The organism is Paraburkholderia sp. UCT2 (assembly GCF_014397665.1).
Classification (GTDB): Bacteria; Pseudomonadota; Gammaproteobacteria; order Burkholderiales; family Burkholderiaceae; genus Paraburkholderia; species Paraburkholderia tuberum.
Genome location: NZ_VZQO01000033.1, coordinates 1 through 57,671, shown reverse-complemented (window position 1 = coordinate 57,671; position 57,671 = coordinate 1). Strand labels below are relative to the sequence as shown.

General features: G+C 65.2%; 44 protein-coding genes (1 of these 44 running past the window's edge). 26 read left to right on the top strand and 18 right to left on the bottom strand.

What is annotated here, in order from left to right:
* The 3 genes in view from F6X39_RS24580 to F6X39_RS24570 are tightly spaced (at most 47 nt apart) and all read left to right on the top strand, a layout consistent with a single transcriptional unit that may run on beyond the window.
* On the top strand, nt 1-704 hold the 3' portion of the coding sequence (locus F6X39_RS24580; RefSeq protein ID WP_187618480.1) for an MFS transporter. The gene continues 583 nt to the left of window position 1, outside the view; only the last 704 of its 1,287 coding nucleotides appear in the window; the start codon falls outside the window, past its left edge; the stop codon is at nt 702-704.
* Between the two features lie 3 nt (nt 705-707).
* On the top strand, nt 708-1,457 hold the full coding sequence (locus F6X39_RS24575; RefSeq protein WP_187618479.1) for a 2-keto-4-pentenoate hydratase: 750 nt from the start codon (nt 708-710) through the stop codon (nt 1,455-1,457).
* A gap of 47 nt (nt 1,458-1,504) precedes the next feature.
* Nucleotides 1,505-4,537 carry an FAD-binding and (Fe-S)-binding domain-containing protein gene (locus F6X39_RS24570; RefSeq protein WP_187618478.1) on the top strand — a complete coding sequence of 1,011 codons (3,033 nt, stop codon included), beginning with the start codon at nt 1,505-1,507 and terminating at the stop codon, nt 4,535-4,537.
* 38 nt (nt 4,538-4,575) lie between these two features.
* On the opposite strand, the gene F6X39_RS24565 is transcribed toward F6X39_RS24570, so the two are convergent.
* Nucleotides 4,576-5,451 carry a helix-turn-helix domain-containing protein gene (locus F6X39_RS24565; RefSeq protein ID WP_090808206.1) on the bottom strand — a complete coding sequence of 292 codons (876 nt, stop codon included), beginning with the start codon at nt 5,449-5,451 and terminating at the stop codon, nt 4,576-4,578.
* Between the two features lie 235 nt (nt 5,452-5,686).
* On the opposite strand from F6X39_RS24565, the gene F6X39_RS24560 reads away from it, so the two are divergent.
* From F6X39_RS24560 to F6X39_RS24550, 3 genes are all read left to right on the top strand, one after another.
* Nucleotides 5,687-6,589, top strand: coding sequence for a DMT family transporter (locus F6X39_RS24560; protein ID WP_184050630.1), 903 nt, complete (start codon nt 5,687-5,689; stop codon nt 6,587-6,589).
* A 262-nt stretch (nt 6,590-6,851) separates the two neighbouring features.
* Nucleotides 6,852-9,035, top strand: coding sequence for a hypothetical protein (locus tag F6X39_RS24555; RefSeq protein ID WP_187618477.1), 2,184 nt, complete (start codon nt 6,852-6,854; stop codon nt 9,033-9,035).
* 94 nt (nt 9,036-9,129) lie between these two features.
* A complete protein-coding gene (locus tag F6X39_RS24550) occupies nt 9,130-9,387 on the top strand; it encodes a hypothetical protein (protein WP_184057620.1) in 258 nt (85 codons plus the stop codon).
* Between the two features lie 108 nt (nt 9,388-9,495).
* On the opposite strand, the gene F6X39_RS24545 is transcribed toward F6X39_RS24550, so the two are convergent.
* The 4 genes from F6X39_RS24545 to F6X39_RS24530 form a co-directional block, all read right to left on the bottom strand.
* A complete protein-coding gene (locus F6X39_RS24545) occupies nt 9,496-11,226 on the bottom strand; it encodes an FAD-dependent oxidoreductase (protein ID WP_187618476.1) in 1,731 nt (576 codons plus the stop codon).
* 118 nt (nt 11,227-11,344) lie between these two features.
* On the bottom strand, nt 11,345-12,337 hold the full coding sequence (locus tag F6X39_RS24540; protein WP_187618475.1) for a DedA family protein/thiosulfate sulfurtransferase GlpE: 993 nt from the start codon (nt 12,335-12,337) through the stop codon (nt 11,345-11,347).
* A 408-nt stretch (nt 12,338-12,745) separates the two neighbouring features.
* Nucleotides 12,746-12,997 carry a hypothetical protein gene (locus tag F6X39_RS24535; RefSeq protein ID WP_008921056.1) on the bottom strand — a complete coding sequence of 84 codons (252 nt, stop codon included), beginning with the start codon at nt 12,995-12,997 and terminating at the stop codon, nt 12,746-12,748.
* Nucleotides 12,998-13,454: 457 nt separating this feature from the next.
* On the bottom strand, nt 13,455-14,855 hold the full coding sequence (locus F6X39_RS24530) for a GntP family permease (RefSeq protein ID WP_187618474.1): 1,401 nt from the start codon (nt 14,853-14,855) through the stop codon (nt 13,455-13,457).
* Between the two features lie 327 nt (nt 14,856-15,182).
* Here F6X39_RS24530 and F6X39_RS24525 point away from each other — a divergent pair, with 327 nt between their 5' ends.
* From F6X39_RS24525 to F6X39_RS24495, 7 genes are all read left to right on the top strand, one after another.
* Nucleotides 15,183-16,649 carry a sigma-54 interaction domain-containing protein gene (locus F6X39_RS24525; RefSeq protein WP_187618473.1) on the top strand — a complete coding sequence of 489 codons (1,467 nt, stop codon included), beginning with the start codon at nt 15,183-15,185 and terminating at the stop codon, nt 16,647-16,649.
* 99 nt (nt 16,650-16,748) lie between these two features.
* A complete protein-coding gene (locus F6X39_RS24520) occupies nt 16,749-17,012 on the top strand; it encodes a hypothetical protein (RefSeq protein WP_187618472.1) in 264 nt (87 codons plus the stop codon).
* A gap of 552 nt (nt 17,013-17,564) precedes the next feature.
* On the top strand, nt 17,565-17,768 hold the full coding sequence (locus F6X39_RS24515) for a hypothetical protein (protein WP_090808221.1): 204 nt from the start codon (nt 17,565-17,567) through the stop codon (nt 17,766-17,768).
* Nucleotides 17,769-17,912: 144 nt separating this feature from the next.
* Nucleotides 17,913-19,112: a serine hydrolase domain-containing protein gene (locus F6X39_RS24510; protein ID WP_187618471.1), complete on the top strand. Its 1,200-nt coding sequence runs from the start codon at nt 17,913-17,915 to the stop codon at nt 19,110-19,112.
* A 124-nt stretch (nt 19,113-19,236) separates the two neighbouring features.
* Nucleotides 19,237-19,536, top strand: coding sequence for an H-NS family nucleoid-associated regulatory protein (locus tag F6X39_RS24505; protein ID WP_018424077.1), 300 nt, complete (start codon nt 19,237-19,239; stop codon nt 19,534-19,536).
* A 740-nt stretch (nt 19,537-20,276) separates the two neighbouring features.
* On the top strand, nt 20,277-21,878 hold the full coding sequence (locus tag F6X39_RS24500) for a peptide chain release factor 3 (RefSeq protein WP_187618470.1): 1,602 nt from the start codon (nt 20,277-20,279) through the stop codon (nt 21,876-21,878).
* A 171-nt stretch (nt 21,879-22,049) separates the two neighbouring features.
* A complete protein-coding gene (locus F6X39_RS24495) occupies nt 22,050-24,500 on the top strand; it encodes a GNAT family N-acetyltransferase (RefSeq protein ID WP_187618469.1) in 2,451 nt (816 codons plus the stop codon).
* 42 nt (nt 24,501-24,542) lie between these two features.
* Here the strand turns inward: F6X39_RS24495 and F6X39_RS24490 are convergent, their stop codons facing one another.
* Both F6X39_RS24490 and F6X39_RS24485 read right to left on the bottom strand, forming a co-directional pair.
* The gene (locus F6X39_RS24490) at nt 24,543-25,088 is read right to left on the bottom strand and encodes a hypothetical protein (RefSeq protein WP_187618468.1); all 546 of its coding nucleotides are present in this window, start codon (nt 25,086-25,088) and stop codon (nt 24,543-24,545) included.
* Between the two features lie 124 nt (nt 25,089-25,212).
* Nucleotides 25,213-25,998, bottom strand: coding sequence for an IclR family transcriptional regulator (locus tag F6X39_RS24485; protein WP_187618467.1), 786 nt, complete (start codon nt 25,996-25,998; stop codon nt 25,213-25,215).
* A 260-nt stretch (nt 25,999-26,258) separates the two neighbouring features.
* On the opposite strand from F6X39_RS24485, the gene F6X39_RS24480 reads away from it, so the two are divergent.
* Genes F6X39_RS24480 through F6X39_RS24465 form a run of 4 tightly spaced genes read left to right on the top strand, consistent with a single transcriptional unit; the run spans nt 26,259 to nt 29,815 of the window.
* On the top strand, nt 26,259-27,299 hold the full coding sequence (locus F6X39_RS24480; RefSeq protein WP_187618466.1) for an aldo/keto reductase: 1,041 nt from the start codon (nt 26,259-26,261) through the stop codon (nt 27,297-27,299).
* Between the two features lie 7 nt (nt 27,300-27,306).
* Nucleotides 27,307-28,137, top strand: coding sequence for an amidohydrolase family protein (locus tag F6X39_RS24475; protein WP_187618465.1), 831 nt, complete (start codon nt 27,307-27,309; stop codon nt 28,135-28,137).
* A gap of 33 nt (nt 28,138-28,170) precedes the next feature.
* Nucleotides 28,171-28,914 carry an SDR family oxidoreductase gene (locus F6X39_RS24470; protein WP_187618464.1) on the top strand — a complete coding sequence of 248 codons (744 nt, stop codon included), beginning with the start codon at nt 28,171-28,173 and terminating at the stop codon, nt 28,912-28,914.
* A 52-nt stretch (nt 28,915-28,966) separates the two neighbouring features.
* Nucleotides 28,967-29,815 (top strand): ureidoglycolate lyase, encoded by an 849-nt coding sequence (locus F6X39_RS24465; protein WP_184037948.1) that lies wholly within the window; start codon nt 28,967-28,969, stop codon nt 29,813-29,815.
* An 87-nt stretch (nt 29,816-29,902) separates the two neighbouring features.
* On the opposite strand, the gene F6X39_RS24460 is transcribed toward F6X39_RS24465, so the two are convergent.
* A complete protein-coding gene (locus F6X39_RS24460) occupies nt 29,903-30,337 on the bottom strand; it encodes a PaaI family thioesterase (RefSeq protein WP_184037950.1) in 435 nt (144 codons plus the stop codon).
* Between the two features lie 284 nt (nt 30,338-30,621).
* Here F6X39_RS24460 and F6X39_RS24455 point away from each other — a divergent pair, with 284 nt between their 5' ends.
* Nucleotides 30,622-32,244, top strand: coding sequence for a methyl-accepting chemotaxis protein (locus F6X39_RS24455; RefSeq protein WP_187618463.1), 1,623 nt, complete (start codon nt 30,622-30,624; stop codon nt 32,242-32,244).
* Between the two features lie 132 nt (nt 32,245-32,376).
* Here F6X39_RS24455 and F6X39_RS24450 read toward each other — a convergent pair whose 3' ends face one another.
* Both F6X39_RS24450 and F6X39_RS24445 read right to left on the bottom strand, forming a co-directional pair.
* Nucleotides 32,377-32,580, bottom strand: coding sequence for a cold-shock protein (locus F6X39_RS24450; protein ID WP_018424088.1), 204 nt, complete (start codon nt 32,578-32,580; stop codon nt 32,377-32,379).
* Nucleotides 32,581-32,882: 302 nt separating this feature from the next.
* Complete coding sequence (locus F6X39_RS24445; protein ID WP_187618462.1) at nt 32,883-34,016, bottom strand: AGE family epimerase/isomerase; 1,134 nt, start codon at nt 34,014-34,016, stop codon at nt 32,883-32,885.
* A gap of 374 nt (nt 34,017-34,390) precedes the next feature.
* Between F6X39_RS24445 and F6X39_RS24440 the strand changes: the two genes are divergently transcribed.
* The 5 genes from F6X39_RS24440 (at nt 34,391) to F6X39_RS24420 (ending at nt 38,693) form a co-directional block, all read left to right on the top strand.
* The gene (locus F6X39_RS24440; RefSeq protein ID WP_187618461.1) at nt 34,391-35,749 is read left to right on the top strand and encodes a hypothetical protein; all 1,359 of its coding nucleotides are present in this window, start codon (nt 34,391-34,393) and stop codon (nt 35,747-35,749) included.
* A gap of 163 nt (nt 35,750-35,912) precedes the next feature.
* Complete coding sequence (locus F6X39_RS24435; RefSeq protein ID WP_187618460.1) at nt 35,913-36,071, top strand: hypothetical protein; 159 nt, start codon at nt 35,913-35,915, stop codon at nt 36,069-36,071.
* A 497-nt stretch (nt 36,072-36,568) separates the two neighbouring features.
* A complete protein-coding gene (locus F6X39_RS24430) occupies nt 36,569-36,883 on the top strand; it encodes a hypothetical protein (protein WP_187618503.1) in 315 nt (104 codons plus the stop codon).
* A 162-nt stretch (nt 36,884-37,045) separates the two neighbouring features.
* Entirely contained in the window at nt 37,046-37,972 is a 927-nt protein-coding gene (locus F6X39_RS24425) for a 3-hydroxyacyl-CoA dehydrogenase family protein (RefSeq protein WP_187618459.1), read from the top strand.
* Nucleotides 37,973-38,081: 109 nt separating this feature from the next.
* Nucleotides 38,082-38,693, top strand: a complete 612-nt coding sequence (locus F6X39_RS24420) for a flavin reductase family protein (RefSeq protein ID WP_187618458.1) — start codon at nt 38,082-38,084, stop codon at nt 38,691-38,693.
* Nucleotides 38,694-38,730: 37 nt separating this feature from the next.
* On the opposite strand, the gene F6X39_RS24415 is transcribed toward F6X39_RS24420, so the two are convergent.
* Nucleotides 38,731-40,170: a polyhydroxyalkanoate depolymerase gene (locus F6X39_RS24415; RefSeq protein ID WP_187618457.1), complete on the bottom strand. Its 1,440-nt coding sequence runs from the start codon at nt 40,168-40,170 to the stop codon at nt 38,731-38,733.
* 228 nt (nt 40,171-40,398) lie between these two features.
* On the opposite strand from F6X39_RS24415, the gene F6X39_RS24410 reads away from it, so the two are divergent.
* On the top strand, nt 40,399-41,052 hold the full coding sequence (locus F6X39_RS24410) for a glutathione S-transferase family protein (RefSeq protein ID WP_090810346.1): 654 nt from the start codon (nt 40,399-40,401) through the stop codon (nt 41,050-41,052).
* A 44-nt stretch (nt 41,053-41,096) separates the two neighbouring features.
* Here F6X39_RS24410 and F6X39_RS24405 read toward each other — a convergent pair whose 3' ends face one another.
* From F6X39_RS24405 to F6X39_RS24395, 3 genes are all read right to left on the bottom strand, one after another.
* A complete protein-coding gene (locus F6X39_RS24405; RefSeq protein ID WP_187618456.1) occupies nt 41,097-43,070 on the bottom strand; it encodes a methyl-accepting chemotaxis protein in 1,974 nt (657 codons plus the stop codon).
* 195 nt (nt 43,071-43,265) lie between these two features.
* Complete coding sequence (locus F6X39_RS24400) at nt 43,266-45,902, bottom strand: heavy metal translocating P-type ATPase (protein ID WP_187618455.1); 2,637 nt, start codon at nt 45,900-45,902, stop codon at nt 43,266-43,268.
* Between the two features lie 95 nt (nt 45,903-45,997).
* Nucleotides 45,998-46,645, bottom strand: a complete 648-nt coding sequence (locus F6X39_RS24395) for an FMN-binding negative transcriptional regulator (RefSeq protein WP_187618454.1) — start codon at nt 46,643-46,645, stop codon at nt 45,998-46,000.
* Between the two features lie 344 nt (nt 46,646-46,989).
* Here F6X39_RS24395 and F6X39_RS24390 point away from each other — a divergent pair, with 344 nt between their 5' ends.
* Together F6X39_RS24390 and F6X39_RS24385 are read left to right on the top strand one after the other, a co-directional pair.
* Nucleotides 46,990-48,408, top strand: a complete 1,419-nt coding sequence (locus tag F6X39_RS24390) for a DUF1254 domain-containing protein (RefSeq protein WP_187618453.1) — start codon at nt 46,990-46,992, stop codon at nt 48,406-48,408.
* Between the two features lie 213 nt (nt 48,409-48,621).
* The gene (locus tag F6X39_RS24385) at nt 48,622-52,392 is read left to right on the top strand and encodes a DUF748 domain-containing protein (RefSeq protein WP_187618452.1); all 3,771 of its coding nucleotides are present in this window, start codon (nt 48,622-48,624) and stop codon (nt 52,390-52,392) included.
* A 148-nt stretch (nt 52,393-52,540) separates the two neighbouring features.
* Here F6X39_RS24385 and acnA read toward each other — a convergent pair whose 3' ends face one another.
* The 4 genes from acnA to F6X39_RS24365 all read right to left on the bottom strand — a co-directional run.
* Nucleotides 52,541-55,255, bottom strand: a complete 2,715-nt coding sequence (gene acnA, locus F6X39_RS24380; protein WP_187618451.1) for an aconitate hydratase AcnA — start codon at nt 55,253-55,255, stop codon at nt 52,541-52,543.
* Nucleotides 55,256-55,297: 42 nt separating this feature from the next.
* Nucleotides 55,298-56,749, bottom strand: a complete 1,452-nt coding sequence (locus F6X39_RS24375) for a bifunctional 2-methylcitrate dehydratase/aconitate hydratase (protein WP_187618450.1) — start codon at nt 56,747-56,749, stop codon at nt 55,298-55,300.
* Between the two features lie 24 nt (nt 56,750-56,773).
* Nucleotides 56,774-57,286: a hypothetical protein gene (locus F6X39_RS24370; protein ID WP_187618449.1), complete on the bottom strand. Its 513-nt coding sequence runs from the start codon at nt 57,284-57,286 to the stop codon at nt 56,774-56,776.
* Nucleotides 57,287-57,387: 101 nt separating this feature from the next.
* On the bottom strand, nt 57,388-57,671 hold a 284-nt coding region (locus F6X39_RS24365), incomplete at its 5' end, for a citrate/2-methylcitrate synthase (RefSeq protein WP_316251719.1).

Below are 57,671 nucleotides of genomic sequence, written 5' to 3'. Positions count from 1 at the left end.
CACGCATCACGCCCGAGGAACTCGCGGTGCTGCCCACGCCGAAGCCGAAAGTCTCCGGCCTGCCGTGGGGCAAGCTGTTTCGCCGCATGACGCCGGTCACGATCGTCTACTTCTGCTACGGCTGGACGCTGTGGCTGTTCCTGAGCTGGATTCCGCTGTACTTCCTGCATAACCACAATCTGCAATTGAAGAAGTCGGCGATCTTCGCGTCGGTCGTGTTCTTCGCGGGCGTGATCGGCGACACGCTCGGCGGCATCGTCACCGATGCGATCTTCAAGCGCACCGGCAGCCTCAAACGCGCGCGCAGCTGGATGGTGTCGGTGTGCATGCTGTTCTGCCTGCTGTCGCTGATTCCTCTGATGTTCACGCATGACCTGACGCTGTCGATTGCCTGTCTCGCGTCGGGCTTCTTCTTCGCCGAGATGACGATCGGCCCGATGTGGGCGATCCCGATGGATATCGCGCCGGACTTCTCCGGCACCGCGAGCGGCATGATGAACACGGGCTCGGCGCTCGCCGCGATCATCTCGCCGGTGATGGGCGGCTTTCTGATCGACCGCTTTGGCAACTGGGATCTGCCGTTCGTGGGCAGCATGTTGCTGATGGGCATCGGCGTCGTGCTCGCGTTCCGCATGCAGCCCGAGAGCCGCTTCGAAGTTGGCGCGTCGGAGAAGGCGCACGTTTCCACCCGGATGGGCGTGTAAAACATGACTTCATCATTGAGTCAACTGCTTGCCGATGCGCGTCGAAATCGCACGGTGCTCGATACGTTGCCGCCGGAGCTGCTTCCTTCCGATGCCGACGCGGCCTACGCAATCCAGCACGAAATCTTGAGCGCATGCGGCGCGCGAATCGGCGGCTGGAAGATCGGCGCGAAATCGGCGAGCGGACCGATTCAAGGCGCGCCATTGCCCGACACCGATCTGCACGCCGACGGCGCGCGTCTGTCGCGCGAAGGCTTCGCGCCGCTCGGGCTCGAACTCGAAGTCGCGTTCCGTTTCGGCCGGCGTTTCGAGCCGTCCACGAAACCGTACCGCGAGGACGAAGTGCTCGCGGGCATCGGCTCGATCGGCGCGACCATCGAGATCGTCGCGAGCCGCCATGCCGCGTGGCCCGCCATCGACAAACTCGCGCAGCTCGCGGACCTGCAAAATCACGGCGCGCTGATCGTCGGTGAATTCACACGGTATCGCGAGGATTTTCCGTTCGTCGCGCCGTCGCTGCGTTTCGCGTTCAACGGAGGCAATGTCGTCGAAACGACGCCCGCGAATCCGGCCGGCGATCCGCGGCGGCTGTTGACGTGGCTCGTCAATCACGCGAGTTCGCGCGGCATTGCGGTGACGCCGGAGATGGTGATCACCGCCGGTTCGTACACCGGCATGTTCTTTCCGCGCGAGGCGGGCACCGTGGACGGGCATATCGAAGGACTCGCGCCGGTGCATCTGACGCTGTACTAGGTAATTCGAGCTGCGCGGTTCAGGCGCGCTCCTCACAGGCCGACGAAATGACGAATCCCACTGCGGGCTTGCTCGTCAAGCCGATCCATCTGGTCCCCTCCGCCGCGCGCGCAACGAGTCCGCTCGCGCAGCATCTGCGCAAAGCGCTGCGCGGCGACGTGCTGTTCGATCTCGCCAGCCGCGGCCGCTACGCGACCGATGCGTCGATCTATCAGATCACGCCGGTCGGCGTCGTGGTGCCGCGCGATCAGGACGACCTGCGCATCGCGCTCGAGATCGCGCGCAGCGAGAAAGTACCGCTGCTCGCGCGCGGCGCGGGCACGAGCCAGTGTGGGCAGACGGTCGGCGAAGCGCTGGTGGTCGATACGAGCAAGTGGCTCAACAACATCGTCGCGTTCGATGCCGACGCGCGCACCGTGACGGTCGAGCCCGGCGTCGTGCTCGATCATCTGAACGCGTGGCTGAAGCCGCATGGACTGTGGTTCCCGGTCGATGTATCGACGGCTGCCCAGTGCACGATCGGCGGCATGGCCGGCAATAACTCGTGCGGCTCGCGCTCGATCGAGTACGGCAACATGGTGCACAACGTCGACGCGATCGACGCGATTCTCGCCGACGGCAGCGAAGCGCGCTTCGCGTCGCTGCGCGAGCCGCCGCAAGGTGAGCGCTTGCAGCAGATCGTCGCGGGCGTCACGCGAATCGCGCAGCGCGAGCGTGACGAAATCATCGCGCGCGTGCCGAAGGTGCTGCGCCGCGTCGCGGGCTACAACATCGATCTGTTCGATTGCCAGAATCCGCGCGCCTATACCGATGACGGCAGCGCGAACCTCGCGCATCTGCTGGTCGGCTCGGAAGGCACGCTCGCATTCAGCCGGCAGATCACGTTGAAGCTCGCGCCGCTGCCCGCGCACAAGGCGCTTGGCGTGGTCAACTTTCCGACCTTCCGGCAGTCGATGGCGCTCACGCAGCACATCGTCAAGCTGAAGCCGGTCGCTGTCGAACTCGTCGATCGCACGATGATCGATCTCGCGTTGAGCAATCCCGCGTTTCGTCCGGTGATCGAGAAGGCGCTGGTCGGCAAGCCGCAGGCGATTCTGCTCGTCGAATTCGCGGGCGAGGATCGCGACGCGCAGCTCGCGTCGCTGAAGCAGCTCACGGAGTTGATGGGCGAGTTGGGCCTGCCCGATGCGGTCGTCGAGATGCCGGACGCAAATGCGCAAAAAGCGCTGTGGGAAGTGCGCAAGGCGGGTCTCAACATCATGATGAGCATGAAGGGCGACGGCAAGCCGGTGTCTTTCATCGAAGATTGCGCGGTGCCGCTCGAACATCTGGCCGACTACACGAGCCGGCTGACCGACGTGTTTCATCGCCACGGCACCGAAGGCACGTGGTACGCGCATGCGAGCGTCGGTACGCTGCACGTGCGGCCGATTCTCGACATGCGTCGCGACGGCGCGACGAAGATGCGCGCGATCGCCGAGGAAGCGGCCGCGCTCGTGCGTGAGTACAAGGGCGCGTATTCCGGCGAGCATGGCGATGGGCTATGCCGTGGCGAATGGGTCGCATGGCAATACGGGCCGCGGCTCAACCAGGCGTTCAGCGAGATCAAGGCGCTGTTCGATCCGGACAACCGCTTCAATCCCGACAGGATCGTACGTCCGCCGAAGATGGACGACGCGCGCAATTTCCGCTTTGCGCCGGGCTATCGCGAACAGCGCATCGAAACGGCGCTCGACTGGTCGACGTGGAACGTGAAGCGTGACCCGCTGACGGGAGAAGAAAGCGCGCCCGGCAGCGGCGACGATCTGAGCGGCGGCCTCGCGAAAGCGGTCGAGATGTGCAACAACAACGGCCACTGTCGCAAGTTCGACGCGGGCACGATGTGCCCCAGCTATCGCGTGACGAAGGACGAGCAACATTTGACGCGCGGGCGGGCCAACACGTTGCGGCTCGCGATTTCGGGGCAGCTCGGCGAAAGCGGGCTCGCGAGCGATGACGTGAAGGAAACGCTCGACCTGTGCGTATCGTGCAAGGGCTGCAAGCGCGATTGCCCGACCGGCGTCGATATGGCGAAGTTCAAGATCGAGGCGCGGGCGGCGCGTGTCAAGACGCATGGGGTGCGGCTGCGCGACAGGCTCGTCGCGTTCATGCCGCGCTATGCGGGCGCGGCGAGCCGCATGCCGAGGCTGCTGGCGCTCGCGGACAACGTGCCGGTGCTGTCGACGTGGTTCAAGCGCTCGGTCGGCTTCGCGACCGAGCGGAGTTTGCCGCGGTTCAAGAAGGCGTTTCTGGCCGATGCGGTGTCCGCGAAGCCTGCACGCAACGCTGCGCAGGCGTGCGCGCTGAAAGAAGTCCTGCTGTTCGTCGATACCTTCAACAATCACCTCGAGCCCGACAACGCGCGCGCCGCGCAACAGGTGCTCGAAGCGGCGGGCTACACGGTCCACTTCAATGCACGCCCGGGAGAGCGTCCCGTGTGTTGCGGCCGCACGTTTCTCGCGGCGGGTCTCGTCGGCGAAGCGAAAGAGGAAGCGCGGCGCATGCTCGAGCTGTTCAGGCCGTTTGTCGAACGTGGCGTGCCGGTGGTGGGGTTGGAGCCATCGTGTCTGCTGTCGTTGCGCGATGAATTCCTGCAGTACGGCTTCGGCGAAGAGGCGCAGCGCCTCGCGCAGCACGCGTTTCTATTCGAGGAATTCCTCGTGCGCGAAGAAAAGGCCGGCCGATTGCAGCTCGAATTGAAGCCGCTGCCGATGCAGCAGGCACTCGTGCACGGCCACTGCCATCAGAAGGCGTTCGACGCATTCACGCCGGTGCAGACCGTGCTGAAGTGGATTCCCGAATTGAAGGTATCGACGGTCGAATCGTCGTGCTGCGGCATGGCCGGCAGCTTCGGCTATGAAGCGGAGCACTACGCGAGCTCGCAGGCGATGGCCGAGCTGTCGCTGCTACCCGCGGTGCGCAAGCTGGACGCGGCCACGCTGATGGTCGCCGACGGCACTAGCTGCCGGCATCAGATTCACGACGGCGCGGGCGTCGACGCGATCCACGTCGCGCGCGTGCTGGCGATGGCGCTGCGATGACACGGAGCTAACCGCAAAGCGAAACTCAAACGCGAATCTCAAACACCGATAGCCTGCCGGAACCCACTCGGCGTCACCCCGACAGCCTCGCGAAACCGGTGACTAAAGTGACTCGCGTTTGCATAGCCACACTGCCCGGCGATCTGCGCGAGCGGCAACGTCGTCGTGCGCAGCAGCGTGCGCGCGCGATCGAGCCGCTGCCGCGCGATCCAGGCGGCGGGCGGCAACCCGAACGACTCGCGAAACATTCGCGCAAGATGAAACTCCGACAGCGCCGCGACACCCGACAACTCCCCGAGCGTCAACGGCTGCGCAAGATGAATGTCGATATAGTCGCGCAGGCGGCGCCGCGTCGCGGCCGACAGCCCGCCTTTCAGCGCCACGTTCGCGCGCCGTACGCCTTGGCCGCGCAATAGCAGGCTCAGCACTTCGTGCGCGGTCTCGTTGGTGCGCAGCAGACCGTCGGGACTTTCCCACTCCTCGTTGACGAGCGACTGACACAGACTCGCAATGCGCGGGTCCTCGAAATAGGTGCGATCGGCGAGCGTCAGTTCGCGCGGTTCGCGGTCGAGCTCCTGCACCGCGCGTCGCGTGAAGTGCTCGGGCAGGAAGTACAGATGCATGAAGTGCATGTGGCCGCGCACCCACCAGCGCGATTCGTGATCGCCGGGCAGTGCGCACAGCCGCGACGGCGCGCCGTAGTGGCCCGGCATTTTCTGGCGCTCGGTGCGATAGCCGCCGTCCAGATAGCACGACAGCGTGTGATGGCCGGGCCGTTCGTAGACGGTCTCGTCCTCCTTCGTGTCGCGAGTCCATAGCGCGATCGCGAGTCCGTCGCCGAGCCACGCGAAGCGGTCCAGATGCGCGTTCGCACTGGCCAGCGTGTGACAGACCGACTGCAGGCCAAAAGGCATGCCGGCGGTGGATATCACGGGGACGGACGGGGTGGGGTTCACGGCGGCGCGCGGAGGTTTTCCGGTGTACGGTGGTGGTTGAGCGGCCAGTATACGGCGCGTCCCGTCAGCCTGCGCATCGGCGCGAAAAAGTGCGCAATTTTGGACAATTGCGGGCGGCGGCGCGGTTCCATAGTCGGGCTTTCTTCCATGCTGCGCGTCATCGCAGTCCGTCATTGCAGTCTGAGGCCCGACCATGAATCTCCTCCTTTATGCCATCACCGTGCTGATCTGGGGCACCACGTGGATCGCAATCAAATGGCAACTCGGCGCGGTGCCGCCACCGGTATCGATTGCGTGGCGATTCTGGATCGCCGCGCTGCTGATGTTCGCACTGGCGCGCATCATGCGCCGCCCGATCTGGCCGCCGCGCGACGCCTGGCGCTACCTCGCCGCGCAGGGTCTCGCGCTGTTCTGCCTGAATTTCCTGTGCTTCTACTACGCCGAACAGCTCGTGCCGAGCGGGCTCGTCGCGGTGGTGTTCTCGACCGCGCCGCTGCTGAACTCGATCAACGGGCGGCTGTTCATGGGCCGGCCTCTGCAGCCGAGCGCGATTGCGGGTGCGTTGCTCGGGCTCGTCGGCATCGTCTGTCTGTTCGTGCAGCAGATGGCCGGGCATCTCGGCGATCACACCGCATGGCTCGGGCTCGGCGTCGCGTTTCTCGGCACGCTGTGCTTCTCGGCCGGCAACCTGCTGTCGAGCCGCATGCAGTCGATGGGCCTGCATCCGTTCGCGACCAACAGCTGGGCGATGCTGATCGGTGCTGCCGTCCTGACGCTCGGTAGTCTGTTCGCCGGCTATTCGTTCGCGGTGGAACCGTCGGCGCGCTATCTCGGTGCGCTCGCGTATCTCGTGGTGTTCGGCTCGGTGATCGGCTTTACGGCGTACTTGATGCTCGTCGGCCGTATGGGCCCGGAGCGGGCCGCCTATTGCACGGTGCTGTTTCCGATCGTCGCGCTCGTGGCATCGACGCTGTTCGAGGGCTATCGGTGGTCAGCGCTCGCGGTGGTCGGTCTAATGCTCGTGGTGGCCGGCAATCTGGTGGCGTTCGATCTGACGCGGCGGATTTTCGAGCGTCGCCGGGCGGCGCGGACATGATGAGCGTCTCGCTCAAGGTGAGGATTTACAGGAGCAGAAAAAGCGACTGAATCTCTGATCGGTGAGTCTTTACGGGAACCGGTTTTCACCGGTTTCGTGACGGAAAGATTGTGCCGGAAACATGATTCGATGCAAATCGAATGAATTGGATGAATCGGCATTCAATAATCATTTTTTCATCAATAAATTTACTATTTTTATATGAGAGAATAAAACGCCAAATCTGATGTGCGCGTCTCGCGCCTCGCAAGGACCGACTGCCGTGAAGCCTTTCTCCCGCCTTGGCTTGGCCGTGGTGTTAATCCACAGCCTGATCTCGCCGAATGTTTCCGCGCAATCCCAATTGAATTACACGACCTCATGGATCGGTAATAGTTTCGGATTCGGCGACGGCAAATGGATGCAGCAGGATATTCAGGCCATTAGCGTCGGCGCCAATGGCACCGTTTATACGAATGCGCCGTGGGACGAAAGCGGCAGTGAAATCGCCGCCTATCGCGCGGGCGACAAGCTCGCGGTTGCCGGTTCGACGCATGGCTGGGGCGCGGCCGGCGGCGACGCGGTGGCCGTCAACCAGACGTACCTCTATGCGGCGATGTCGATCGGCAACGAGAACAATGCGCTGGTCGGCGCCGACTATCCGCCGGCCAATCAGACCTGGTACGGCATCACGCGACGCACGCTTGCGAATCTCGCGACCGGCGCACCGTTTTCCGGCGGCATCGGCAATAGCGCGAATGCGACGAAGAACAGTTTCGTCGCGGTCGATACGGTGAAGACCGGCACCGACGCGAGCATTCGCGGCCTCGCCGCAACCGACAGCGAGCTCTACGTGGCCGACACGTACGGCAACCGGATCGCCGTGTACGACGCGCAGTCCATGCAGCCGCTGCGTTCGTGGAGCGTCGCGTCGCCGGCCCGCATCGCGATCGACACCGACTCGACGCTGTGGATCATCAGCGGCTTCGGCACAGCCAATCTGAGCATCCTGCACTACCGCGCCGACGGCACCGCGCTCGCCGGTCCATTGACGCTGCCCGCCGGCACCGTGCCGAGCGACCTCGCAGTGACGCCATCCGGCCAACTGCTGGTCGCCGACAACGGCGTTTCGCAGCAGATCCTCGTGTTCAACAAGGGCGCTGGCGGCCAGATGCAGGCGGGCACGTCGATCGGCACGCGCAACGGCATTTTCCACCCGGTGCGCGGCGTGCCCGGCGGTACGCGTTTCAACGGCATCACCGGCATCGGCGTCGACGCGGCCGGCAATCTGTACGTCGCGCAAAACGGCGAGGGACCGCGCGCGCTGGGCTCGGCATCCGTAGGGCAGGGCGCAGTGCTGGAGAGCTACGTGTACGGCACGCGCGTGCTCAACTGGCGGCTCTACGGTCTGAGCTTCGTCGATAGCGGCGCGTTCGACCCGGCAACACCCGCTTCCATCTACACGGGTTCGAAGCGCTTCACGCTCGATTACAGGCAGCCGGTCGGCCGTGAATGGTCGTATGCGGCGTTCACGCTCGATCGCTTCGATTACCCGGACGATCCCGCCTTTCACGAGCCGCGCGGCGTGCGTGGCGAACCGATGGTGCGCAGATTCGATGGCCAGCGCTTTCTCTATACGCTCGATCCGGGCGCGCACTATCTGAACATCTATCGCTTCGATGCCGCGCATGGCGAGATCGCGATACCGTCGGGGATGCTCGCGCAGAATCCGCTGCCCGGCGCATGGCCCGCCGCGCAACCGACGTACGGCGAATGGCTGTGGCGCGACAGCAATGGCAATGGCGCGGTCGACGCGAGCGAGATCAGCGGCAATCCGTCGACCGGCAGCACGGTCGGCGACGGCTTCTGGTGGGTCGACGAACCCGGCAACGTGTGGCTTGCCACGCCATTGAGCGGCGTGCGCGAGATGCCGCTGCAAGGTCTCGACTCCGCCGGCAATCCGATCTACACGTACGCGAGTGCGAAGATGTTCGCGATGCCCGCGCCATTCACGCGGCTCGCGCGGCTCGTCTACGTCGCAGCGACCGACACGATGTATCTGTCCGGTTTCACGAGTGCGATTCCGTGGGACCCGACGCACTGGAAGGAAGCGGGTCCGGTGCTGGCCCGCTACGACAACTGGAGCAGCGGCAATCCGACGCTGACATACACGGTCTCGCTGCCGTGGAACACGCAAAGCGATCCGCAGACCACCACGGTCGGCGTCGCGGTGGCGGGCAACTATATCTTCGTTGCGGAGCTGTACACCGATCGCATCGACGTCTACGACGCGCGCAACGGCACGGCGGTCGGTTACATGACGCCGGGCGCGAGCGTCGGCGGCACGAGCGGCTGGGTCGACGTGTATCTCGGCATCAGCGCGGTGCAGCGCGATAACGGCGAGTACGTGGTGCTCGTCGAAGACGACGCGCGCGCGAAGCTGCTGATGTATCGCTGGACGCCTTGACGTGGATCGCTGTCGCGCCGAACACGAATAGACGGCGGCGCACGATCGGTATATAACAACTTTACCGATGCACTCAATGGAGCGATGTTCGATCATGACGCAAGACGTTTCTCCCAAGCCGCCCTCCGACGATCGTCCCGAGATCGAGCAGCTCGACGCGGCGCTCAGTCACGTCGATCAGCAGGTGTCGTCTGGCGGCATTGCATCGGGCGCCGCGAAAGGCATTGTGTACAGTCTGATCGAAACGCTCGGCGCACTGGTCGGCGATCCCGATCTGCCGGAGCACGCACGTTCGGGTTACGAAGGACTGCTGGAGGCCGCGCGCGAATTGCGCGCGAAGTTGGAGCGCTGAGTGGACCGCTGAACACGCGGGTCCGCTCCGGCGCAACCATCGTGCCGTCTGTTATACAAAAGCGCACTGTGTAACTCACCGTGCGCTTTTTTTCACGCTCTCTGAGGCTCACGCCCCGAGCGCCACCTCTTCACCGCTCGTCTGCGCCAGCAACTGGTGAATCTGCGCGACCACGGCCGCGCCTTCGCCGACCGCCGCGGCCACGCGTTTCGTCGACCCGGCACGCGCATCGCCGATCGCATAGACGCCTTCGACCGTGGTCCCGAGATCGCACGCGGTGGCCGAGCCATCCGCGCTGATGCCGGTCAGCACGAAGCCTTTCGCGTCGAGCTGCACGCCGCAGGTACGCAGCCATTCAGTGTTCGGGTCCGCGCCGGTGAACAGAAACAGATGCCGGGTGTCGAAGTGATCGACGCCGCCGGGCAGCGGCCGCTTCAGCGCGACCGACACGAGCCCGTCCTCATCGCCTTCGAGCCGGCCGACTTCCGAATTCGGATGCACGAACACGTTCGGCAGCGAGCGGATGCGGTCGATCAGATAGCGCGACATGGTCGCCTCGAAACCGCTGCGGCGGATCAGTACGTGAACCTTGGCCGCGTGCGTCGCCAGATAGACGATCGCCTGGCCGGCCGAATTGCCGCCGCCAACCAGCACGACCTCCTGGCGCTTGCACAGCTTCGCCTCGACCGGCGACGCCCAGTAGTAGACGCCGCGTCCGTCGAAGCGTTCGAGCCCGTCGAGCGCCGGGCGCCGGTACACGGCGCCGCTCGCGATCACGATCGCCTGCGCGCTGATGTGGCCGCCGCATTTCAGCTCGAGCCGATACGGCGACTGCCCGCAATGCAGCGCTTTCACGTTGACTGGGATCGCCACGTGCGCGCCGAACTTCTGCGCCTGCACGAACGCGCGGCCGGCGAGCGCCTGGCCCGAGATGCCGGTCGGAAAGCCGAGGTAGTTTTCGATGCGCGAGCTCGCGCCCGCCTGGCCGCCCGGCGCGCGGCTGTCGAGCACGATCACCGAAAGTCCTTCGGAGGCCGCGTACACCGCGGCGGCAAGTCCCGCCGGCCCCGCGCCGACGATCGCGACGTCGTACACGTACGTGTCGTCGAGATCGGGCAGCATACCCAAGCGAGTGGCAAGCTCCGGCATGCTCGGATGACGCAGCACCGAGCCGTCCGGGCAGATCACGAGCGGCAGGTCCTCGCGCTGCGCGGCGAACTGCTCGATCAGACGCAGCGCGTCTTCGTCGCGTTCGTCGATCACGGAATGCGGATGGCCGTTGCGCGACAGGAAGCCTTGCAGCGTCACGAGCCGTGCGTCGCTGCTGTTGCCGATCAGGATTGGCCCGCCCGCGCCCTTTTCGATCAGCGACACGCGCCGCAGAATCAGCGCGCGCATGATGCGCTCGCCGAGTTCCGCTTCGGCGACGATCAGCGCGCGCAGGCGCTCGGGCGGAATCAGCAGCGCTTCGACGCGGCCGATCGCGAGGCCGTTCACCAGCGAGGGCTTGCCCGACAACTGCCCGACCTCGGCCAGGAAATGCCCGGCGCCGCGCTCGTTGATCACGTGCTCGCGGCCGATACCGTCACGCTGATAGACCTTCACGCGCCCTTCGAGCAGCACGAACATGCCGGGGCCGGTGTGACCGGTCTCGAACAGCAGCTCGCCGGACTTCCAGTGACCGACCTCGCCGAAGCGGCGGAGCCGGTCGATCTCGGCGCAACTGAGCTCCGGAAACATCTGGTGCATGCGCGTCGATAGCGACGAAAACGGCGCGTCGGCGACGACCCCCTGCTGTCCTTCCACCTCTTGAGTCGAAACGTCCTGAGTCGAAAGCATTGAACCGCTCCTTCGATATTCATTGCACGATTGAACGCGAGGCAACGCGATGCGCGCTCGCACGCCGGGGCGAGCCGTGCCGCGCGCGTCAGGCGGACGATGCCGCCGCTGATTACGGCTAAACGGCTTTGGGCGCGATGTCGTCGACCGCGACTTCCGGCGGCGGCATCGCGGGCAGCGAGTCGACCGGCTTGCCCGAATCGCGCCAGGCTTCCATGCCGCCGCGCAGCGGCAGCACGTCGGAGAAGCCGGCTTCGTTGAGTTGCTTGGCCATCCATGCCGCGGAAATCTCGTTCGGGCAGGAGCAGTAGATCACGAGCTTCTGATCGTGCGCGTAGGTGGCGACGATGTCGTCGAGTTGCCGTTCATCGGCGAATTGCGCGCCGGGGATCACGAACGGATCGAGCTTGCGCTTCTCCTCCGAACGGATGTCGAACACGACCGGCGCCCGGTCAGCCGCGAACAGCTTCGCGAGTTCGTCGACCTCGATGCGCGCGGACGCGAGCTTCGCGATCAACTGACGGCGCCGGATCCACCGGTACACCGCGTACAGCACCAGCAACGCGACGACGACGAGCGCCGCCGTGCGCCCGAGCCGCCCGGCAATCGCGAACAGCATGTCGATCTGCCGCGCGAACAGCGCGCCGATGATCAGCCCGGTGCCGGACCACAGCGCGGCGCCGACGCCGTCATAGGTGAGGAAGACGCGGTAGCGCGTGCCCATCGCGCCGGCCATCGGGATCGACACGATCGACAGCCCCGGCACGAACTTCGCGACCGCGAGCACGCGCACGCCCCAGCGGCCGAAGAAGCGCTCGGTCTTTTTCACGCAGGTGTCACGCGAAAGCGACAGCCGGCAGATCGTCTTCAGCGTATTGCCGCCGTAGATGCGGCCCGCGACGTACCACGCGCTGTCGCCGATCAGCGTCGCGAAGATCGACAGCACGAGGACCGGCAGCAGTTGCGTGCCGACCGAGCCGGGGTGCATCGCGGCCATCGCGCCGAACAGCACGAGCGACGGCATGGCCGGCACCGGCAGCCCGAGCGCGGCGGCCAGCACATTGAGGAAGACGAGCGCCGGTCCATATTGCGCGACGAGGTCATGTAGCATCGGCTTAACATCCGCGGCCCTTGCGGGCGCAGCGCGGTAAAGAATGCAAAGGGGAATTCAAAGATTATGGACGTATTTTCGAGACGTGCAACCGGCCCGGAAATTGGCCCGTCTTCTGGCTGCGATCAGGTCGCCCTATGTGGCCGCATGCCTCGATACACAAGCGTGGCAACCGCTTGTGACAAGTTGCTGAAGGCCGGGTAAGCGCGCTCGACGAGACGCGCGAAGGCGCTTGCAAAAACCCGTAGGAAAGCGGGGATTGGCGGCGTGAACGGAACAAACGGAAGCACGGCGACGCGCGCAGGCGCGCCCAATGCGGAAAATCCCGCGCTGACGCGTCGAAGCGCGACGCAACCGGCGCGAGAGGCTGCCGAGTCACGCGACGGTCACACCCGCCGCGCGCCTGCTTCACTGACGATGATTGTGCTGCTCGCCCGGCAACTCGGCGCCATGCGCGCGGATCGCGGCGATCAGCTCCGCGGGCGTGATTTCGTAGCGCACTTCGCGATGTATGCCCGGCTTGCGCTCATCGACCTCGATCAGCAGGATGCCTTTGCCGTCTTCGGTCGATTCGAGGCGCAGCGAGCGAAGTTCGCGCGCCGTTGCGTCGTCGTATTCGGTGAGCAGGGCCATTGACCCGGAGGACCCGGTGATGCGCATCGAAGTTGTCCTTGTTGCGTTGGTGATGGAACCATTGTACGGGGCGGACGGCGTGCCGTCTGCCGCGTCGTCGTGCCGTGCTGCGTCTGCCTCTGTCTCGCCGGGGTTTTAGTCGAGTGTGACGCTGCCGCTAGCGGATTCGCGGTTGCGGAGCGAGCAACCAGTTTAACGCGACTCCTCGTCGCGACGGACGCATTTTTCATGCCCCGCGGTGGCGCGACGTGCGTTCGGGTTTTGTCATGCGGGTGACGCGGGGGCGGGCTAGGAAGCGTTGGGCGCGCGCAAAAAAATAGCCCGTCCGGACAGGGACGGGCCGTTAAACGCCGTTGTTACTCGGGTCAGCCTGCCCTTGCAACATTGGGCGCTGACGACTCCATCCTCGTGCTTCGTTGGTCGGCTGTCGAGGTGGGAGTAATGCGGATCTATCAGATCAAAGTACTGTTTTCCGGTTCAACGTTCACACGAGGCCGGTCGCGTAATACACCGCGATCACGAAGAACACCGCGAGCGTCTTGATCACGGTGACCGCGAAGATGTCGCGATACGACTGCCGGTGCGTGAGACCCGTCACGGCGAGCAGCGTAATCACCGCGCCGTTGTGCGGTAGCGTATCCATGCCGCCGCTCGCCATCGCGACCACGCGATGCAGGACTTCGAGCGGAATATGCGCGGCTTCCGCACCCTTGATGAACGTGTCCGACATCGCGGCGAGCGCAATGCTCATACCGCCCGATGCCGAACCCGTGATGCCCGCCAGCGTGCTGACCGACACCGCGGCGTTGACGAGCGGATTCGGAATGCTTTTCAGCGCGTTGCTGACGACGAGAAAGCCCGGCAGCGCCGCGATCACACCGCCGAAGCCATATTCCGACGCGGTGTTGAGCGACGCCAGCAGCGCGCCCGCCACTGCCGCCTTGGTGCCCACCGCGAAGCGCTGGCTGACGCGACTGAACGCCGTCACGACGACCATCACGATGCCGAGCAGCAGCGCGCCCAGCACGGCCCAAATCCCCACGAGAGCCTTGACGCTCGTTTCGACCGGCGCATGCAGCCCCGGCAGGATGTCCGGGGTGACCGTGAAGGACGGACCGTACCAGGTCGGAATCCAGCGCGTCAGCAGGAAGTTCGCGACGCCGACCATGACGAGCGGCGCGACCGCCAGCAGCGGATGCGGCAGCTGCTTCGACTCGACGCGCTCCGGCTCGTTGACGAGGTCGGTGCCGTAACCCTCGCCGGTCGCCATCGCGGCGCGGCGGCGCCATTCCAGATACGACAGACCGACCACGATGATGAACAGCGAGCCGAGCACGCCGAGCGTCGGCGCGGCCCACGAGGTGGTCTTGAAGAACGTCGTCGGGATGATGTTCTGGATCTGCGGCGTGCCGGGCAGCGAGTCCATCGTGAACGAGAACGCGCCGAGCGCGATCGCGCCGGGCATCAGCCGCTTCGGAATGTTGCTCTGGCGATACAGCTCGGCCGCGAACGGATAGACCGCGAACACGACGACGAACAGCGACACGCCGCCGTAGGTGAGCAGCGCGCACACCGTGACGATCACCGCGTTAGCGCGCGAGCGGCCGATATAGCGGATCGCGGCCGCGACGATGGACTCCGAGAAGCCCGACAGCTCGATCACCTTGCCGAATACGGCGCCGAGCAGAAACACCGGGAAGTACAGCTTCACGAAGCCGACCATCTTGTCCATGAAGATGCTCGTGAAGACCGGCGCGACGGCGGCGGGATCGGTGAGCAGGACGGCGGCGAGCGCCGCGATCGGCGCGAACAGGATCACGCTGTAGCCGCGATACGCAGCGAACATCAGAAACGCCAGCGCGGCGATAACGATGAGAAAGGTCATTGAGTCTCCATAGCCCGGTTGTTCTACATGTTTGCCGTCCCGATCGAGCGACGGCGCGGCGCGGTCGGAACGCAGGTTCCATGCCATGCCTGCCGTTTTGCTGCTGGCCCGCCGTTGCGCTTGGCGCGGCCGCGCAGCGGCGGGCCGAGGCATCGTGGGCGGATTGTACCCAAGCGTCTCCGAAACGGGACTTCCATCTGGTGAAGAACACCTGAAACCAGGGTAAGTCATGATGCATAAGGCCTATCGTGTGTCTCAATTTGGAGATAAATTCTTCCACCGATTGAGATTGATGCAATCAAAACGATAAGCGGAGACAGCGACAGCATGTTGACCGACTGGACGGGCCTGCCCGCCACCTATGACGACGTGCTTCGTCGGGCGATGGATTCGCTGTTTCGCACGTTCGAAAACTTCAGCGAAGGCACCTTCATCGTCGATGGGCAGGCGCGCGTCGTCTGGATCAACAAGCGGTATGCGGCGCGCTTCGGCTTTGCTGACCCGCAGCAGGCGATCGGCCGGGATTGCGAAGCGGTGATTCCAAACAGTCTGATGCGCGAGGTCGTCAACACCGGCAAGCCGATCCTGCTCGACATCATGGAGACCGATCGCGAGCCGCTCGTCGTCACGCGCCTGCCGCTCAAGGACGATGCCGGCGTGACGATCGGCGCGGTCGGCTTCGCGCTGTTCGACGAGCTGAAAGCGCTGTCGCCCCTCTTTTCGCAGTACTCGCGGTTGCAGCAGGAGCTGATCGCGACGCGTCAGTCGCTTGCACAGGCGCGCCGCGCGCGCTATACGTTCGGCAGCTTCGTCGGCACGAGCGCGGCGTCGCTCGAAGTGAAGCGCCAGGCGCGGCGCGCGGCGCAACTCGAAGCGCCGGTGCTGCTGCTGGGTGAAACCGGCACCGGCAAGGAGCTGCTCGCGCATGCGATTCACGGCGGCTCGACGCGCGCGCACAAGCCGCTCGTCAGCGTCAACGTCGCGGCGATTCCCGACACGCTGCTCGAAGTCGAGCTCTTCGGCGCCGCACCCGGCGCGTACACCGGCGCGGATCGCAGGGGGCGGGTCGGCAAGTTCGAGCTCGCCAACGGCGGCACGCTGTTTCTCGACGAGATCGGCGACATGCCGCTGCCGTTGCAGGGCAAGCTGCTGCGCGTGCTGCAGGACAAGGAATTCGAGCCGCTCGGCTCGAATCGGATCGTGCGCGCGGATGTGCGGATCATCGCGGCGACATCGGCCGATTTGCCGGCGCTCGTCGCGGCCGGGCGTTTTCGCGCGGACCTGTTCTACCGGCTCAACGTGCTGACGATCCATGCGCCGGCGCTGCGCGAGCGTCCGTCCGACATCGAGGCGCTTGCCTACGCGATGCTCGAGGAGCTGGCCGCGCAGGCAGGCGGCGGCAGCCACTTCGAATTGCACGACGACGCGTTGCGCCTGCTGGGCGCGTACGACTGGCCCGGCAACGTGCGCGAACTGCGCAACACATTGGAGCGCGCCGTGATGCTGTCCGACAGCGAGCGCATCGATGCGCGTATGCTCGCGCCGTTCATCGGCTCGGGGCAGGGCGGTGCGCTGGCACCGGCGCGGACCCCGTCTGTCGCGGCCGCCAGCGCGGACGTGGCCGCCACCGCCGAACCCACCTCGTGGAGCGACGCGATGGCCGCGTTCGAAAAGCGCTTTCTCTGCGACGCGTTGCGCGGGAACGGCGGCCGCGTCATTGACACTGCGAAACAGATCGGCATAGGCCGCGCGACGCTGTACAAGAAGATCGCCGCGCACGGCATCGACGTTTGACTCGCCGCGCCCGGCCAGCCGCGCCACGCCAACTGACGCAGCACGAGGGCAGCGTGGCACAATCGCGAGATCGAAAAACAAGACGTGACCGGGGTCTCCATGAAATGCCATTCCTTCTTCGCGCGCCGCTCGCGCGGCATACTGGCCGTCGGCGCGATCGTCGCGCTTGGCGGTTGCAGCAGCAGCGCGCCGCTGTTCCTGCCGGACGGCCGTGCGACCACGCTCGTGCAATGCCCGGTCGGTTCCGACTCGTGCTCGCAACAGGCGGCCGCCAGTTGCAATGGCGCGTTCGACGTCGTGCGCCAGTCGAGCGAGGGCGGTACGTTGAGCCTGATCTACGCCTGCCGCGCGACCGCGAAGTAAGCCCGCGAAGTAAGCACCTGATGCCGTGCCGGGGCAATGCCGGCGCGCGCGGTTGGCCGATCCGTTGGCGGCCTTCGGTTTTTTTCACCTGTTCGCAGTTATTCCCTGCCAATTCCCGATACGCTCGCTGACCACGCTCGTGCCATTCCGGTTACCACATGGCCGTCATAAATTCATGCGCCTAATGTGTGCCCGATAAGCGGTTTGCATGCGAATTGGGATAAGTAAGCCGCATGCGGCGTTTTTACAACGTTGAGTCACCGCGCACCGATTATCCTTTGCGCCCGGACCATGATTTATCTTTACCTTCGGGGCGTCGAACGCAGTCAGTGCGGCAGGCAACGGAACGTGAAATTTGACGGCAGTATTCTTTTTTAAACCGTTGGGATTTAACCCGGCGAGCAGAAATTGCCGGTTTTTTCCGACGCAGAAGAGGTTCAGGAAGGTTTTTCCGCTACTGGCGGGCATTACTTTGGGCCGCGCGGGCCAACGCGGCTTCATGCTTTCGATTTTTTTGCTTCAACACTAATTCAATAGAATCCGGGGAAAGCAATGAATCATCAGCAACTCGAAAAAGACATCGAGCATCTCGAGCAGATAATTTCCCATATTTCCGCAGAAGACCGTATTCCTTTGTCTTACTGGCGTAACCGCCTTCAGCACGTTTCCGGCGCGGTTCTCGTGCCGGCTCAGGCAACCCGCGTCAAACGCCTCGATGCCGCGCTTTGCGCATTGGAAAAACGGCAGAAAGCCTGAATGTCGTCATTGTGTCCGCCAATCGGGATCGGCAATTAGGAAAGCCGTCGTGTGCGCTTTCGCCGGACTGGGTTTATCTTTCGGTTTGATCGCCCAAAGCGACCTGGGCGCGTGCACGTTTTCTTTTACCGACGCAGGATGTACATGCAGATAGCAGGACTTGCCGCGACCCGGCTCGCGACGCTGACCAACGCGATGCAGGGCTACGTGGAGCGGGGCGAAGTGGCGGGGGTGGTGTCGCTCGTATGGCGGCGCGGCGAAATCGGCTACTTCGAACCGGCAGGCCTACGCGACGAAGCCGCGCAATTGCCGATGGAGCGCGACACGCTGTTTCGCATCGCGTCGATGACGAAGCCGGTGACGAGCGCCGCGATCATGATGCTGATCGAGGAAGACCGCCTCGCGCTCGATGCGCCCATCTCGCGGTGGCTGCCCGAGCTTGCCGCGCCGCGCGTGCTGCGTGACCCGACCGGCCCGCTCGACCAGACCGATCCGTTACGCGCGCCGATTACGGTGCTCGACCTGCTCACGCATCGCGCGGGTTTCGCGTATCACTTCACGGCGACGGGTCCGCTTGGCGAAGCCTACGCAGCCGCGTTCAACGGCTTCGAGGCGAGCGGCGGCAACAGCGCGTGGCTCGCGCGCATCGCCGCGTTGCCGCTGATGTTCCAGCCCGGCTCGCGCTGGCACTACGGCGTGGCGACCGACGTGCTCGGCGTGCTGATAGAACGCGTGAGCGGCATGACTCTTGGGGAGTTTTTCCGCACGCGCATTTTCGCGCCTCTCGGCATGCGCGACACCGCGTTCTGGGTGCCCGACGCACAGCTTGCGCGCCTCGCCACCGCGTACAACATCGATCCCGGCACGCGCCGTCGTGTGGTCGAGGATCATGCGGCGGCGAGCCGCTGGGCCAATCCGCAACGCTTTCAGAGCGGCGGCGGCGGGTTGGTCTCGACCGCCGAGGATTATCTGCGATTCGCGCAACTGCTGCTCGGGCGCGGCCGCGTCGGCGACACGCGGCTGCTGTCGCATCGCTCGGTCGACCTGATGCGCAGCAATTTCCTGAGCCGCGACCAGCGCCGCCTGCCTGCCTTCGGTCACGTGATCTGGGCGGGGCAAGGCTTCGGCCTCGGCCTGTCGATCGTCGATGATCCGGCGCAGCAATTGCCGCTCGGCTACCGCTCGCTCGGCTCGTTCGGTTGGCCCGGCGCGTACGGCACGAGCTGGTTCGCCGATCCGGTCGAGAACATGATCGGCCTGATGCTGATCCAGCGCCGCTCGATCGACCCCTTCCCGATGGCCATCGACTTCGAACGCCGCATCTACGATGCGATCGACGATTGAGTGCAGCCGCCGCGCATGCGCTCGGCCGCGCGATTCACTATCCTGTGATTTATTCGTCTGATAGTGTCCGCGAACCATTCATCGCGATTCATCGCAGTGCGTCCAACCGAGGGGGAACAACGGCATGGCCTCTTACAAACAGCTGACTGCGCAACTCGAAAAACTCCACAAGGAAGTCGCAGCCGCGCGCGAAAAAGAAGTCTCGCAAGCTATCGCCGATATCAAGCAGAAGATTGCCGAATACGACCTGACCGCCGAAGAACTCGGCTTGACGAGCGCCTCGCCGAAGCCGCGCCGCAAGTCGTCGACGACGTCGGTCGCCAAGTACCGCAATCCGAAGACCGGCGAAACCTGGAGCGGCCGTGGGCGCTCGCCGGCCTGGCTCGTCGGCAAAAATCGCGAGCGGTTTCTGATCGAAGGTTGAGCTTCGTCGTGGGCGCCGATGCGTCCGTGTTCTCTGAAGTGATGTGTGGTTTGATCCGTTCCGCACCGTTGCAAAGGTCCCGAAAACGCTCACCTTTGCGTGACGCCCGAACGTACACGGCGATATTTACCGATGCATTCGAACCTCGCGGGATGCTTCGGTGAGCCAGGCTTTGTCGCGCGACGCACCTCCGCGGGTGCGAATCGCCATCGTGCCGCACCGCCCCGCGCCGCTCGCCGCAAACCCGCGACAGCCTTTGCTGGCGGGCGTTTCCAGGCGTCGAGCCGGAACCCGTTCATAACGGTGCGAAGCTTTATCGCCGTTTTCCCGCGCATCGGGTTGGTGGCGCCCGCGACCTGGCAGGTGCGTGCATGCGCTTCGCGATCCTCACCTTTGACCGCAAATCGATATTCGCCGCCGCAAGTCCCGAAAACGCTCACCTTTGCCACAAGCATGCGCGGCGCGCCGTCGCCCCGTCCGGCGCCGGGGCCCTTTCCCCCGGCCGTCGCGCCAGACGTGTATCATTCGCACCTTGCGCCGTTTTGCGCCAGCGATTCCCGCATTGTCGAACGCTGGGTCGTAACCCGTTCGCCACCCGTTTTCGGACGCGGCGCGAGCGCCGGCCGATCCGGGCCCGCGCCCGATTCTCGCAGCTCGACGCCGCCGCGCCACGCGCGGCATACCGGCCGCCCACGGCCGCCGGGAATCGCCTGAACCCCTTTCCGTGACCGCCAGACCCGATGTCAGTCTCCGAACTCAAACGCCGCCGCACGTTCGCGGTCATTTCCCACCCGGACGCGGGTAAAACCACGCTCACCGAAAAACTGCTGCTGTTCTCGGGCGCGATCCAGATCGCCGGTACCGTGAAGGGCCGCAAGAGCAACCGCTACGCGACGTCCGACTGGATGGAAATCGAAAAGCAACGCGGCATTTCGGTCGCGAGCTCGGTGATGCAGTTCGAGTACGGCGATTGCGTGATCAACCTGCTCGACACGCCGGGCCATGAGGATTTCTCCGAGGACACCTACCGTGTGCTGACCGCGGTCGACGCCGCCGTGATGGTGATCGACGGCGCGAACGGCGTCGAAGCGCAGACGCTGAAGCTGCTGGAAGTGTGCCGCAGCCGCAAGACGCCGATCGTCACGTTCATCAACAAGCTCGACCGCGAAGTGCGCGAGCCGCTCGAACTGCTCGACGAGATCGAGCAGCACCTCGGCGTGGCGGCGGTGCCTTTCACATGGCCGATCGGCATGGGCAAGGATTTCCAGGGCGTCTACGACGTCCAGCGCGATCAGGTGCGCGTGTTCCGCGCCGGTCAGGACACGGCCGGCGGCGCGGTCGAAACGCTGCAGGCGCTGAGCAACGAGGAAGGCGAGCGTCGTTTCGGCCACGCGTGGGTGCGTGCGAAGGAAGAAATCGATCTGATCACCGGCGCGACGCCCGAGTTCGACCGTGAGCAGTTCCTCGCCGGCCAGCAGTCGCCGGTGCTGTTCGGTTCGGCGATCAACAACTTCGGCGTGAAGGAGATTCTCGACGCGCTGGTCGACCTCGCGCCGCCGCCGTCGATGCGCATGACCGTGCAGCGTCCGGTGCAGCCGGAAGAGTCGAAGTTCACCGGCGTCGTGTTCAAGGTGCAGGCGAACATGGACCTCGCGCACCGCGACCGCGTCGCGTTCATCCGCGTATGCTCGGGACGTTTCGAGCGCGGCATGGCGGTGAAGGTCACGCGCTCGAACAAGACGTTCCGCGCAAACAACGTGGTCACGTTCCTGTCGCAGCGTCGCGAGACGGTGAGCGAGGCGTATCCGGGCGACATCATCGGTATTCCGAACCATGGCACGCTGAGTCTCGGCGATACGCTGACCGAAGGCGAGCAGCTGCAGTTCGTCGGCCTGCCGTTCTTCGCGCCGGAAATTTTCCAGACCGTCGAAGTGGTCGATCCGATGCGCGCGAAGCAGCTCGGCGAAGCGCTGAAGCAGCTCGGCGAGGAAGGCGCGATCCAGGTGTTCCGTCCCGAAGCCGGCGGTCTGATGATTCTCGGCGCGGTCGGGCAGTTGCAGTTCGAAGTGGTGTCGCACCGTCTGTCGACGGAATACAAGGTCGACGTGCGCATGGCGCCGGCGCGTTACCGGCTGTCGCGCTGGGTGACCTGCGACGATGCGGCCGAGCTGCGCCGCTTCACCGACTCGTACTCGGCGCGAATCGCGCTCGATGCGTCCGATGCGCCGACCTATCTGGCCTCGCACGTATCGGAGATCGAAGTCGCGCAGAAGGCGTGGCCGAAGGTCGTGTTCAACGAGTTGCGCGAGCACTCGGGGGCGCCGTTCAGAAAGGCGATGTAAAACCACGAGTCCGCTGGTTGCGAAGCAAAAAAGCCGCGTCGTTCGACGCGGCTTTTTACTTTTCCGCCGCAACAACGTCCCGCGCCAGCGCGCGACTTCACCTATGCTGACGGAACCACCCGCCTCGCCGCGAAGCCGGCTCCAATTCCTGTCCAACCGCATGGAGCGCCCGTGACCGTTCGCAACCTCGACGCCTTGTTTCGCCCGAAATCCGTCGCCGTGATCGGCGCGTCCGAGCGGCCGGGCAGCACCGGCGCGATGGTATGGGCGCGTGTGCTGGAAGGCGGCTTCGACGGCCCGCTGTGGCCGGTCAATCCGAAGCACGCGACGCTCGGCGTCCACCCGGTAATTCCCGACGTCGGCGATCTGCCGCAGGCGCCCACCGTCGCGGTGATCTGCACGCCGCCCGCGACGTGGCCCTCGCTGATCCATAAGCTCGGTGGCATGGGCACGCGCGCCGTAATCATCGTCGGCGAGGTGCGCAGCGATGAAGACCGGCTCGAGCTGCGGCACGCGCTGTCGGCGGCGCGGCCGCATCTGTTGCGCATCGTCGGACCCGGCAGTCTCGGCGTGGTGTCGCCGGCGCTCGGCGCGCATCTGGGCGCGCCGTCGTGCACGGTCAAGGCGGGCGGCGTCGCGTGGGTGTCGCAGTCGAATGCGCTGACCAACGCAGTGCTCGGCTGGGCACGAGCGCGCGGGCTCGGTTTTTCGCACGCGGTGGCGCTCGGAGCGGAGGCCGACGTCGATGCCGGCGACGTGCTCGATTACCTCGCGAGCGACCCCGGCACCCGCGCGATCCTGCTCGAACTCGACAGCGTGCGGGCGGCGCGCAAGTTCATGTCGGCCGCGCGCGCGGCGGCGCGCAACAAGCCGGTGCTCGCGCTGCGCTCCGGCCGCGACGATCCCGCCGACGGTCTCTACACAGCGGCGTTCCGGCGCGCGGGCCTCGTGCGCGTCGACGCGCTCGACGATCTGCTCGACGAAATCGAAACGCTCGGCGTCGGCCGCGTGGCGGCGGGCGCCACCGCCACGCTGATCACTAGCGACCGCGGTCTCGCGACGCTCGCGCGCGACGCGTTCACCGCCGCCGGCGGCCTGCTCGCGCCGTGGCCGGCCGCGGCGTCGGACGCGCTGCGCGAGGCGCTGCCGCTCGCGGTCGGCGGCAATCCGCTGCTGCTCGGCGACGGCGCGCGTCCTGAGCATTTCGGCACCGCGCTGAAGCTGCTCGGCGAGTATCGCGAGACCGGCACCGCCGTCGTGGTGCACGCATCGACGCATGGCGCGCCCGTCGACGACGTCGCGCAGGCGCTGATCGAGCATCAGCGCTTTGCGTATCGCGGGCTGCTCGCGTGCTTTTTCGGCGGTGTCGATGCGACGAGGCGCGACGCGCTGCATGCGCAGGGCATCCCGGTGCACACGACGCCGCAGCGGCTCGCGCGCGCCTTCGCCCGTCTGGTCGATTACCGGCTGGGCCGCGAACTGCTGATGCAAACGCCGGAGGGCCTGCCTGCGCAGATTCCCGAGTCGATCGACGCCGCCCAGGCGCAGGCTCGCGAAGCGTTGGCGGCGGGCGCGAGCGAGCTTGCCGGGGCGGCGGCGGCGCGGTTTCTGTCGCGGTTCGGGTTGCGGGTGGAGGGTGCGGAAGGAGGGGGAGCCCACGCGTCGGGCGCCGATGCGTCGGGCGCCGATGCCGACGGCGCCGCAAAACCCATCGTCGACGTCGCCGTCGAACTGCACGACGACGACAACTTCGGCCCCGTGTTCCGCTTCGCCGCACCGCCGATCGACGGCGTTTCCAGCGGGTTGCACGTGTACGGCCTGCCGCCGCTCAATCCGATGCTCGCGCGCGACATCGTCACGCGTTCGCACTACGCGAGGCTGGTCGCGCCGGAGCCGACGCTCGCGGCGTTGACGGCGGTGTCGCAAGCGGTTTGCGACGTGCGCGAGATCGTCGGCCTGTCGTTGAAGCTCAGGGTCTACCGGGACCGCGTGACGGTGGTCGATCCCGTGTTGCGGCTCGGCGCGCAGCGCAGCCGTCTTGCGATCGTGCCGTATCCGCGCCGCTTCGAGGAAACGATCGACTGGCAGGGGATGCGTGTAACGGTGCGGCCGATTCGCCCCGAAGACGAAAACGCGCATCGCGAGTTCGTGCAGGCGATGACGCCGGAAGATTTGCGGCTGCGTTTTTTCGCTTCAGTCGGCGCGTTCGACCACTCGCAACTCGCGCGCATGACGCAGATCGACTACGACCGGGAAATGGCGCTGATCGCGACGGTCGACAACGAAGACGGCGTCGCGCAGACGCTCGGCGTGGTGCGTGCGGTGGCCGATCCCGACAACGAGACGGCCGAATTCGCGGTGACCGTGCGCTCGGATCAGAAAGGGCGGCGCCTCGGCCAGTTGCTGATGCAGCGGATCATCGCGTACGCGCGGGCGCGCGGCACGCACTGGCTGATCGGTGAAGCGTTGCGCGAGAACACCGCGATGATCGCGCTCGCGAAGGCCAGCGGCTTCACGATCACGCGGACCGATGACCCCGGTGTGGTCGGCTTCCGGATGGCGCTCGACGAAACGGCGGGGGCGGACCCGAAGTCCGCCGCGCAGAACCAGCCGGCGGGTTGAACGGCTGACGTTGCGAGCCGCTCAACGCATGGCTTCACCGCCTCACGCCGCCAGCTTCTGAGCCGCCTCATCGACCTGCGCGCGCGTGACCGACAGCTCGTCGAGCCATGCCTGCGCATACACGGCGCCGGTTTCGCGTTCGAGCCGCGCGATCGTCGCGGCGCAGCGGTTCGCGTCCTTCAGCGTCGAAATGAACGCTTTCACCGACTCACCGCCCTTGAACGCGTCGAACAGCGGCACGCGAATTTCGTCGGGCAGCGCACGGGTGGTCCATTGGTACGGCTTGCCGTTGAACGTCAGCGACGGCGGCAGCACGCGCTCCTTGCGCGCGGCAGGAATCAGGCCGTAGGTGCGCGCCGCTTCGCCGATCTGCTCGGGCGAAAACAGCTCGTCGGGCGTGATGTGGAACTGCTGGACGAAGGTCTCGATGCTTTGCATCGCGGCGGCGCGGTCGTCGCGGCGCTTCTGCGCGTGGGCGACGATGTCGCGCAGTTCGTCGGCTTCTTCGGCGGTGATCGTGAAGCTCGACTGCTTCTGCTGGAGTTCGGAAAAACGCTGGAATTCGGAATCGGTCAGAAGTTTGGCCATTGCTCAATCGATGCGCGCATGAGCCCGTCATGCGGCGTTATTTTGGAAGGGCCGCCATTCTAAACCATGTGCGCGTGCGCGCCGCCGCGCAACTTAGCGCGCAACTTAGCGCGCAACTTACCGATCACGCCGCCTGCTCTCGGAACATCGACAGCGCTTGCACCGTGTCGCGCAGCAGCGTGGTGGCCGCTTCGAGCGTCGGCGCGACGTATTCGTCGATCCGCCGCAGATACGGGCAGGTCAGCACCGCGATCGCCTGTCCCGACGGCGCGAGTATCGGGAACGTCACGTCGGTGACGCCGAAGGTCTGCTGGCTGTCCTTCTGCCAGAAGCCCGCCGCGCGGATGCGCTCGCAGGCCTCCTCCAGCGCGTCGCGATCGAGCGTCACTTCGCCTTTCACCTTCGTGTGCTCCGCCAGCATCTGCTGGCGCTGCTCGACGCTCTGGAACGCGAGCATCACGCGCCCCGAACCGGTGTCGATCAGGCCGACCCGCGAACCGAGCCGCACTGACATGCCCCATGTGCCCGGTCCGTCGACTTGCGCAATCACCAGCAGGTTGCCGCGGTCGTAGACGACGAGGTGGCAAGACTGCTCGGCCGCGTCGGCGAAACGCTGTATCAGCGGCAGCGCTTCTGCGATCAGCCGGTTCATTGGCGGATGACGGTGCGCGAGCGCGAATAGCTTCAGGCTCAGCGAGTAGCGGTCGCCAGCCGCCGAGCGCACCACGTATTGGCGCGCGACGAGGCGTTCGAGCATCCGGTACATCTCGCTCGCGTTGCGGCCCAACTGCCGCGTGATTTCGGCGCGCGTGAGTCCTTCCTTCTGCGCGGACAGTAGCTCGAGAATGTCGAGGCCTTTATCCAGCGCGGGGGCGCGATAGCGGTCGTCGTCCTTGTCTTCGGCGTCCATCGTGAGGGTCGGAGAATTCGGTGTGGAACTCTTATTATCTGGTGTGCGCGGGCGAGTGCGTAGCATTTCGCGAACTGGATGGCCTATGTCCAGGGAAAACCCAGGCATCCGCGCCGCGTAGTTTTCTTGACTTGGAAAAATTCGAATATGAATAATACGTTCATTGGTGAATGAATGCACTTCCCAAGCGGTGCGCGGAGTGTGACCGCCGCGCCCTCGCCGCCGCATGGTAAAAAGACCACAAATCTGGAGACACGCTCATGTCGGCATCGATCGTATCGAAAATCGGGCAGCGGCGCCGTATCGGCCGCGGCTCGTTGCAGGTGAGCGGACTGGGGCTCGGCACGGCGCCGCTCGGCGGCCTGTACCGCGACCTGTCCGACGAAGAGGCCCAAGCGACGATCGCCGCCGCCTGGGACGCGGGTGTGCGCTACTTCGACACCGCGCCGCACTACGGCAACACCAAGGCCGAGCATCGGCTCGGTGCCGCGCTGCGCCACTATCCGCGCGGCGAGTATGTGCTGTCGACCAAGGTCGGCCGCCGCTTCGTGCCGCGCACGTCGCCATTCGACGACCGCGAAGGCTGGCAGAATCCGCTGCCGTTCGAAGCGATCTACGACTACACGCACGACGGCATTCTGCGTTCGTTCGAGGACAGCCAGCAGCGCCTCGGCATCATCGATATCGACGTCCTGCTCGTGCATGACATCGGTCGCGTCACGCACGGCGACCAGCATCCGCACTACTGGCGGCAACTGACCGAAGGGGGCGGCTTCCGTGCGCTCGAGCGCCTGCGCTCGACGGGCGCAATCAAGGCGCTCGGCCTCGGCGTCAATGAGGGCGCGGTGATCCTCGACGCGATGGCCGAGTGCGATATCGATTGCGCGTTGCTCGCGGGCCGTTATACGCTGCTCGAGCAGACCACCCTCGACGACCTGCTGCCCGCCTGCGAGGCGCGCGGCGTCAGCATCCTGCTCGGCGGCGCGTTCAATTCGGGCATTCTGGCGCGGGGCGTCGCAGGCGATCTGAAGTTCAATTACGGCGCCGCGCCGCCCGAGGTGATCGAGCGCGTCGCGCGTCTGGAGGCGGTATGCCGCGCGCATGACGTGCCGCTCGCCGCTGCCGCGTTGCAGTTTCCGTATGCACACCCGGCGGTCGCCACCGTGCTGACCGGCGCGCGTAGCGCCGACGAATTGCGCGAGAACGTCGCGTCGTTCGAGCTGCCGATCCCCGCGGCCTTGTGGTCCGCATTGCGCGACGCGGGCCTGCTCGACCCCCGTGCGCCCGCGCCCGAGGACTGACCCGACCATGCCGATCGACGCTCACCAGCACTACTGGGACCCCGCGCGGGGTGACTACGAGTGGCTGACGCCGGAGCTGAAAATCCTCTACCGGCCGTTCGGGCCTGATGATCTGAAGCCGTTGCGCGAACAGGCCGGCATCGAGCGGACCATGGTCGTGCAGGCCGCGCCGACGCTCGACGAAACCCGCTACCTGCTCGACATCGCGCGGCACGAGCCGTCGATCGCGGGCGTGGTCGGCTGGGTGCCGCTGTTGTTGCCGAACGCGCCCGATCTGATCGAGGTGCTCGCGCGCGAGCCGAAGTTCAAGGGCGTGCGGCCGATGCTTCAGGATCTGCCCGACGACGGCTGGATCGCCAACCCCGATCTCGCGCCGGCGATCGAGGCGCTGATCGCGCACGATCTCGCGTTCGATGCGCTGATCTACGCGCGTCACGTGCAATACGTCGAGATCTTCGCGCAGCGTTTTCCGGCGCTGCGCATGGTGGTCGATCATGGCGCGAAGCCGCCGATCCGCTACGGCCAGGCGGCCTACCCGGTATGGCGCGACGCGATCACTCGGCTCGCCGCGCTGCCGCAGGTGCATTGCAAGCTGTCGGGTCTCGCGACCGAGGCCTCGCCCGGCTGGACCGAGGACACGCTGCGGCCCTACGTCGAGCATCTGCTGAACACTTTCGGTCCCGCGCGGCTGATGTGGGGCAGCGACTGGCCGGTGCTCGAACTGAACGGCGACTATCTGCTCTGGCATTCGGTGGCGACCACGCTCGTCGCGTCGTTGAGCGACGCCGAGCGCGACGCCGTGTTCGGCGAGAACGCCGCCGCGTTTTATCGGCTTTGATTTCGTTAGCAGCCCATTCAACTGGAGTCGTAGATGACACAAAGACTGGCCGGCAAAACGGCCCTGATCACCGCGGCGGGACAAGGTATCGGTCTCGCCACCGCCGAACTGTTCGCGCGCGAAGGCGCGCGCGTGATCGCCACCGATATCCGCATCGACGGACTCGCCGGCAAGCCGGTCGAGGCGCGCCAGCTCGACGTGCTCGATGGCGCGGCGATCAAGGCGCTCGCCGCGGAAGTCGGCACGATCGACGTGCTGTTCAACTGCGCGGGCTTCGTACACTCGGGCAATATCCTCGAATGCAGCGAGGAGGACTGGGATTTCGCGTTCGACCTCAACGCGAAGGCCATGTACCGTATGATTCGCGCGTTCTTGCCGGCCATGCTGGAGAAGGGCGGCGGCTCGATCATCAACATGTCGTCGGCGGCGTCGAGCGTGAAGGGCGTGCCGAATCGCTTCGCGTACGGCGCGTCGAAGGCCGCGGTGGTCGGGCTGACGAAATCCGTCGCGGCGGATTTCGTCACGCGTGGTGTACGCTGTAACGCGATTTGCCCGGGCACGGTGTCCTCGCCGTCGCTCGAACAGCGAATCGCCGCGCAGGCTCAAGCGCAGGGCGCGTCGCTCGATGCGGTGCAGGCCGCCTTCGTCGCGCGTCAGCCGATGGGCCGCATCGGCAAGCCGGAGGAGATCGCCGCGCTCGCGCTGTATCTCGCGTCCGACGAGTCGTCGTTCACGACGGGCCAACTCCATGTAATCGACGGCGGATGGTCGAACTGATTCTGATTGACTGACGAACCGAACACTACTGAACGTAAAGGGAAGTGCAACGATGAAACTGCTTCGTTATGGGCCGAAAGGCCAGGAAAAGCCGGGCCTGCTCGACGCGCAAGGCAAGATTCGCGATTTGTCGAAGGTAGTGGGCGATATCGACGGCGCTGGGCTCGGCGATGAAAGCCTCGCGAAACTGCGCGCGCTCGATCCGGCAACGCTCCCGGTCGTCGAAGGTAATCCGCGCGTTGGACCGTGCGTCGGCAAGATCGGCAAGTTCATTTGCATCGGCCTGAACTATGCGGACCACGCGGCGGAATCGAATCTGCCGGTACCGGCCGAACCGGTCATCTTCAACAAGTGGACGAGCGCGATCAGCGGCCCGAACGACGACATCGAAATCCCGCGCGGTTCGAAGAAGACCGACTGGGAAGTGGAACTCGGCGTCGTGATCGGCAAGGCGGCGAAGTATGTCGACGAAGCGAACGCGCTCGAGCATGTGGCCGGCTACTGCGTCATCAACGACGTGTCGGAGCGCGAATGGCAGATCGAGCGCGGCGGCACGTGGGACAAGGGCAAGGGCTTCGACACGTTCGGCCCGATCGGCCCGTGGGTCGTCACGCGCGACGAAGTCGCCGATCCCCAGAACCTGAGCCTGTGGCTCGAAGTGGACGGCCATCGCTACCAGAACGGCAGCACGAAGACGATGATCTTCAGTGTCGCGAAGCTGGTGTCGTATGTGTCGCAGTGCATGAGCTTGCAGCCGGGCGACGTTATCTCGACCGGCACGCCGCCGGGCGTCGGCATGGGCGTGAAGCCGAACCCGGTGTTTCTGAAGCCGGGGCAGACGGTGCGTCTGGGTATCGAAGGGCTGGGCGAGCAGACGCAGAAGACTTACGCGGCGGAGTAACGCGCTTTCTCATTCCGTCATATCGCTGTGAAATGAAAGGCCGTTCCTGTTTCGCGCAGGAGCGGCTTTTTTCATGGCGTCCCGGCTTTAAGCCCCCGCCTCCTGCTCCCCGTCCTCTCCAATCCGATTCACAGTGCCCTGCGCAACCGCCACCAGCTTCTCGCGATTCCCCTCCATCACGAACACGCTGCACTGGCAGGTCGCCTGATGCCTGCCCGCATAGACCACACTGGCGCGCGCGATCAGCGTGCCCTTCACTGCCGGGCGCAGATAATTGATCTTGTACTCACCGGTCACGACTCTCGGACCCAGCGACAGCGCGCCCGCGAACGTCAACGCATTGTCGGCGAGATAGCTGATGACGCCGCCATGTACGAAGCCATGCTGCTGCCGCAGTTCATCTCGAATCGGCAGACATAGGGTGAGCTCGTCGCTGCCGGCGTGCATCAGCTCCGCGCCTAGCAGCATGCTGAACGGCTGGGCGTGCAGTGCGCCGCGCGCCCGGTCGAGTAGGTCGGTCATCGTGGTTCCTTCGTGCAGGGGTCTGGGTAGTGCATCGGTGCAACAAAACATCCGCGCGGCGTGCGCCACGCGGTCCCTACCCACTCTAGGAAGTGCCGCTGCGCTGCGCAAGGTGATTCCGCGTGACCAGCGGCGCATTGTTGCGCAAAACAATCGCAATCGCGACGATCGACGATGAAACCTGCACGTAGAGCGCTTTTTGCGGGAATTGGCCTCAAGCCGCCAATCGGCCTGCCGTTAACCCCTGGTGTACCTCCGTTATCCTTTGTTCCCAGGTGTCCACGATGTTCAGCAAGATCAAGGTCGCATCCGGCCTGCTATGTGTTCTGGCCGCGTTCTGCGTCTTCCAGCTCGTCACGGTAGGGTTGGGCTTCTGGTCACTGACGCGCACGCACGACGACGTCGGCGATCTGTCGAACATCGCGTTGAAGCAGGTCGACGCGGTCAATCAGACGACGCAGCGCCTGATGGACGCGCGCATCAACCTGTCGCGTGCCGGCACGCGCATGGTGCGCGGGGGCACCGAGCCTACGGACATCGTGCAGCACGCTCGCGAACAGCTCGCTGCCGCCGATCAGTCTTTCGCGGCCTTCATGAGCGCGCAGAAGACCAGCGACGAAAACAGCGCGCGCGCCACCGCGCTCGCCGAACGCTACAAGACGCTGCATGGCGCGCTCGCGGAGCTCGCGCAGTATCTCGACTCGAACAACATCCAGGCCTTCCTCGATCAGCCGACGCAGTCGTTTCAGGACGCTTATCTGGCGGAAGTGCACAACTTCGGGCAATTCGGCGACGACGCGAGCCGCGCGTCGCTCGATTCGATCGATGCGCGCGTGGCGGCGTTTCGCATCGTCAGCGCGGTGATCTTGCTCGTGCTCGTCGCCGGCACGCTCGCCGTCTATACGGCGCTGCGCCGCGGCGTCGTGGCACCGCTCGAGGAAGCGGGCCGCCACTTCGAGCGCATCGCCCAAGGCCGTCTCGATCAACCGATCGCCGCACGCGGCAGCAACGAAATTGGCCGTCTGTTCTCGGGCCTCGCGACGATGCAGGCAAGCGTCGCACGCACCGTCAAGAGCGTGCGCGAATCGGCCGACTCGATCCATCTTGGCGCCAACGAAATCGCGACCGGCAACGCCGATCTGTCGGCGCGCACCGAAAACCAGGCAGCATCGCTCGAGGAAACGGCATCGAGCATGGAGGAACTCACAGCGACCGTGCGCCAGAATGCCGATCATGCGCGCGAAGCCAATGCGCTCGCCGAGACCGCGCTTGACGCGACGTCGCGCGGCAGTGAAGTCGTCAATCAGGTGGTCGACAAGATGCGCGGCATCGCGCAGAGCTCGGACAAGATCGCCGAGATCATCTCGGTGATCGACGGCATCGCGTTCCAAACCAACATCCTCGCGCTGAATGCCGCCGTCGAGGCGGCGCGCGCGGGCGAGCAGGGCCGCGGCTTCGCGGTCGTGGCCGGCGAAGTGCGCGGCCTCGCGCAACGCAGCGCGCAGTCGGCGAAGGAAATCAAGATGCTGATCAGCGAATCGGTCGCGGAGATTCAGGGCGGCTCGACGCTCGTCGAGCGCGCTGGCGAAGCGATGAGTCATGTGTCGGCGTCGATCTCGCGCGTCACGCAGATGATGGCCGAAATCAGCGCGTCGTCGCTCGAGCAGAGCACCGGCATCGAGCAGGTGAATCAGGCGGTCGTGCAGATGGACGAGATGACGCAGCAGAACGCGGCGCTCGTCGAGCAGGCCGCGGCGGCGGCGGCTTCGCTGCATCAGCAAACCGAGCAATTGAAACAGGCCGTTTCCGTGTTCGAAATTTCTGAAAGTGTGTTGCGCACGCAACAGCGCGGAGCGATGTCCGTCGCAAATGCAGAATTCGCATTAACCGGAATGCATGCGCTTTAAAGCGGCGACGCTTGAAAACGACGCAGAAATAGAAAATGGCCCGCGTAAAGCGAGCCATTTTGCATTAGACGCAAGCGCCTGTAGAGGCGCCTATCGTGACGTCCAAGTCTGTCTCAAAGTACCCGAAGGAACTTAGACCGGCTGGATGTTTGCAGCCTGCTTGCCCTTCGGGCCTTGCTTGACTTCGAACGACACTTTCTGGTTTTCCTGCAAGGACTTGAAGCCCGAAGACTGGATTTCCGAGAAGTGTGCAAACAGGTCTTCGCCGCCGTCGTCCGGGGTGATGAAGCCAAAGCCCTTTGCATCGTTAAACCACTTAACAGTACCTGTTGCCATTTTTGATCCAAATAAATGTTGTGTATTGCATCGCGACCGCAATCGCTCCAATGCGAGAGCGAGCACGAGGGGAGAGTTGTATCACGTCTTTATGACAGACGCCAATCAACCTGCGTCCGGGTATTCCCCGGTTTTGATGTTTTTTCGCGCTTTGAGAACGTCTGAGGAGAACTTTTTTGCGCCAGGGTTTACTAGCGACATCAAATTTCTCCCGCGACCCGGCGGCGGACATTCGTCCGTGCATGCCGCACTTTATTGAGACGATCAAGCATCGAACTTCATCTATCACTGGCCAAATTCGGCTAAGTTCGCGCTCGAAATTCGGTGTCCACAGGCAGCGCCGCGTAGGCGGTGGCCAGATGATAAGGCGTCGTTGACGGCATGTCCGCACGTGCAATTTCGCCGCTCGATGTCTTGCATTCGAACCAGCCGTGTTCATGCAAAAAGCATCGCTGAAAACGTGCGATCTGTTGCGGCAGCGCCGCGCGCACCGCCGGATCGTCGTGACTGGCTAGCGCGCGCAGATATTCCGTCTGCGCCCAGATCCGCTGGGTCGCGTCGCTGACCTTGCCAGCCTCGTCGAGCGATGCGCACACGCCGCCGTTGTCCGGGTTCACGCCATGCTGCTGCGCGAAGGTGAAGGCGCGCGCCAGCGCGTCGGTTAGCCCCGTGCCGTCGAACAGCGCGCCCGCCTGCCTGACCAGCCAGTACCACTCGAACTGATGTCCCGGCTCCAGACGGTTGCCGCTCGCGCCGATCGGCAATTCGGCGATACAGCCGCTCGGCGCATGCACGAAGTGTCGCGCGACCGCGCCAGCGAGGCGGCGCAACGCGGCGCCGAAGACGTTGTCGCGCGTCGCCTCGCCGGCGGCGAGCCACGCTTCGGTCAGGTGCATCAGCGGATTCTGCAACGGCGTGGCGGTGACCTTCGAAAAGTCGACGTTGAGCGCGGCATTGAACAGATCGCCGTCGGCCGCGAAGTTCGACTGGATCAGCGCGGTCGTGCTGTGCACGAGCTTCAGCGCGTCGAGGTTGTCGGTGCGCCGCGCGTATTCCGCGCACGCGAACACGACGAACGCGTGCGTGTAGAGGTCCTTGGTCGTGTCGAGCGGCAGGCCGAGCGCGTCGACGCTGTAGAACCATCCGCCGTGGTCGGCGTCCCGAAAGCTGCGGGTCAGCGAATCGAACAGCACGCGCGCGTGTTCCATGTCGCCCGCTTGTGCAAATGTGAACAGCTGCCGCGCGCATGCCATCGCCCGATAGCGTTGCGCGGGCAGCGGCTCGCCGCTGGTGGCGTCGAGCGCTTCGTAGGGCAACTGCAACGCGTGATTGAAGCCGGGCCCGCGCCACATCGGCAGCACCACGTTCGCGAAGTGCTCGCGCAGCGCGGTCGCGGCGGTGGTCGTCGAAGCAGGGGGAGGGGGCGTGCTTGGCATCGTCGGTTGGTTCGGGCGCGCAACGCGCGCAGTGTGTCGAGGCAGTGTTCAGGGCGGCGTTTCAGGATTCCGCTCGCCGAGACTGCTGCGGTGTGCGGCCTAGCATAAAGCAAACGCCTCGCGCTGACAGCTTGGGTCAAGCATCCGAAATGCTCGACGCTGCGCTCGCCTTCGGTAATTGCACGGCGTGCGGGAATTCCAGGGCGACGACGCAAAGTCGTGAAAGGCGCGAGGCGCGCGAAAGGGCGCAAATCGTCGGGGAATGGCTTCGGCACGGGCGGAGCGCCATGCGACAATGCTGTCTCTAAATATTCCAATGGCAATGACAAGCGGCATCCGGCGCCCCGTTCCTGGCGACGACCGCTTTTTCCTCTATGGCAGATTCCGCAGCATCCCCGCAGTCCATGCCTCCGCGCGTCGCTTCGAAGAAGCAGCGCCAGGGCGCCGTCTCCACCGAAACCGAAAACAAGCTGGCGCGCGCGGCACGCTCGGCGCAACGCCTCGCGCAACTGAGCGGCGTCGCGCGCGACGACAGCACGCTCGACCTGTTCCCCGACGATCCGACCCGCGCGACGCTCGAGGCGATGAACATCGACGTCCGCCAAGGCACGCTGCGCGGCTTCGAACTGCCGGACGTGGTGCTGCAGGCGGTCGGCGTATTCGATGAACACGGGTCGCTCGACAAAACTGCGCGCCGCGCACCGCGTGCGGCGAAGCTGGATGCGCCGATGCCGGTGAACGGGCAGTTGAGCGGGTTTGACGTCGAGCCGGTGATGGCGGTTGCGGATGCGTCTGCAAACAAGCCCGCAAACGAGCCCGCGAACGGCGCCCCCGACGGCTCAGCGCCGAACGCCGCAGCAAACACCGACGACAAGCCCGCGGCAACGTCGCGTGAGCCATCCGCGCCGCCCAGCTCGGCGATGGCCGCCGCGACCGTCGCGCGCAGCGTGACCGCGTTGCGCCAGGCGGCCGAAGCGGAGTCGGCTGCGACGGCGGGCGCGGGCAAGCCACAGCAGCGTTTCGCCGCGACGTTCGCGAAAGCCGCGACGGCATCGCGCGATGCCGCAGCGGCTACCGCTCCGGCTTCGCTTGCAACGTCCGCTGCGACCGACGGCAGTAGCATGAGCCAGTCCGCCGACGAGCCCGCGACGCGTACGCAATCCGCCTCGCCAGAGGCCGTGACCACGAAACAGGACGACAAGCTCTCCGCCACCTCGCAGTTGACGACACCCCGGTCCTCGTCCGCAGACAACCACGCCGGATTCGCCACTTCCTCGCATGACGCGCGCCGCACCGACGCGGCCGCCGCCGCGCTACGCTCGGAGCCGGAACTCGACCGCGCGCGTGCCACCGCGTTCGCCGATACAGTCGATGCGCTCTATGGCGTGATCGCCGATCAACGCCGCGCCGCGACCGATCATTCGCGGCGCGTGAAATGGATGCTGTCGATCGTGGTCGGTGCGCTGCTGGTGACGGTGGCTATCGGCATCGCGCAGACGCTGCTGCTGATGCGCCTTACGCGCGAGACGACGGCGCAGCAACACCGCATCGAACAGATGATGCAGAACCAACAAGCGGCGATGGTGAGCCTGATCGACGCGCATACGGCGACAGCGAACGCCGCGTCGGCGCCTGCGGCCACGACCCCCACCGCAGCGCCCGTCCAGCCCAGCGCGACGCCGACGCGCGCGAGGCACGCTCGCGCTTCGCATCGGCGGCCGCCGACTCACTAAATCGGGGACGTTGTCGCGATGCAACGCCTCCCGGCCCAATGACATCGCGGCAACCCGCGACAGCGAAAATTTGCTGCATTGCACTAGCTTTTCCCTAGGGAAAACCCCTATAATTACGACTAAGGGAAAACCCTAGCAATGCAGTCACTAACCGGGAGTCGCCATGAGCTACATCTTTGCACTGTTCCAAAAGGTCAGCGACCTCTTTGCGTCGCCCCATCTGCCGCTGGATTCGGACTACTCGTACGCAGCGCGTGCCCGTGAAGCAGAGCGTCGGCGCCGCGCGCAGGCCACGCTGTTCGGCATCAAGCTGACGGACTAAAAACCAGCCGCACCTCCCGAGCGCGCCACAACGCGCCGGGGCGCGCACCTCGAGTGCGCTTCTCATTGAGCCACTATTCGCGAAATGCGGATCGTGGCTTTTTGTTTTTCGGGGCTCTCTTGTCGCGATGCACCATTGCGCGACGAGACAGACGTATCAGCGCCAGGCCTCCAGTGTCTGTCCGACTCCTTGCGAATTATTTCGGGGCCGAAATGAATGTAACCAGCTTTCACGCTGATTCAGCGAGTCGAATGAAAGCATTGCGCGTAAACCTTTGTTGAATGAAGCGCGAAAGCGACACCGCGCTTCCATCAACAGGCCCCCTCTATGAAATGCTCGCTTACAAGTGCTAACGTCTTCACGCGATTCGGGCCGCTAAAGTGAGTCTCAAGCGTACGGCGTCTGGTTCGGCTCACAAGCGAAGCGAACGAAGCGAATCGCACGATCCGAGCAAACACGGACGCTGGCCTGGAATAAAACTTTGACGGGAGGTCATGATGAAAAACTTTGGCAAGGCATCGCGCTCGCTGATCGCAACGCTGCTCGCGGGCGGCGCACTCGTCGCGGCTGGTAGCGCATTCGCGCAAGACCGCGTGATCGTCGAACACGGTCCGGCACCAGTCGTGTACGGCCAACCGCATATGATGCCGGTGGGCGTGTCGATCAACATCGGCTGGCACGGCGATCGTTACTGGGACGGCCACCGCTACTGGGAGCACGACGAGTGGATGCGCCATCATCCGCACGACTACGATCCGCACCACCGCGGCGGCGATCGCGACGATCACCGCGCGCCGCCCTCGCGCTACTAAAGCGCGCCTGACGGCGCCGCAACAGGCGGCGTGAGTCCACGAAGCCGGTCTTCCCTCGGGGGGAAGGCCGGCTTCGTCGCAATTGGGCGTGCGAGTCCGACCGTGGTATTGCGCGTGCTGCGCTATGCTTCGGGGCTTTCATCGACGGCAGCGGGAGCGCGTATGGGCAAGACGACACAGGATGTAGCGATAGGGGTGGTGGGCACGGGACTGATGGGCGTCGGCATTGCGACGCAGGCCGCGTTGCATGGATACCGCACGATCGTTCACGACGTCGATCCGGCGCGGCTCGCGAGCGTCGCGCCGAAAGCGCAAGCCGTGCTCGACGAACTGATCGACGCGGGCCGTATCGACGATGCTGCCAAACAGGCGGCGCTCGCGCGCATCGAAACCAATGCGCAACTCGATGCGATCGGGCAAGCGCGCTTCGTGATCGAGGCGATTCCCGAAGTGCTCGAACTCAAACACCGCCTCTACGCGACGCTGACCAGCCTGCTCGCCGATGATGCGATCCTCGCGAGCAACACCAGCGGCTTCCCGCCCGACCAGCTTGCCACCCCGCTGCGCGCGAAAGAACGCTTCGTGATCGCGCATTTCTGGAACCCGCCGCACATGATTCCGCTCGTCGAGGTCGTGCCGGGCACCGAGACCGCGCCCGAAGTCGTGCAGCAAACCGCCGGACTGATGAGCGCGATCGGCATGGAGCCGGTCGTGCTCGCGAAGGCGATTCCGGGCTTCGTCGGTAATCGGCTGCAGTTCGCGGTACTGCGCGAGGCGTTGCACATCGTGCGTTCGGGGGCGGCGACGCCCGAAGTCGTCGACTGCGTGATGAAAGCTTCGCTGGGACGGCGCTGGGGCATCGTCGGTCCGTTCGAGGGCGCGGACATGGGCGGACTCGACACGTTCGTCGACATCGCGTCGCATTTGATGCCGCAACTCGCGAAAGACGAGGACGTGATCGATCTGCTGCGCGCGCAGGTCGACGCGGGGCGTGTCGGCGTGCGCAGCGGCGCGGGGTTTCATGACTGGGATGAAGCGCGCATCGCGCGGGTAAAGGAAGGGCGCAAGCGCGTGATCGGGCGCGGCTAGTGCGGTATAAATAGCCGTTCCGTGCCTGGTACTCCGCCGCTTTTCGCGCTAACTGCCACACGCGTCGCAAGCGAACTAAGTCAACTCCAAGCCAACCCCAAGTCACTTCATGTCTCACTACTTCTATGACCCCGCCGCCGGTCACGGCCTCCCGCACGATCCTTTCAAGGCGATCGTCGCGCCGCGGCTGATCGGCTGGATTTCGTCGCGCGATGCCGAAGGCACGCTCAATCTCGCGCCATACAGCTTTTTCGGCGCGTTCGCGACCTTTCCGCCGATCATCGGTTTTAGCAGCGAGGGCCGCAAGGACAGCCTCGCCAACATCGAGGCGACCGGCGAATTCGTTTGGAATCTCGCCACCCGGCCGCTCGCGGAGCAGATGAACCGCTCGTCGGCGCCGGTCGCGCCGCATGTCGACGAGTTCGGATTGGCCGGGCTCACGCCGGCGCCGGGCCGCAACGTGGCGGTGCCACACGTAGCCGAATCGCCGGCGGCGCTCGAATGCAAGCTGCTGCAGATCGTGCGTCTGCATGATGTCGACGGCAAGCCGATGGACAACTATCTGTCGCTCGGCCAGGTGGTCGGCGTGCATATCGACGACGCGTATCTGAAGGACGGCCTGTTCGACACGCACGCCGCGCAGCCGATCATGCGCGCGGGTTATCGCGCCGACTATGCGCAGATCGGCGAGATGTTCCAGATGATCCGGCCAACGGCCTGAACTCGCCCTCAGCAGCTTGCGCTGATTAGCGGATCGCTCAGGGTGTCACCGGCGGCGGCTTGCGTGGGGACTGCGCGGACGTTTCTGCCGCGGAGTCACTGTTGCCGCTCCCGCTCCCGCCCACGGGCGCATCCACTTCGACCTCGACGACCGCAGCCGCGACCGGCGCGGCCGCCGTGACTTCCGCCGCAATCGCCGCGGGCACCGGCTGGATCGGGCGCGCACGCGAGCTGACGAGCACCGCGCGCGGTTCATTGTCGTAAATCACGGCCCGCACGCGCGGATAAATCTCCCGCTCCCAGCGACGTCCGCTGAACACGCCGTAGTGGCCGACGCCCGTTTGCACGTGATGCGTCTTCAGATACGGCCGCAGACGATCGCACATGTCCTGCGCGGCGAGCGTCTGACCGACCGCGCAGATATCGTCCTTTTCACCTTCCACGGTCAGCAATGCGGTGCGGCGAATCTTCGACGGCTCCACCAGCCGCCCCTCGACTTCGAGCGCGCGTAACGGCAGCGCATGCTGCTGGAACACGGTGTCGACGGTCTCCAGATAGAAGTCGGCGGTCAGATCCATCGTCGCGAAGTACTCTTCGTAGAAAGTGCGAATCGTGTCGGCTTTCCGCGGATCGCCCTTGCCGCGCTCGTAGTACATCGTTTCGAACGAGTCGGCGTGGCGGCCCGGATTCATCGCCATGAACGCGGCCAGTTGCACGAAACCCGGATACACGCGACGCTGCGCGCCGGCAAACCCGAACGGCACCGCGCTGATCAGATTGCGCTCGAACCACTCGATCGGCCGGCTCCTGGCCAGTTCGTTGACGCGCGTCGGATTGATGCGCGTGTCGATCGGGCCGGCCATCAGCGTCATGCTGGCCGGCTGCGCGGGATGGTCGTCGGCGGCCATCAGCGCGACGGCGGCGAGCGCTGCGACGGTCGGTTGACAGACCGCGAGCAGATGCGTGCCGGACCCGATCGTCGCGGTGAAGTCGATCACGTGGCGCACGAATTCGTCGAAGCCGAAGCGGCCTTCGCCGAGCGGCACGTCGCGCGGGTTGTGCCAGTCGGTGATATAGACGTCGTGCTCGGTCAGCATCGTGCGCACGGTTGCGCGCAGCAGCGTCGCGAAGTGGCCCGACATTGGCGCGATCATCAGCACGCGCGGCTGCGGCGTTGAAAGCACGACGTCCTTGCGAAAATGCAGCAGCGAGCAGAACGGCGTGCGCGCGACGACTTCCTCGACCACCGCGACCGGCTCGCCTTCGGTGACGACGCTATCGATGCCGAACTGCGGCCGCTTCGGCGTGAGTCCGCCGAGCATCAGAAGTTCGCACGTCGCGCGCAGCGAGCGTCCGTGCGGCGTAGCCGCGAATGCGGACCATGCATCGAGCGAACGGTTCGCCAGCGCCGCGCCGTGCCGCAGCGGTAGCAGCAGGTCGGCGCAGGCCTGATAGGCAGGATAGGCGAACAGATTCATACTTTCACTCGAATGCGCCAGAAAGACAGGAACTCGAATAAAAGCAAGTGGTGCGCCAGGCGCTGGCGCGCGTTGCCCCTGTGTCGCGTCATATCTGCGTGGGTCGGCATATCACTTGCGTGCATAGGCGAAATGGGCCGGCCTTGCCGCGCTTTGGTGCGCGCGCGCACCGCGGCGTGCATGGGTGCAGGCACGCGCGGCGCGATGCCCGATCTGGGGGACACACGTATGGGAAATACTACGCTCACGATAAGCAGCAGGAATTATTCGTCGTGGTCGCTGCGCGGCTGGCTGCTGACGAAGTTCAGCGGCTTGCCGTTCGAAGAAATCGTGGTGCCGATCGACGACCCCGCGACGCGCGCCGAACTACTGCTGCTGTCGCCGTCGATTCTGGTGCCATGCCTCGTGCACGACGGCGTCAAGGTCTGGGACACGCTGTCGATCGCCGAATATCTGCACGAGCTGAAGCCGCAAGCCGCGCTGTTGCCGCACGAGATCCGCGCCCGCGCGCATTGCCGCTCTATCTGCGGCGAGATGCATTCGGGGTTTGCGTCGTTGCGTTCGGCGCTGCCGATGAACCTGAAGGCGCATTTCCCGGGCTTCAAGGTATGGGCGCGCGCGCAATCGGATATCGAGCGGATCGTGACGATCTGGCGTGAATGTCTGAAGGAGTACGGCGGCCCGTTCCTGTTCGGCGAGCGGACCGCCGCGGACGCGATGTACGCACCGGTAGTTACGCGTTTCGTGACCTATGACGTGCAACTCGATCCGGATATGGTCGAATACGGGCAGCGCATCATGGCGCTGCCCGAAATGCGCGAGTGGATCGCGCTCGCGCGTCAGGAGGTCGAGGAGATCGATGAACTGGACGTCGAGTTCTGAGCGCGGCGGCTGCCGTCCGCGGCCGTCCACATCAAGCAGATCCGTCAGCCGCGCTCGCCTTCGAGCTTGAACACGCTGACCAGCTGCGCGAGCCGCGCAGCCTGCTCGCGCAACTCGGCCGCCGCGGCTTCCGCATCGACGACGATCGTCGCATTCTGCTGCGTCGCCTCGCCGATCTGCGTGACCGCCAGGTTGACCTGCTCGATGCCGCCCGACTGCTCGCGCGACGCGACATTGATTTCGCTCATGATCGCGCGGACCTGACCGACCTGAGTGACGATTCCCTGCATCGTCGCGCTCGCTTCTTCGGCGATGCGAAAACCGCTGTCGACGTTCGCGCTCGACGCGGCGATGACCCCCTCGATCTCCTTCACCGCCGCCGCGCTGCGCTGCGCGAGCGCGCGCACTTCCGACGCCACGACCGCGAAGCCCTTGCCGTGCTCGCCCGCGCGCGCCGCTTCGACGGCCGCGTTCAACGCGAGGATGTTGGTCTGGAAGGCGATGCCCTCGATGACCGTCGTGATCTCGGCGATCTTCTGCGACGAGCGGCCGATCTCGCCCATCGTCGACACCACGCGCTCGACCGCGCGGCCGCCTTCGAGCGCGGCGTCGGCGGCGTGGGTGACGAGGGTGTTCGCTTCGGTCGCGTGATCGGCATTCTGCTGCACGGTCGACGTGATCTGCTCCATGCTCGCCGCGGTTTCTTCGAGACTGCTCGCCTGGGTCGCGATGCGCATCGCGATGTTGCCGCTGCCGGTGGCGATCTTCTCGGTGCCCGCCGACATGTCGGCCGACGCGTTGCGCACCTGCGCGACGATGCGCGCGAGGCCCTCGCCGATGCCGTCGATCGCCAGCATCAGGCGGCCGATCTCGTCGGCGCGCGCGCGGCCGTGCTGCGCGAGGCGCACGCTCAGATCGCCCGCGGCGAGACGCTCCGACGCACGCGCGGCTTCGTCGAGCGGACGGCTGACGAGCCGCCGTACCGCGACGAGGAACACGATCGCGAACAGGCCGACCAGCGCGAGGCCGAGCAGCATAAACGTGTTCCGCGTGCGCACGACCTCGGCCATCACTTCGTCGCGCGGCGCGACGCCGCCGACGAGCCACTGCCACTCCGGCACCGTGACGAACGACACGAACTTGTCGCGCGCGTCGCTCTCGCCGAGCGTCGCGTCGGCCGAGCGGTAGTCGAGCTCGCCCTGCTTCATGTCGAGCATGCGCTGATACGGCGCGTTGGCGTCGTCGGCTTTCTGGCCCGCGGCGGCCGGATGCACGAGCAGCTTGCCGCGCTCCGCGCCGCTCGACGCGTCGAGCACGAAGTAATAGCCGCTCGCGCCGATCTTCAGCGCGTGGATGCCGTCCTGGACCGACTGGATCTCCTTGTCCACGTCGACACCGACGAACAGCGCGCCGATCACGCGGCCGCTCGCGTCGGCGATCGGCCGGTACTGCGTGATCATGCGCTTGCCGAACAGCATGGCGAGGCCGGTGTACGAGCGGTTCGCGAGCAGCGGCGCATACGCCGGCCCCTTGCGGTCGAGCAGCGTGCCGACCGCTCGGGTGCCGTCCTGCTTCTTCAGCGAGGTGGTCACGCGCACGAAGTCGTCGCCGCTGCGCGCAAACACGGTCGCGACCGCGCCGCTGCGTTCGAGGAACTGGTCGGGAATCGTGAAGTCGAGATTCAGCACCTTGTCGCCGGCCTTGAAAGTCGGCGTCGCGGTGTTCCCGATGTCGACTTTCTGCGTGTCGTCGAGCGAGAAGTCGGTGGGCAGGAAGCTCGCGAACAGCGCCATCGACCGATCGACTTCGGCCGACAGCGCCTTGTCGAACAGCTCGATCATCGCGGCGATCGAGCGGTCTTTTTCGGCGATGCGGGCGAGCACCTGGTCGCGCACCTGGTCGCCGGCGGCGCGCGCGAGCGCCCACGCGAACGTGCTGAAAATCAACGCGACCAGCACGCACGAGAGCACGGCAAGCCGCGCGCCGACGCTGGCGCGGCGCAAGAAGAGAGAGTTCATGGGCAGGCGCGAAAAGGGGACAGGCGACGCGCGCGTCGGGCATGGCCGCGAACGGCATCGATTTACTGGTTTACGGCTCGGGAGACGGCGGCTTTAGGGCGACTGAAAGCCGCCCGTAATAGGCTGAAAGGGGCCACAAAAAAACGGGCCCCGAAAAAGGGACGAGGAGGAATGCGGAAGGTGTTGCTGCGTTGCTCAGCGCACCGGATCGACGGTTCGGCCGGGCGCGCTTCGCCACGTCCGCAACAACAACGCATTGGTGACGACGCTGACGCTCGAAAACGCCATCGCCGCGCCCGCGAGCATCGGATTCAGCAAGCCGAACGCGGCCAGCGGAATGCCGATCAGGTTGTAGACGAATGCCCAGAACAGGTTCTGCTGGATCTTGCGCCAGGTTCTGCGCGAGATGTCGATCGCGTCGGCGACGAGCGCCGGGTCGCCGCGCATCAGCGTGATGCCGGCGGCGTGCATGGCGACGTCGGTGCCGCTCGCCATCGCGATGCCGATGTCGGCGGCGGCGAGCGCGGGCGCGTCGTTGATGCCGTCGCCCGCCATCGCGACGATGCCGGCGTGGCGCATCTTCAGGTCGCGGATCACGCGGGCCTTGTCGTCGGGCAGCACCTCGGCGTGGAATTCGTCGATGCCGAGCGCCCGCGCGACGCTCGCCGCACTGCCGCGATTGTCGCCAGTCACGAGCACGCTGCGGATGCCCATCTGCGCGAGCCGCGCGACGGCCGCGCGCGCGGTCGGCTTCACCGTGTCGCCGAACGCGATCAGCGCGAGCGCTTCGGGGGCGTGAGGCGCGCGCGTCATCAGCCACGACACCGTGTTGCCCGCCGCTTCGAGTTCCTGCGCGCGCGCGGCAAGCGCGGTCGGCAGCGCGATGTCGAGCTCGCGCAGCCAGCGCGTGCTGCCGAGGGCGAGCGTGCGGCCGTCGACGTCGGCTTCGACGCCCCGGCCGGCGACGGCGCGAGCGGCAGTGGCGCCTGGCCCGCCCTCGTGTTCGCCGGCCATTTGCCCGAGCTGAGCCTCGTGCGCGCGCATCACCGCCCGCGCGAGCGGATGATCGCTATGCCGCTGCACCGCCGCCGCGAGCGCGAGCGCTTGGTCGCGGCCCAAGCCGCCGATCGGCTCGAACGCCGTTACCGATGGTTGGCCGAGCGTCAGCGTGCCGGTTTTGTCGAACGCGACGATCGACACGCGATGCGCGATTTCCAGCGCTTCCGCGTCCTTGATCAGCACGCCGTGGCGCGCGGCGACGCCGGTGCCGGCCATGATCGCGGCGGGCGTCGCGAGGCCGAGCGCGCACGGGCAGGCGATCACCAACACGGCGACCGCGTTCAGGATCGCGGTTTCCGCGCCCGCGGCGGCGAGCAGCCAGCCGATCAGCGTCAGCGCGGCGAGCGCGAGAATCGCCGGCACGAAGACTTCGCTGACGCGGTCGACGAGCCGCTGGATCGGCGCCTTCTCGGCCTGCGCGCTTTCGACGAGCCGGATGATGCGCGCGAGTGTCGTCTCCGCGCCGATCGCGGTGGTCGTCACCACGAGCGCGCCTTCGCCGTTGATCGAGCCGGCCGTGACGGCGTCGCCGGTCTGCTTCGGCACCGGCAGGCTTTCGCCGGTGATCAGCGCTTCGTCGATATGCGTGCGGCCTTCGAGCACCGCGCCGTCGACCGGTACGCGCTCGCCCGGCCGCACGATCACGACGGTGCCGACCCGCACCTGCGCGAGCGGCACCTCGCGTTCGCCGGCGCCGTCGCGCATGCGCGCGCGCTCGGGGCGCAGCGCGTTGAGCGCGCGGATCGCGTCGGTGGTCTGGCGCTTGGCGCGCGCCTCGAGCCACTTGCCGAAGCGCACCAGCGTGATCACGACCGCCGATGCCTCGAAGTACAGATGCATCGTGTCGCCCGGATGCATCGCGAGTTCGTAGACGCTGATGCCGTACGCCGCCGATGTGCCGAGCGCGACCAGCAGGTCCATGTTGCCCGCGCCGGCGCGCACCGCGCGCCAGGCTGCGCGATAGAAGCGCGCGCCGAATACGAACTGCACGATCGACGCGAGCACGAATTGCAGCCACGCTGGCAGCATCGCGTGGAGGCCGAACCATTCGCCGAACATCGGTGCGACGAGCGGCAGCGTCAGCAGCGCGGACGCAACGACGCTCGCGAGGTCGCGGCGGGTTTGAATCCGCTTGCGGTCGACGACGGGGGCGTGGGTCGTGTCGAGGATGTCGCTTTCGTCGCCGGACGCGGCGATAGCGGCCGTTGTCTCGGCTGGAGCGGCAGCAGCGGGCGGCGCGCTCAATGCCGCTTCGTAGCCAGTTTTCCTGACAGCGGCGATCAGCGCGCCGCTATCGGCGGATGCGGTGCCTTGCGGATGAACGGTGGCGGTTTCGGTCGCCAGATTCACCGACGCGCGCGCGACCCCAGGCACCTTCGCGAGCGCTTTTTCGACGCGCAACGCGCAGGCTGCGCAGCTCATCCCGCCAATCTCCAGTTCAATGGTTCCCGGCGTCGCGGCGGGTGTCGCGGTTGGCGTCGCGCTTGGCGCGGCAAGCTCGGTGTTCGCGACCGGCGTCGCTTCGTATCCGGCCTTGCGCACGGCATCGGCCAGTTGCTGAGGCCCGAGCGTCGCGTCGCTTTCCACGCGGGCGCGCTCGGTCGCGAGATTCACCGACGCGCGCGCCACTCCCGGCAGCTTGGTCAGTGCTTTCTCGACGCGGCTCGCGCACGACGCGCAAGTCATCCCGCCGATATCGAGTTCGACGACGCGCGTGGGCGAAGAAGAAGCGGCAGCGTCGGCGGGGCGCTGCGGGTTGGCAAGTGCGGTCATGGCAGGCGAGGCTCGTGGCGGCATTGGGCCGCATCGTGAATCCAGTATCGACCTTCCCATGACGGGAAGGTCAAGGCCGGATTATGCGGCCGCCGTCAGAACGCCGGCGGCGCATCGAGCATCGCCTGTCCCACCGCCTTCTGTTGCTCGCCGTCGCGCGCGAGCAGCGTTTGCGCGGCGCCGCGCCGGTCTTCGGCCGCCTTGTTCTGCCCGAGCTTCCATTTGCCGACGAGCCGCGTTACCTCGATCTCGATACCGACGATCGCGCCGAGCATCTGCGCGATGTAGTCGGCGGGCGCGTCGCCCATCTTCCATGGCACCGGCTCGCCGGCTTCCATCTCGCGCGTGAGTCGCGCGACGAGACCGCGCACGAACGATTCATCGTCATGCACCACGATCCTGCCATGTGCATGCACGACCATATAGTTGTAGGTCGGCACCTGCTTGTGCGTTTCGTGTTTGCTCGGATACCAGCTCGGGGAAATATAGGCGGTCGGCCCCTGGAAGATCACGAGCGCTTCGGCATGGGTCGCGGCTTCCTGCCAGACGGGGTTCGCCCGCGCGACGTGCGCGCGCAGCACCAGACGTGACGAATCCGCCGCATCCGCCTGCGCCTCGAACGGCAGATGATTCGCATCGAGCCCGTTGGGGCCGTGCGTAATCAGCGCGCCGAACGGGTGCTCGACGATCAGGCGATGAAGAACCCCTGGACGGTTCTCTTCGAAATGGGCGGGCATGTACATTGAAGTATTCCGAATGCAGGACGACGAAAGAGTGGAGGCGAACGGCCAAGCTGGCGGATCGACGAATGCGCGAATCCAAAAAGCATGGCGCGCTCGCGCGAGCCGTTGGCGCGAGAACATAATGTGACAGCGACGCCGATTGTCACATCGGTGACGCGCCTGCGCGCTGTCAGCCAAAATTCCCTGCTTTGTGCTTGCCTGGCTAGCAAGGATACGATACAACGCGATGTTGTCGGAATCGCAATCCGCGGACTCGCTGCGCAGTGTTTCGGGAGAACCGCGCATGCGCCAGGCGCTGCACACCGGCATCCCCCATAGGACTGCACGTTCCGCACTCTGAACGAATGATAAAAAATCTCCGAGAACTGTTTTTGCTTCAACGAACCTGCGCGTCGCTCGCGGGTCTGGCACTGCTGGCCAGCTGTGCGTCGACCCCCACCGCGACGCAACAACGCACCGGCTGGATCAAGGACGAAGTCGCCGACTCCTACGTATTCGGCTATCCGCTCGTGCTGATGAGCGCCGCGCGCGATGCGGCGGTCGGCACCGAGCCGGGTCAGGCGCCTTTCAACACGCTGCGTCACGCGCAGGCGCTGCCGCCGATCGGCGCGACCAATCCGCCGCAGCCGAGCCTCGACACGCTCGACTCGACCGGCTGGCTCGACCTTGCCGCCGAGCCGGTGATCCTGGCGCTACCTGACTCGCATGGCCGTTACGTCGATGCGCGCGTGCTCGACATGTGGACCAACGTCGCGTGGTCGACCGGGCCGCAGTTCGCCGCGGGCACGGGCACCGCGAAGGGCTTGCGCGCGCAGACGATCGCGTTCGTCGCACCGGGCTGGAAGGGCGAGCTGCCGAAGGGCGCAAAGCGCGTCGAAGTGCCGACGCGCAACGCATGGATCAGCGTGCGCATCCAATCGAACGGCGCGCGCGATCTGAACGCGGTGCGCAAGCTGCAGCGCGCGATCCGTCTGGAGCCGCTGAGCGTGTTCGTCGGCGACGCGGAGCCGGCGGTGCCGCCGCGCGGTTACGCAAGCGGCGTCGCGGGCCCGAGCGGCACGCCGGCGCAGCAGGTCGCCGCGCTCGACGCGAGCGGCTTCTTCGGCCGTCTCGCCGACGCGTTGCCTGACAATCCGCCGACACCGGCCGATCCGCACGCGCTCAAATTTCTCGCCGATCTCGGCGTGACGCCGGGCGATCCTGTGAAGCTGCCGAAGTCATCCGATGCGCTCGCAGCCGGTCTCGCCGACGGTCGCGATCGCGTCGCGACGCCGCCGTCGAATCTGCTGAGCGCGAACGGCTGGAGCTGGTTCGGCGATGCCGTCGGCAACTACGGTCCCGACTATGGGTTGCGCGCGTATGCGGCGAGCACACAGTTGGGCCTCGGTACGAAGGACGACGAAGTACGCGCGTTCGTCACGCAGGACAGCGACGGCAACACGCTGAACGGCGCGAATCGCTATGTGATCCACTTCGCGGCGAACCAGCTGCCGCCGGTGCGCGGTTTCTGGACGATCACCGCGTATACGAAGGATGGCGCGCTGAGCGAGAACGCGCCGGCGCGGCTCGCGGTTGGCGATCGCAATGGCGCGCGCCGCAATCGCGATGGTTCGCTCGACGTGGTCGTGTCGTCGACGCGCAGCCGGACCGGTAACTGGCTGCCCGCACCGCGCGCGGACATGCAACTGGTGCTACGCCTGTATGCGCCGAAGCCGCAAGCCACCGACGGCAGCTGGCAGCCGCCGCCGGTCGTGCGGCAGTGATGTGAACGGCGCGCGGGCAAACCGCGCGCCGTCCGGTTTCGTTATCGAACGCTCGCGAAAATCTCGTTCGCGGGAAAGCCAGTCAGTCAGCAGCACGAATCGTCAAGGCGGGCCTGACATTCCTGTCTAACCATTGATTCACGCCTTATACTGCCGCTTGCGGGATCTCTGTTTTTCGCGGCGGGCTTGCCGCCGCATTCCTCCACATCGAGCATGGCAAGCCTCAATAAAGCATCGTTAGCCTCCTCCATACAGACCGTGCGCGCAGTCGCGCAGTCGCGCCGTACGCGACGGATTCTCGTCGGTCTGCTGATCTTCGTCGTCCTGTTCGGCCTGCTCGGCTTTTTCGCGGCGCCGCCGCTGATTCGCCACATCGCGAGCCAGCAACTGAGCAAGCAGCTCGACCGGCCGGCGTCGATCGGCCGCATCGCGCTCAATCCGTACACACTGCGTTTCGAGGCCGACAACGTGCATATCGGCGAGCGCGGCGGCGCGGGCGACTTCGTCGATATTTCGCGGCTCATCGTGAAGCCGTCGTGGAGTTCGCTGTTTCGCGGCGCGCCCATCGTCGACGAAGTGCAGGTCGATTCGCCGCGCTTTCATATCGTTCGCCTCGATGCGCAGCACTTCAATTTCAGCGACCTGATCGAGAAATTCGCGAATCAGCCGGCAAAACCGAATAGCAAGCCGACGCAGTTCTCCGTCTCCAACATTCGTGTCGAAAACGGCCAGATCAGGTTCGACGACCGGCTGCTCGGCACGAGCCACGTGATCGATCAATGGAAGCTCGGTATTCCGTTCATCGCGACGCTGCCGTCGAAGACCGATATCTTCGTCGAGCCGCTGCTGCGCGCGCGCATCGACGGCGACAGTCAGCTCGCGATCGACGGCAGGACCAAGCCGTTCGCGGCATCGCGCGAGTCGGAAGTGTCGCTGCGCTTCGACGAGCTCGACGTGCCGAAACTGGTGTCTTACGCGCCGTCGAAGCTGCCGGTGATCGTGCAGTCGGGCAAGCTGTCCACCGACCTGAAGCTGAACTTCGAGATGTCGAACGACACGCCGTCGCTGCGCGTCGCCGGCACCGTCGATCTGAACGACGTCAACGTGCAGGATCAGGGCAAGGCGCCGTTTTTCGCGGCGCGCGCCGTGCATGTGGCGGCGGCATCGCTCGAACCGTTGAAGAGCATCTATCACTTCGACGATATCCGCATCGACGCGCCGAGCGCGAGCCTCGCGCGCGACAAGGACGGCGTATTGAGCGTCGAGCATATGTTCGCGCCCGCGCCGGAAAAAACCACGGCAAAGGAAACCGCGGACGCGAATGCCAACGCCAAAACCGCCGCCGCCGAAAAGGCGGCCCCGCCGTTCGACGTCGCGATCAAACGTTTCACACTCAACGACGGCACCGTGAACGTACACGACGAAGCCGTGTCGCATCCGGTAGAAACCGGGCTGCAAAACCTCGCGGTTACGCTGACCGATTTCTCGACGCTAGCGTCGGCGCCAGCGCACTACACGCTGAACACGAACCTGAAGAACATTGGCGGTTCGCTCGCCGCCGACGGCACGGTCGGCCTCGCGGCGAAGACGGCGAGCGCGAAGCTCGATCTGAAGTCGCTGAAACTGCCGCCGTTGCAGCCGTATCTGGATACCGCGACGTCCGCGCAGGTGCTGGACGGCGCGTTGTCCGCGACGACGAATATCGACGCGAACTGGTCGAAGTCGCCGATGGCGCTGACGGTCGCGGACACGCAGCTGGACGTGCAGGCGGTGAAGCTCGCGGCGCGCGGCGGCAAGACGCCGGTGATCTCGCTCGCGCAGGGCAACGTGGTAGTCAAACAGGTCGACGTCGCGGCGCGCATGGCCGACGTGACGAGCGTAGACGTAACCGGTCTCGCGGTCGACGCGCAGCGCCTGAAGGACGGCACCATCAATCTGGATGCGCTCGCGAGGGCGCATCAACAGGCGACGGAGCGCACGGCGATCCACGCGGCGAAACAAGCGCAGGCCGAAGGCCCCGCATGGCGCTACAAGATCGCCGAATTGACGCTCAAAGACGCGACCGCCGATTTCACCGACAACACGACGCCGCAGCCGGTCAAGCTGAGCTTTACGCCAGTGCAGCTGAAGGTGCGGCAGATCAGCGACGACTTGGGCCGTCCGCTGCCGGTCGACCTGCAGGCGACGTTGAACAAGAAGGGCACGCTCGCTGTGAAGGGCGACGTGACCGCGACGCCGCTAAAGCTGGCCGTCAAGATCAACGCGAACCAGCTCGACGCGGCCGCGTTCGAGCCGTACTTCGGCAGCAACCTGAACGCGACGCTCGCGAGCGCGCTGCTGAACGCGAACGGCGATCTCGCGGTCACCCAGGCGAAGTCGCTGAAAGCGAACTTTCGCGGCGACATGGCGCTCGTCGCCGTGCGCATGCTCGACAAGGTGACGTCGGACCCGTTCGCGGGCTGGGGCTCGCTCGCGCTGTCGAACCTGAAGGCCGATTACGACGAGCACGGCACCGTCGTCGACGCGGGCCGCGTGACGTTCTCGAAGTTCTATGGGCGTGTACTGCTCGACGCGCAAGGCAAGCTGAATCTGAAGGATGTGGTCGCGCACGAGGGCGGTACGACGCAGTCACTGACGCGCGACAAGAGCGGCTCGCACCCGATTCCGCTGACGCCCGAGGCGGTGTCTGAGGCAGTCGCGGCGTCGGCGCCGGTCGCGGCATCTGCCGCAACGCCCGGCAAGCCTGCCGCCACGGCCGTCGCCAACGCCACGGCCGCGAGGCCGCCAGCAAACCCGGTCAAGATGCACTTCGGGCAACTGGTGTTGCAGCAGGGCCGCGTGACCTATACCGACAACTTCGTCAAGCCGAACTACACGGCGAACCTTGTCGCCATTCAGGGCACGATCGGCGCGTTCGGTACGGAATCGACGACGCCCGCGCCGGTCGACGTGGCCGCGAAACTCGCGGCCAACGGTCCGCTGACGATCCGCGGCACCATCAATCCGCTGATCGCGAAACCGGCGCTGGATCTGACCGCGAGCGCGCACGACATCGAGCTGACCAACCTGACGCCGTATTCGGCGAAATACGCGGGCTATCCGATCACGAAGGGCAAGCTCAACGTCGATTTGCATTACAAGCTCGAGAACGACCAACTGAACGCGAACAACCACCTGTTCATCGATCAACTGACGTTCGGCGATCACATCGACAACGACACCGCGACCAAACTGCCGGTGCGTTTCGCGATCTCGCTGCTGAAGAACTCGCGCGGCGAGATCGACGTGAACCTGCCAGTGTCGGGCTCGTTGTCGAACCCCGAGTTCAGCATCGGCGGGCTGATCTGGCATGCGGTGCTCAATCTGCTCGAAAAGGCGGTGACCGCGCCGTTCTCGCTGATCGCGCACGCGTTCGGCGGCAATGGTGAGGACCTCGGTTACGTCGAATTCGAGGCCGGCTCGGCGACGCTCACCGATGCCGACAAGCAGAAACTCGACACGATCGTGAAGGCACTCACCGACAAGCCGTCGATCCGCATGGACCTGATCGGACGCGTCGATCCGAAGGTCGACGAGCCGGCGCTTCGCACGCAGTACGTCGATCAGATGGTCAAGCGGCAGAAGATCAAGGACACGGTGGGTAATGGTGAGAGCGTCGATCCATCGACGGTCACGGTCGATCAGAAAGAGTACGACAAATATCTGACCAGGGCCTACAAGTCCTCCGACTTCAAGAAGCCGCACAACTTCATCGGCATGACGAAGACGCTGCCCGACGACGACATGAAGAGCGCGCTCGCGGCCAACGCGCCGATCGACGACGCGAGCTTGCGGCAACTCGCGCAGCGGCGCGCGCAGAGTGTGCAGCAGTACCTGCAAGGCAAGATCGACAGCAGCCGCGTGTTTATCGTCGCGCCGAAGATGAATGCCGACGACATCAAGGACAAGGGTGCGACGACGCGGGTCGATTTCGGCTTGAAGTGATGGAGGAGTCGCGGCGCGGCGCGCGAGCCGTGGCGTTCGGCGAGCCGATAAAAAAAGCCCGACCTGAGGTCGGGCTTCAAAGTCGGCTGCGCCCTCCACAGGACGCAGCCCCTGCAAAACAGCGAGGCTGTATGCGTTGCCGCGAGGCTTAAGCAGCCAGCAGCGAGCGCAGCACGAACGGCAGAATCCCGCCGTGCTTGTAGTAGTCGGCTTCGATCGGCGTGTCGATACGCAGCAGCACCGGAACGCGCTTGTCGCCGTCCTTGCCGTGGATCACGAGCGTGACTTCCTGTTGCGGCTTGAAGTCGTCGCCGAGGCCTTCGATGTCGTACGTTTCTTCGCCGGTGATGCCGAGCGACTGCACGCTATCCGAGCCCTTGAACTGCAGCGGCAGAACGCCCATGCCGACCAGGTTCGAACGATGGATCCGCTCGAAGCTGCGTGCGACCACAGCCTTCACGCCCAGCAGTTGCGTGCCCTTGGCCGCCCAGTCGCGCGACGAGCCCGTGCCGTACTCTTCGCCCGCGAACACGACGGTCGGCGTATCGGCGCCGATGTACTTCATCGCTGCGTCATAGATGGACAGCTGTTCGCCGCTCGGCTGGTGAATCGTCAGGCCGCCTTCGACGCGCGAGCCATCCGCCTTCGCCGGGATCATCAGGTTCTTGATACGGACGTTCGCGAACGTGCCGCGCATCATCACGTCGTGGTTACCGCGCCGCGAGCCATAGCTGTTGAAGTCGGCCTTTTGCACGCCGTTTTCCTTCAACCAGCGGCCTGCCGGCGAGTCTTCCTTGATCGAGCCTGCCGGGCTGATGTGGTCGGTCGTGACCGAGTCACCGAAGATGCCCAACGCGCGTGCGCCCTTGACCGGCGCGATGCTGGAAGCCGGCGTCATCGAGAAGTCCTTGCCGAAGAACGGCGGCTCGGCGATGTAGGTCGACTTCGGCCAGTCGTAGACCTGACCTTCTTCGCCCTCGATCTTGCTCCACAGATCGCCCTTCTTCGTGAGCTGCGAGTAGTTCTTGCGGAACGCGTCGGCATCCATCGCGTACTTCAGCAGCGCGTTGACTTCTTCGCTGGTCGGCCAGATGTCGCCGAGGTAGACGTCCTTGCCGCCCTTGCCCTTGCCGACCGGCTCGGTCATCAGGTCGCGCGTGATGTTGCCGGCGATCGCGTACGCGACTACGAGCGGCGGCGACGCGAGGAAGTTCGCGCGGATGTTCGGGTGGATACGCGCTTCGAAGTTACGGTTGCCCGACAGCACCGCTGCCGCGACGATGTCGTTCTTCGTGATCGCGTCGTTCAGTTCCGGCGTCAGGTCGCCCGCGTTGCCGATACAGGTCGTGCAGCCGTAAGCGGCCAGCGTGAAGCCGAGCTTGTCGAGGTACTTCAGCAGGTCGGTTTTCGTCAGGTACTCGGTGACGATACGCGATCCCGGAGCGAGCGACGTCTTGATGTGCGGAGCGACCGTCAGGCCAGCTTCGACAGCCTTCTTCGCAAGCAGACCGGCGGCCAGCAGCACGCTCGGGTTCGACGTGTTCGTGCACGACGTGATCGCGGCGATCAGCACGTCGCCGTTCTTGACGTCGACGCCGTTGCTGGTCGTGTATTGCGCGTCGAGATCGGCGGCCTTCTTCGCAAAGCCGTTTTCGGCGACCGGCTTCGAGAACAGGTCGGTGAAGGTCGACTTCACGTGGCCGATCTCGATGCGGTCCTGCGGACGCTTCGGGCCTGCCAGCGAGGGCGCGACCGTCGCGAGATCCAGCGTGACGACCTTCGTGTAATCGATATCGCCTTCGCCCGGAATGCCGAACAGCTCCTGCGCCTTGAAGTAGTTTTCGAACGCGGAGATCTCCGCGTCCGTGCGGCCCGTGCCGTGGAAGAAGTCGATGGTCTTTTCGTCGACCGGGAAGAAGCCCATCGTTGCGCCGTATTCCGGCGCCATGTTGCCGATCGTCGCACGGTCCGGCACCGACAGCGAGCGCGTGCCTTCGCCGAAGAACTCGACGAACTTGCCGACGACCTTCTCCTTACGCAGCAGTTCGGTGATCGTCAGCACGAGGTCGGTCGCGGTCACGCCTTCGATCAGCTTGCCCTTCAGGTGCACACCGACGACGTCCGGCGTCAGGAAGTACACCGGCTGGCCGAGCATGCCTGCTTCGGCTTCGATACCGCCCACGCCCCAGCCGACCACGCCGATGCCGTTGATCATCGTCGTGTGGCTGTCCGTGCCGACCAGCGAATCCGGGTAGTACACGGTGTCCGCGCCGTCGGCCTTCTTGTGCACGCCGCGCGCGAGGTATTCAAGGTTCACCTGGTGAACGATGCCGACGCCCGGCGGCACGACCTTGAACGTGTCGAACGCCTGCATGCCCCACTTCATGAACTGATAGCGCTCGTTGTTGCGCTGGAATTCCAGCTTCATGTTCAGGTCGAGCGCGTTCTTCTCGCGGAAGTGGTCGATCTGCACCGAGTGGTCGACGACCAGATCGACCGGCACCAGCGGCTCGATCGACTTCGGGTTCTTGCCGACGGCCTTCGCGACGCCGCGCATCGCGGCGATGTCGGCGAGCAAGGGCACACCGGTGAAGTCCTGCAGCACGACGCGCGACACGACGAACGGAATTTCGTCGACGCGCGCCGCGGTCGGCTTCCAGTTCGCGAGTTGCGTGACATGTTCTTCGGCGACTTTCTTGCCGTCGTAGTTGCGCAGCACCGATTCCAGCACGATACGGATCGAGACCGGCAGGCGGTCGATCTTGAGATTCAGAGCCTTGCCGAGTTGCGGCAGGGAGTAGAACTTGCCTTTGCCGGAACCGCTGTCGAATTCCTTGAGCGTTTTGTGGAGGTTGTGGGCCATGGTGTTTTCCTTGGTTTGGATCGCGGAACTACAGTACTCAACCTAGATGACGTACAGATCGACGTATTCATTGACCGGCGTCGCTTCGAGCTTGGCCTGGTCGAGCGATACGTCGAGAATCGCCAGTTGTTGCTTGACCGGAAAGCGCCGCGCGAGGTTGGTCTTGAACTTCTCGACCAGCAACGGAATACCGTCTTCACGACGGCGCTTATGACCGATCGGGTATTCGACTACGACTTCACCGAACTTCGACCCGTCGTTGAATTCGATCGTCAGTGCGTTGGCGATCGAACGCTTCTCCGGGTCGTGATAGTCCTTCGTGAACTGTGGGTCTTCGACGCATTCCATCTTCGCGCGCAATGCATCGATACGCGAGTCCTGCGCGACTGAATCTTCGTAATCGGCAGCCGTCAGACGGCCGAAAATCAGCGGCACCGCGATCATGTACTGGATGCAATGATCACGGTCAGCCGGATTGTTCAACGGACCCTTTTTATCGATGATGCGAATCGCCGCTTCGTGGGTGCGGATCGTGATGCGGCGAATGTCTTCGACGCGCCGGCCCTGCGCGGCGAGCTGCACATGCAGCGCGAGCGCGGCTTCCACGGCGGTTTGCGCGTGGAACTCGGCCGGAAACGAGATTTTGAACAGCACGTTTTCCATCACGTACGCGCCGTACGGACGCTGGAACTGGAACGCGTTGCCGTTGAACAGCACGTCGTAGAAGCCCCACGTTTTCGCGCTGAGCACCGACGGATAGCCCATCTCGCCGGTCTTCGAGATCAGCGCGAGGCGCACGGCGCGCGAGGTCGCGTCGCCGGCGGCCCACGATTTGCGCGAACCGGTGTTCGGCGCATGACGGTAGGTGCGCAGCGCCTGCCCATCGACGAGCGCCTGCGATACCGCGTTGATCAGCTCGTCGCGCGTAAGGCCGATCAGCTGGCCGACCACGGCGGTCGACGCAAGCTTGACGAGCAGCACATGATCGAGCCCGACCTTGTTGAACGAGTTCTCGAGCGCGATGCAGCCTTGAATTTCGTGCGCCTTGATCATGGCGATCAGGACGTCTTTCATCGTCAGCGGCGCTTTGCCGGCTGCGATGGCGGTGCGCGAGAGCCAGTCGGCCGTCGCGAGAATGCCACCGAGGTTATCGGACGGATGGCCCCATTCGGCGGCCAGCCAGGTGTCGTTGAAATCGAGCCAGCGGATCATCGCGCCGATGTTGAAGGCGGCCTGAACCGGGTCCAGCTGGAACGACGTGCCCGGCACCTTCGCGCCGTTGGGGACGATCGTGCCTGCCACGATCGGTCCCATCAGCTTGGTGCAGGCTGGGTAGGTAAGCGCCTCGAGTCCGCAACCGAGCGTGTCGATCAGGCAATGACGCGCGGTTTCCAGCGCGAGCGCGCTGTCGATCCGGTAATCCAGCACGTAGTCGACGATTTCGACCAGGACGGCGTCCGGGGCGGGTCGTACGTTGGAGATCGGGGCGGACATTGGGGGCTTCCCTGGCGGCGAAAATCAGTTGCCGGTCTTGTTGATCGCGTTCGATTGCGTTGCAGCCGGCGCGCCCTGTTCCATGGCGACCGTCTTGCACTCGTCGGCGAGACGCGAGCTGTCCTTGTCCTGGAACAGCATGGCCTTCGTCGGGATCACGACGAGGTCCATACCGGATGCTGCGTCGTGGAAGCGGTCGGCGCCCGTCGTGGTCGCTTCGCGCGGCAGGTTGTAGTTCTTGTTCGCCCAGTGAACCGTGACAATCTGGTCACGCTTCATGTCGCCTTTCATTTCGAAAGCAAGGCCGTCCTTGCACGCCCACTTTTCAGCGCCTTCCGGGATCGGATCGACCTTCGCTTCCTTCGCCGGATTCGGCTTGCGCTTGATCAGGCGGTGCGGCTCCGGGCGCTTCGCGACGGCCTTGGTGGCCGGCTTCTTCGTGGTGGTGGCCGTGTCCGCAGCGGTGGCGTCAGTCGCGACGGTCAGCATCGTCGTGGACAGGGCGCCAATCATGGCGGCGATCATCAGCTTTTTCATGGAGAAAACCTTTCTATCAAAATCAGTTAAACAGTGCGCGGACGACCGGTCCGGCGGCCGCGCGGGTTGAACTGCACGCGCTGTGGAGCGCGCAGCGATCGCTATTTTCTCCTATTTAGCGGCACGTACTTTAAATTCTCGGGTCCGGTGTAATTCGCGCTCGGACGAATGATCTTGTTGTCGACGCGCTGCTCGATGATGTGCGCGCTCCATCCTGCCGTACGCGAGATCACGAACAGCGGCGTGAACAACGCGGTTGGCACGCCCATCATGTGATACGACACCGCGCTGAACCAGTCGAGGTTCGGGAACATCTTCTTCGCGTCCCACATCACCGATTCGAGCCGTTCGGCGATCGAGAACAGTTTCGTGTTGCCCGCTTCCT

What these genes read in the sequence shown, in the direction of transcription:
- F6X39_RS24575 (WP_187618479.1), top strand. Translation starts at nt 708, where the DNA reads ATGACTTCATCATTGAGTCAACTGCTTGCCGATGCGCGTCGAAATCGC.
- F6X39_RS24385 (WP_187618452.1), top strand. Translation starts at nt 48,622, where the DNA reads ATGGCAAGCCTCAATAAAGCATCGTTAGCCTCCTCCATACAGACCGTG.
- F6X39_RS24425 (WP_187618459.1), top strand. Translation starts at nt 37,046, where the DNA reads ATGGGCAAGACGACACAGGATGTAGCGATAGGGGTGGTGGGCACGGGA.
- F6X39_RS24500 (WP_187618470.1), top strand. Translation starts at nt 20,277, where the DNA reads ATGTCAGTCTCCGAACTCAAACGCCGCCGCACGTTCGCGGTCATTTCC.
- F6X39_RS24560 (WP_184050630.1), top strand. Translation starts at nt 5,687, where the DNA reads ATGAATCTCCTCCTTTATGCCATCACCGTGCTGATCTGGGGCACCACG.
- F6X39_RS24465 (WP_184037948.1), top strand. Translation starts at nt 28,967, where the DNA reads ATGAAACTGCTTCGTTATGGGCCGAAAGGCCAGGAAAAGCCGGGCCTG.
- F6X39_RS24485 (WP_187618467.1), bottom strand. Translation starts at nt 25,998, where the DNA reads ATGGACGCCGAAGACAAGGACGACGACCGCTATCGCGCCCCCGCGCTG.
- F6X39_RS24455 (WP_187618463.1), top strand. Translation starts at nt 30,622, where the DNA reads ATGTTCAGCAAGATCAAGGTCGCATCCGGCCTGCTATGTGTTCTGGCC.
- F6X39_RS24490 (WP_187618468.1), bottom strand. Translation starts at nt 25,088, where the DNA reads ATGGCCAAACTTCTGACCGATTCCGAATTCCAGCGTTTTTCCGAACTC.
- F6X39_RS24370 (WP_187618449.1), bottom strand. Translation starts at nt 57,286, where the DNA reads ATGAAAAAGCTGATGATCGCCGCCATGATTGGCGCCCTGTCCACGACG.
- F6X39_RS24520 (WP_187618472.1), top strand. Translation starts at nt 16,749, where the DNA reads ATGAAATGCCATTCCTTCTTCGCGCGCCGCTCGCGCGGCATACTGGCC.
- F6X39_RS24390 (WP_187618453.1), top strand. Translation starts at nt 46,990, where the DNA reads ATGATAAAAAATCTCCGAGAACTGTTTTTGCTTCAACGAACCTGCGCG.
- F6X39_RS24535 (WP_008921056.1), bottom strand. Translation starts at nt 12,997, where the DNA reads ATGCGCATCACCGGGTCCTCCGGGTCAATGGCCCTGCTCACCGAATAC.
- F6X39_RS24530 (WP_187618474.1), bottom strand. Translation starts at nt 14,855, where the DNA reads ATGACCTTTCTCATCGTTATCGCCGCGCTGGCGTTTCTGATGTTCGCT.
- F6X39_RS24440 (WP_187618461.1), top strand. Translation starts at nt 34,391, where the DNA reads ATGGCAGATTCCGCAGCATCCCCGCAGTCCATGCCTCCGCGCGTCGCT.
- F6X39_RS24570 (WP_187618478.1), top strand. Translation starts at nt 1,505, where the DNA reads ATGACGAATCCCACTGCGGGCTTGCTCGTCAAGCCGATCCATCTGGTC.
- F6X39_RS24430 (WP_187618503.1), top strand. Translation starts at nt 36,569, where the DNA reads ATGAAAAACTTTGGCAAGGCATCGCGCTCGCTGATCGCAACGCTGCTC.
- F6X39_RS24435 (WP_187618460.1), top strand. Translation starts at nt 35,913, where the DNA reads ATGAGCTACATCTTTGCACTGTTCCAAAAGGTCAGCGACCTCTTTGCG.
- F6X39_RS24410 (WP_090810346.1), top strand. Translation starts at nt 40,399, where the DNA reads ATGGGAAATACTACGCTCACGATAAGCAGCAGGAATTATTCGTCGTGG.
- F6X39_RS24475 (WP_187618465.1), top strand. Translation starts at nt 27,307, where the DNA reads ATGCCGATCGACGCTCACCAGCACTACTGGGACCCCGCGCGGGGTGAC.
- F6X39_RS24525 (WP_187618473.1), top strand. Translation starts at nt 15,183, where the DNA reads ATGTTGACCGACTGGACGGGCCTGCCCGCCACCTATGACGACGTGCTT.
- acnA (WP_187618451.1), bottom strand. Translation starts at nt 55,255, where the DNA reads ATGGCCCACAACCTCCACAAAACGCTCAAGGAATTCGACAGCGGTTCC.
- F6X39_RS24420 (WP_187618458.1), top strand. Translation starts at nt 38,082, where the DNA reads ATGTCTCACTACTTCTATGACCCCGCCGCCGGTCACGGCCTCCCGCAC.
- F6X39_RS24460 (WP_184037950.1), bottom strand. Translation starts at nt 30,337, where the DNA reads ATGACCGACCTACTCGACCGGGCGCGCGGCGCACTGCACGCCCAGCCG.
- F6X39_RS24565 (WP_090808206.1), bottom strand. Translation starts at nt 5,451, where the DNA reads ATGCCTTTTGGCCTGCAGTCGGTCTGTCACACGCTGGCCAGTGCGAAC.
- F6X39_RS24395 (WP_187618454.1), bottom strand. Translation starts at nt 46,645, where the DNA reads ATGTACATGCCCGCCCATTTCGAAGAGAACCGTCCAGGGGTTCTTCAT.
- F6X39_RS24405 (WP_187618456.1), bottom strand. Translation starts at nt 43,070, where the DNA reads ATGAACTCTCTCTTCTTGCGCCGCGCCAGCGTCGGCGCGCGGCTTGCC.
- F6X39_RS24550 (WP_184057620.1), top strand. Translation starts at nt 9,130, where the DNA reads ATGACGCAAGACGTTTCTCCCAAGCCGCCCTCCGACGATCGTCCCGAG.
- F6X39_RS24480 (WP_187618466.1), top strand. Translation starts at nt 26,259, where the DNA reads ATGTCGGCATCGATCGTATCGAAAATCGGGCAGCGGCGCCGTATCGGC.
- F6X39_RS24515 (WP_090808221.1), top strand. Translation starts at nt 17,565, where the DNA reads ATGAATCATCAGCAACTCGAAAAAGACATCGAGCATCTCGAGCAGATA.
- F6X39_RS24445 (WP_187618462.1), bottom strand. Translation starts at nt 34,016, where the DNA reads ATGCCAAGCACGCCCCCTCCCCCTGCTTCGACGACCACCGCCGCGACC.
- F6X39_RS24415 (WP_187618457.1), bottom strand. Translation starts at nt 40,170, where the DNA reads ATGAATCTGTTCGCCTATCCTGCCTATCAGGCCTGCGCCGACCTGCTG.
- F6X39_RS24375 (WP_187618450.1), bottom strand. Translation starts at nt 56,749, where the DNA reads ATGTCCGCCCCGATCTCCAACGTACGACCCGCCCCGGACGCCGTCCTG.
- F6X39_RS24510 (WP_187618471.1), top strand. Translation starts at nt 17,913, where the DNA reads ATGCAGATAGCAGGACTTGCCGCGACCCGGCTCGCGACGCTGACCAAC.
- F6X39_RS24400 (WP_187618455.1), bottom strand. Translation starts at nt 45,902, where the DNA reads ATGACCGCACTTGCCAACCCGCAGCGCCCCGCCGACGCTGCCGCTTCT.
- F6X39_RS24450 (WP_018424088.1), bottom strand. Translation starts at nt 32,580, where the DNA reads ATGGCAACAGGTACTGTTAAGTGGTTTAACGATGCAAAGGGCTTTGGC.
- F6X39_RS24505 (WP_018424077.1), top strand. Translation starts at nt 19,237, where the DNA reads ATGGCCTCTTACAAACAGCTGACTGCGCAACTCGAAAAACTCCACAAG.
- F6X39_RS24545 (WP_187618476.1), bottom strand. Translation starts at nt 11,226, where the DNA reads ATGCTTTCGACTCAGGACGTTTCGACTCAAGAGGTGGAAGGACAGCAG.
- F6X39_RS24470 (WP_187618464.1), top strand. Translation starts at nt 28,171, where the DNA reads ATGACACAAAGACTGGCCGGCAAAACGGCCCTGATCACCGCGGCGGGA.
- F6X39_RS24540 (WP_187618475.1), bottom strand. Translation starts at nt 12,337, where the DNA reads ATGCTACATGACCTCGTCGCGCAATATGGACCGGCGCTCGTCTTCCTC.